The sequence below is a fragment of the Rhizobium esperanzae genome, from assembly GCF_002204185.1.
GTDB lineage: Bacteria > Pseudomonadota > Alphaproteobacteria > Rhizobiales > Rhizobiaceae > Rhizobium > Rhizobium esperanzae.
Map to the genome: position 1 here is coordinate 165,600 of NZ_MXPU01000011.1, position 56,326 is coordinate 221,925.

Consider the following 56,326-nt stretch of genomic DNA (forward strand, 5'->3'; position numbering starts at 1 on the left):
GCCGAGATAGAGCAGGATCAATATGGCAACCGCGCCGAGACCGAGACCGAGCGAGCCGAAGAAATGGCCGGGCCTTGCCTTGTAGCGCATGAAGAACATGACCGACAACAGGTCGAGGATGACGCGGAAGGTGCGCGAAATGCCGTACTTCGAAACGCCGTGCTCGCGAGCATGGTGGGTGACGGCCATCTCGCCGATGCGCGAGCTCGGGACGACACCGGCCACCCAGGCCGGGATGAAGCGGTGCATTTCGCCCATCAGCTTCACCTGCTTGATGATCGAGGCACGGTAGATCTTCAGGCTGCAGCCGTAATCATGGAGCTTGACGCCGGTGATGCGGCCGATCAGGTAGTTGGCGCACCAGGAGGGTATCTTGCGCAGGAACAGACCGTCCTTGCGGTTCTTGCGCCAGCCGACCAGGAGGTCGAGTTGGCGCCGCTCCAGCTCGGAGACCATCGCAGGAATGTCCTTCGGATCATTCTGCAGGTCGCCGTCCATCGTCGCGATCAGGCGGCCCTGGGCGGTATCGATGCCGGCCTGCATGGCGGCGGTCTGGCCGAAGTTGCGCTGCAGCTCGACAATCCGGAGCGCCAGACCCTCGCGTCCGACGAATTTGCGGGCGTTGACGAGCGTCGCATCCGTGCTGCCGTCGTCGACGAGGATCAGTTCCCAGCGATGCGGATACTCGGCCATCGCCGCAACGATGCGCTCGACCAGCGGGCCGACGCTTTCCTCTTCGTTGAAAACGGGCACGACCAGCGACAGCTCAAGCGATTGTACCGGATCATTCGTGCCGCGAATGGGCTCTACCGTTGTCTGCAACTTTGCATCTCCAAAAGGCCGAGCGGCCTTGCAATCTTACTGCCGCCGCCGCGCTTGCGGAAGGCTACTACATGAAGTGTCCGCCCGTTGCCAGCGGGCAATGCCGCTTTCCCGCAATCGGCCGACTTGCCGAAACCTACTTCGCGCCGCCTTCCACCCAGGAATAACCAATCGAGAAGGTATGTTTGCCGTCACCGAAAAGATAGGGAAGGGTCAGCGTCTTCACCTCCTGCAGATGAATACCCGATTTCACGAGATCATCGGCAAAGTCGGGAGAAATGGTGGGGTCATTTGCGGTTTCTCCGCGCCAGACGACGAGCACAGGACCCTTCGCAGTCGCATATTCAGGCACCCCGGGGCCCGGAAAGAATGGGATCACGACGGGAACGTCGGGGAATTCCAGCTTCATGTTGCCGGCCACGAACTTGGTTCCCGCCACGATGAGAACCGGCTTGCGGGCCGCGGTCAGTTCGGCCACGTAGCCGGAGAAGGGCACATTCGTTCTCGTATAAACGCCGGTATATTGCATGGCGACGATCCGTAGCAGAAGGATCGCCAGGATGACGACCATGAAGACCGGCACCACAGGCCGGAAGCGTGCAAGGCCGGCGGAAAGATCGAAGCCTGCGGTTTCCAGCTTCAGGAATAGATAGATCAGCAGGACGAGCAGGCACGGGTCGAGCCAGCGCTCGTGGATATCGCTTGCGCCGGCGACGATGACGACACCGACGAAGGCAAGCAGGCTGACGACTATCATCCGCTCGATGACCCGGATCATCGGGCTGGACGCGGAAAGCGCACGGAAGAAATCCCGTCGGAAGGCTGCCGCGAAGAGAACGATCGGCAACGCGACGAAGCCGAGGACGGCGATGACGAGGGACAGCAGCCCCTGTCCGATACGGGGAAGGCCAGCGGCGGCCTCGTGCTCGGCGGTCATCCGCTCCATGGTCGGGGCCGAAGCGCTGACGAGATTATCGGGCAGCCAGAGCGCATGCGGCAGAACGATCAGAATGGCGATTGCGAACGCCGGCAGCAGACGCCAGTCGAACAGGCGACTGCGCCACTTTCGGTCCACCAGGACTGCGACGAAGGCGGCAAACGGCAGAATGGCGAAATTATATTTGGAGATGAGGCCGATGCCGGTGGCGATGCCGATGACAAGATAGCTGCCGATCGTCGGCTGCCGAAGTGTGCGAAAAAAGCCGAAGAGGAAGAGCGAGGTCGCAAACAGCAGGGCAACGGTATGGGTCAGTTCGCGCTGCGCCATTAGGCCGACCTGCGGCAGGGTGATCAGGCTCAGCATAGCGATGGGCGGGAGCAGACGGCTCTTCAGCACCTCGCGGGCAGCCAGCCCATAGAAAAGATAGCAGCCGAAGAGAATGATGTTCTTCGGAACCGAGAGCGCCCACATCGTGATCCCGGTGACCGAGACGATGGCGTATTGGATCCAGTTGTAGAAGGGCGGCTGCGGGCCGTAGCCGGCCAGAAGATATTGCGAGTAGAACGATTGTTCCGCCTCGTCGAGATCGAGCGTATGGGGCAGCGCAATGCGGAGCACGATATTCAGCAGGAAATAGACTGCCAGAAAAATGCTCGCGCTCGTGATGTTTTTGGTAATGCGCTCCAACATCGATCTCCAAGTCAAGCCGGCAAGGCGCCGTGATCTGTCGGTCTGCCACGGCGGTTGTCGGCCTTAAAGCGATCTCGCCGCCGTCGCTTCAACTCCGCCGTTGTGCCCAACCTTCATTTCTCCTAAAACGCCTGGCAATGGAGCCGAGGCTCATGCCGACGCCAAGCGAGGAATGCCTACTACATGAAGAGTTCGATCGTTGAAAGCCAGCAGTCCTGGTTTATGCGCAATCGCATGACGGCGCTGACGGTCGTAATTGTCGCAGCCTATGCGCTCTTCGTGCAATGGTTCTGGGGTTGGCCCGTCATCATCAGTCAATGGGCCGATGTCGGGGCAGGCCCGGTGATCGGCGCGCTCGTGGCGTTGACGAGCACCTATTTCCTGCGCACCTGGCGTATTTACGATTATTTTCCCAAGGAAACAGCCGGCCGGTTCGCGACTCTCTTCCGCGTCACGCAGATCCACAATCTGTTGAATATCATGATGCCCTTCCGCACCGGTGAGACCAGTTTTCCGCTGTTGATGCGCACCGAATTCGGCATCCCACTGACCCGCGGAACCTCGGCGCTCCTCGTCATGCGGCTGCTCGACCTGCACGCGCTCTTGGCGGCGGCCGGTATCGGCTTTGCGCTCGCCGCGGCCGATGCACTTGTCGCATGGTCGCTTTGGGCAGTCTTCCTGCTGCTGCCGGTCGCAGCTTTCGCCGCGCGCAAGCCGCTGTTCCGGCTCGCTGCCAGGCTGTTGCCTGATAAGGCGCAGAAATTCGTCGTCGAGATCGAAAACGGGCTACCGCTCGATGCCGCAGCCTTTGCGCGCGCCTGGGTGATGACCATCGTCAACTGGCTGGTGAAGGTGATCGTGCTAGCATGGGCGCTCGGCCTGATGGGGGTGCTGCCCATGGCGGCAAGCTTCGGCGGCGCGCTCGGCGGCGAACTCTCCTCCGTTCTGCCGGTGCACGCGCCGGGCGGCGTCGGCACCTATCCGGCCGGCATCACCGCCGGCGCCATTGCGCTCGGAGCCTCGAGCGAGCGGGCGGCGCTGGCTGCACTGGCGCAGGCGAGCGTCAATGCCCACCTGCTGATCATCGTCTCGGCGCTGACGGGCACGGCGATCTCACTGCCGCTCGGACGCCGCGGCAAGCGCTGAAATCCGCTTTCGCAGAAACGCCTGCTCCGGCTCCTGCCGGCAGAGCGACAGCGCCGTTTCATAGGCCGCGATTGCCTCTTCTCGCCGGCCGAGACGGCGCAGGAAATCGGCGCGCGCCGAATGGGTGAGGTGATAGGCCGTGAGCTCCTGGCGGCCCAGAATGGCATCGATCAGATCCAGGCCTGTCGCCGGTCCTTCCGCCATCGCGATCGCCACGGCGCGGTTGAGTTCGGCGACCGGTGAGGGCTGGGCCGCCAGAAGCAGGTCATAATAGAAGGCGATGCGCCGCCAGTCGGTTTCCTCGGCGGTCGGCACCTTCGCATGTTCGGCGGCGATCGCCGCCTGCACCGTATAGGTGCCGATCTCTCCTGTCCGCATTGCCTCGGCAAGGAGTGTCAGACCTTCCGAGATCTTGGCGCGGTCCCAGAGCGAGCGGTCCTGATCGGCAAGCAGCACCAGCGCTTCCTCCTCGCTGCTGCGGGCGCTGCGGCGGGAATCCTGCAGCAGCATCAGCGCCAGAAGCCCGCAAACATCAGGATGCGGCAGCAGCGCCAGCAACAGCCGCGCCAGCCGGATGGCCTCTGCGGTCAGGTCGGCGCGAACGACCGCGTCTCCCGAAGAGGCGGAATAGCCTTCGTTGAAGACGAGATAGATGACATGCAGCACCCGGTCGAGCCGCTCGGGCAGCGCCTCGCGGTCCGGTACTTCATAAGGGATGTTCGCAGCCCGGATCCTGCCTTTGGCGCGCACGATCCGCTGGGCGACCGTCGGCGCCGGAATGAGGAAGGCATGGGCGATCTCTTCGGTGGTCAGTCCGCAGATTTCCCGAAGCGCCAACGCCATCTGCGCATCGGCGGGAATAACGGGATGGCAACAGGTGAAGACCAGCCGCAGCATATCGTCCTCGATCGCTTCCATGTCGCCGATCTCCGTTTCGTCGACCGTATAGAGACTGTCCTCAATGTGCTGCTGCGAGGCATCGAAGCGCGCCCGGCGGCGGATTGTATCGATTGCCTTGAAGCGTCCCGTCGAAACGAGCCAGGCGAAAGGGTTGCCGGGAATGCCGTCAGCAGGCCAGGTCCGTGCCGCCGCGGCAAAGGCATCGTGCAGCGCGTCCTCGGCACGGTCGAAATCGCCGAGCAGACGGATCAGCGTCGCCAGAACCCGACGCGAATGCTGCCTGTAGATATCTTCGATCACCTGTTCCAACGGGCAATCCTCACTCTGGCAGGGTGAGCAGCCTCACCGGGCGCAATTCGATCGATCCGACGCGGACGCTTGGAATGCCCGCGACGACCTTGCGCGCCTCTTCGAGATCGGCTGCCTCGATGATGTAGATGCCAGCCAGATGTTCCTTGGTCTCGACGTAAGGGCCGTCGGTCGAAGACAGAATGCCATGGCGCACTCTCAGGACCGAGGCGCTGTCGGGACCTTCCAATGCATCGGAATGGATCATGATGCCTTTGCGGTGAAGCTCCTCGTCATACTGAAAATGCGCCCTTACGAGATCGTCGCCCTCGGCCTGACTGAGCGTGCCATCCATATCGGCGGGATTATAGATGAGGCAGACGAAGCGCATGGCTATCTCCCATCCTTGATCGAATAGGCGGGTCTGATTTCGATCGACGCATATTTGAGGATCGGGAAGGTGGAAATGATCGCTTTCGCTTCATCCATGTCCTTGGCCTCGATCACCACGAAGCCACCGAGATGCTCCTTGATCTCGGCGAAGGGACCATCTGTAGCGGCGACAGTGCCGTTGCGAACGCGGAGCGTTGCGGCTCGCTCCGGTTCATAAAGCGCCAGCGCGCTCAGCATGTGACCGCTGTCGCGCCAATGGTCGTCGCTGACGATGCACTCCTGCGTGACCGCGTCCCATTCCTGCTGCGTGACTTTGCTGCTCGTTTCGGTATCGAACCAGACCTGACCCAGAAACTTCATTGTGTGACCTCCTCAGCCGAATTCATGGATGGGGCGAATTTCGATCGCGCCGAGTTTCGCTAGCGGAATGCAAGCCGCAACCCGGATTGCGTCATTGAGATCCTTGGCCTCGATCAGAATGAAGCCGCCGAGCGCCTCCTTCGTCTCGGCGAAGGGGCCGTCCGTCACCGACATCTCGCCATGGCGCACCCTGACGGTCACCGCTGATTTCGGCGACTGCAGCGCCTGGGCGACGATCATCTGTCCGCTTTCGACGAGATCGCTATCGTAGTTCAAGGAATTCGCGTCGAGTTCGGCCTGCTCCTCTTGCGTCATGGCGTCGAGTATCGCGCCATCGAACCAGACCTGGCAGAGATATTTCATCGCAGGCAGCCTCCTTTGCCGTGTTCCATATCCCTGGACGAACGATCGCCGCGCATTTCGACAGCTGCGGGAAAAATAATTTGTGCCGGTCCGGTGTCGAAATCGCAACGCAGCACTCGACAAGGCTTCATCGAAACCCGTCGAGGAGAACAGCAATGAGTATTCTTGAAATCGCGCTGGCAAGCCAGATCTGGGCTCGCCGCCATGAAAAGCGTCGTCAGGCGTTCGACGAAAGCGATGGGCTGAAGATTCTCTCACGCACAGCTTTCGCCATCGTCGGCTTCACGCTGTTGATAGCAGGGCTGAACGCTGCTGCCGGCAGGCCGCAGGTGGTTGCGCAGCACGCGGCACCCGTCGTCACAGGCAGATGAGGAAACGGCCTATTGGAAGGCCGTTTCGAAGAAGCTGCGCAGTTTGCGCGAATGCAGCGCTTCCGGCGGCATGGCCGCAAGCTTCTGGACGGCACGGATGCCGATCTGCAGATGCTGGTTCACCTGCGTGCGGTAGAAGGCCGTCGCCATGCCGGGCAGCTTCAACTCGCCGTGCAGCGGTTTGTCGGAGACACAGAGCAGAGTGCCGTAAGGCACGCGGAAGCGGAACCCGTTGGCGGCGATCGTTGCCGATTCCATGTCGAGCGCGATGGCGCGCGCCTGCGAGAGCCGCTTCACCGGTCCGCGCTGGTCGCGCAGTTCCCAGTTGCGGTTGTCGATGGTACCGACGGTGCCGGTGCGCATGATGCGCTTCAGCTCGAAGCCCTCGTATCCGGTAATTTCGGCGACGGCGGCCTCCAGCGCCACTTGCACTTCGGCGAGCGCCGGGATCGGCACCCAGACCGGCAGGTCGTCGTCGAGAACATGGTCCTCGCGCATATAGGCATGGGCGAGAACGTAATCGCCGAGCCGCTGGCTGTTGCGCAGGCCGGCGCAGTGGCCGAGCATTAGCCAGGCATGCGGGCGCAGCACGGCGACGTGGTCGGTGATCGTCTTGGCGTTGGAAGGGCCGACGCCAATATTGATCATGGTGATCCCGGCATGGCCTTTCTTCTTCAGATGATAGGCCGGCATCTGGGGCAGGCGGGCAAGCGTCGCATCGGTTTCCGGCATGCTCGAGCCGGGCAGGGTGACGATATTGCCGGGCTCGACGAAGGCGGTGTAGCCGTCGCCACCTTCCGCCATCAGCTTGCGCGCCCAACTGCAGAATTCATCGATATAGAACTGGTAGTTCGTAAACAGCACGAAGTTCTGGAAATGCTCGGCATGGGTGGCGGTATAATGCGAGAGCCGGGCGAGCGAATAATCGATACGCTGGGCGGTGAACGGCGCAAGCGGCGAGGGCTCGCCCGGCGGCGGGATATATTCGCCGTTGGCGATCTCGTCATCGGTGGTGTTGAGGTCGGGTGTGTCGAAGATATCGCGCATGGGAACGTCGACGAAGGCTGAGGCCGATGCTTCGACATGCGCGCCCTCGCCGAAGGCGAAGTGCAGCGGGATCGGCGTCGAGGATTCCGAGACGACGATCGGAACATTGTGGCTCCTTATCAAGAGCGACAGCTGCTCCTTCAGGTAATGCTTGAAGAGCTTCGGCCGGGTGACCGTCGTCGTGTAGATGCCGGGCGCCGTGACATGGCCGTAGGAGAGGCGCGAGTCGACATGACCGAAGCTCGTCGTCTCGATGCTGACCTGCGGATAGAAAGCCCGGTAGCGCGAGGCGATCGGAGCGCCCTGGGCAAGGTCGGTGAAGCTCTGGATCAGGAACGCCGTATTGCGTTCGTAAAGCGCTGTCAGCGTCTCGACGGCCTTGGCCGGATCATCGAAACTCTCGGGCTGGAAAGGAGGCGGAGAGGATATGTCGAGGGGCGACAGAGGGGAGATTCGTTTGTTCATGACGCATTATAGAGAGTTGTTTTTGACAAGCAAACGACGCGCGCCGGCGGAATCCGATTTTTTATCCTCTTGCGAGTCTGATGCCGGTCATCGCACCGTGGGTGCGCAGAAGGTTCCGCTTCTCTCCAGGCAGGTATAGCTCGCACCGAAATGCGACTGCGTGCCGCCGCCGCCATTGTGCACGACGACCGCCGAAAATGTGACGGCGAAGATAGCCGCGAACAGCGTGATGATGGTGAAACGTCTTGCCAGAATATAGAAGTTCATCCCAGGCCCCCGATACGCAACCTAACCGTGACATGAGTTTTGCCACACCTCGGCTGAACGAGTGCTGAGATGCCGGTTCATCAGCCGTTCAGCTTGCGGGGCAGGCTCGGGCGATTGCAGTGAGGACCGGCAAGCCGGAGAAGGCCATGAGGCATGCCGGCATTTCGGCCGGCATGATTATACGTTTGGGATGATTGTTGCGTCGGCCTTATCGCATCAGAGCCGCGTCCAGGTCTGCGTCTTGCAGAGGATATTCATCACGCAGCCCTGCATCTTCAGTGAATTGCCGGAAATCTTTCCTGAGCCGCTATAGGTCTTGTCGGCGGCGGGGTCGGTGATCTCACCGGCATAGCTGCCGCCGGTCCCGGCGAGTGTGCCGATCTTGCGGCCGGTATATTTTCCGGTTTTCAGCGTCACGCAATAACTCTCGCCGCAGGCGGCAATCACCGCCGTTTCGCCGGAGGCCGTCTTCCACTTGCCGACGATAGGTTCCTCGGCGTGGGCTGTACCAGCGATCACGGCGATAGCGCCGGCAAGAATGAGACTGCGGATCATCTTTTCCTCCCTGATGTCCTCTGACCGGCCGCGAAAATAGCTGACGCGAACGTAAAGGTAAATAGAGCCGGCTGTCCGTTCGCCGCTCGCCGAAAGCAGCCGAAAAGCCGACCGTAGAGCTTGTAAACCCGTCGCCTGCTGATTTCATGATGAATGATCCGTTTATTTGCGATTCTGAATCTTTTGTAAAATTTAAGCGAAAATGCCTAAATCCCAGGGAATCCGATGTTTAACAAAAACCCAATTTTACCAAGTGTTTGCAGTTTGTTTGTCTCAAATTAATCATGCATTTTAGGCGTTTTTTGAAAGCCGTTTGGCATAGTCAAGCCATCAGACGAGCGGGGCAAACCCGCCGGACCGGAAGGGCCGCAAAGCCGCGATAGACGGCAGGGTCCGAAGGTAAAACAGGGTAAGTCGTAAACAGGCTAACAGGGATAAACCGATGGCACGCTTTGAAATGCACAATGCTGAAACGGCCACCGTGGGTGGCGACAACAACAGCGCCGATGTCTTCTGCGAAATGGGTCTGATGTACGCAACCGGCCGCGGCTGCGTCGTCGATCTCGTTGCTGCCCACAAGTGGCTGAACATTGCCGCGATCAAGGGCAACGACCGCGCCGCCGAGCTTCGCGCCGACGTGGCCGCTGCCATGAACAAGATGCAGCTCGTGGAAGCACTGCGCGCTGCCCGCGAATGGATGACCGTCCACTAACGCATCGGCCCGAAATCCGGTTCGGAGTTTCGGAAAGGACGATACGAAGATCGAAGGTATTAGAGCGTCGTTTGTGCGTCCGAAAGGCACACAAACGACGCTGCCGTTTGAGCGGGTCCGTGCTTTCAATTCTCTGATATCGAAAACAGTCAATTGTCGGTATTGGGGTCGCTCAAACGTTCTTTGCTGGACGAGGCGATACCTCGTCGATTGCAACGACACTTGGAGATCAAAACATGGCGCTCAAGCGAATGGACAATGTCGGAATCGTCGTCGAAGACCTCGGAGAGGCGATTGATTTCTTTCGCGAGCTCGGCCTCGAATTGGAAGGGCGGGCGACGGTCGAAGGCGAATGGGCCGGACGTATTACCGGACTGGGAGATCAGCGTGTCGAGATCGCCATGATGCGCACACCGGACGGCCACAGCCGGCTTGAGCTCTCCCGCTTTCTGGCGCCGCCTGTCGTCGCGGATCACCGGAACGCCCCGGTCAATGCCCTCGGCTACCTCCGCGTCATGTTCGCGGTGGATGACATTGACGAGACGCTTGAGAGGCTCCGCGGGCGCGGCGCGCAGCTCGTAGGGGAAGTCGTTCAGTATAAGGATGCGTATCGGCTCTGCTACATTCGCGGACCTGAAGGGATTCTGATCGGCCTCGCCCAGGAACTCAGCTGATCGCAACACGCAGGCAAATGGCGAAGACCCGACCATGTCGGCGAACGGACAGGAATGACAAGCTCAGGCGAGCGTCTTCAGGACTTGCGGCAGCGCTTCCTCGAACAGCGCCATCTCAGCCTCCGGTCCGACGCTGACGCGGATGCAGCGATTGAGCGGCGCAACACCCGGCATGCGGACGAAGACGCCGTGATCCATCAGGCCATCGACGATCGCCCGCGCATGGGCGCCGTCGCGACCGGTATCGATCGCCACAAAATTCGTTGCCGAGGGCAGCGGCTCAAGACCGTTTGCCCGGGCGATGCGGCCGATCCGCTCCCGTGCTGCATGGATTTTCCCGACCACCTCGGCCAGATAGGCCTGATCCTTGAGCGCGGCCAGTGCTGCAGCCGTCGCCAGCCGGTTCATGCCGAAATGATTGCGGATCTTGTCGAAGGCCTGTGCCGTGCCTGAGGTCGAGATCACGTATCCGGTGCGTGAGCCGGCAAGCCCGTAAGCCTTGGAAAAGGTGCGGGTGCGCACGATGTTGGGCAGCTCGATGAGCGAGGCGATCGACGGCAGCGAATGTGCCGGCCCGGTTTCGCTATAGGCTTCGTCCAGCACCATCATCGTGGTCTCGGGCAGCGCCCGGGCGAAAGCGACAATACTGTCGGCGTCCCACCAGCTTCCCATCGGATTGTCGGGATTGGCGAAATAGACGAGGGGCGCATTCTCGCGCCTGACCGCGTCGAGCAGCCCGTCGAGATCCTCGCGGTCGTTTGCGTAGGGGACGGTCACCAGCCGGCCGCCAAAACCGGCGACATGGAAATTGAATGTCGGATAGGCGCCGAGCGAGGTAACGACGGGTGCCCCCGGTTCGATCACCAGCCGGACGATCTGGCCGAGCAATTCGTCAATGCCGCCGGCGATGGCGATATTGGCGGCCGTCACACCAAGATGCGCGCCAAGCGCTTCCCTCAGCGCGAAATTTTCCGAGTCGTTGTATTTCCAGATGTCGCGTGCCTCTTCGCGCATCGCGGCAAGCACGGAGGGGGCCGGGCCGAAGCCATTCTCATTGGCGCCGATGCGCGCCAGAACGGCACGTCCGCGCTGGCGTTCGATGGCTTCGGGACCGACGAAGGGAACTGTGGAGGGCAGGGCGCTGATGAGGGGCGTGAAGCGCGAGAAGGCGGACATGCGAAGGCGGTTTCCCGGACATGTTGAGATCAGGCGCAACAATAGGCCCGGGCTCGGCCAAGGCAAGCAAGATTATTCCGCAGCCGCAGCGCTCACACAGCGCGTCCTTTTCAAAGCGGCGGGGGCGACGTAGCGCTTTGAATTGCCGAACAATTTGTCCTTGGGTCATTTCCATCCAAGGACTTATGCGGGACCGGCGGCGAGCCTCGTATCGCGGAACATCGGTGCACGCCGGGCGTCGATCGCTTCCATATTGCCGACAAGGAAATCGGCGCGCACGACGCGGCGCAGAACCTCGGGGTCCAGGAGGTTGATGAACCGTACGCCGATGCGTTCCTTATTGCGATAGACTTCGGCGCAGCCGATGCGATAGGCCAGGCCGAGAATGTTGAGATAATAATGTTTCGGCAGACCGGCGGTGGTCGACACGATGAAGGTTGCGCCGCCCTGCGATATGTCGATGATCTCGGCGCTTCGCATCGAGACGCCGGTGAGGCACGGCCGGACGGCGACGATACGGGCCGGGCGCTTGACGTTGAACTCTTCCCAGCGCAGGTCGTAAATGGCGGACTTGACCGTTGCAAGGTGTGTGGCGCGGAGCATAGTCATCTTGCATTCTCCGTCAGACAGGGCACAATTGGGGTTCTTGCTCTGGAGCAAGCTGATCTTGCTTCAGCCACGGTCACATGAATGTTTTGCACATTCGTCAAATATAAAAAGACAATTTTAACGAGTTCAAATTTTGTTTCCATGCGGGACGCCGAATGTTCACAATCGGTACGCAGACTGTGCCGCCAAAACGTATTATGGACTGTGCCCCTACCGATTTCGGCGCAGTTTTCCCGAACTCTTTCAATGGCCGGGCGTTCTGCCTAAAGCATGTCGCGCACAAGTGTCAGCGGTTTTGCGGTAACGACATGCGTAAAAACAAACAGCGAAAGCGCAAGGAGCGAATCAGAAAGATCGCGACGCGCTTTCGATCGATGAAGCAAGGGCGCTTCGATGACGACAGCGAGGAGTTGAAGATGACCGACATCAGAATCCCCGGGAAATCATGGGTCGTAGTCTGCAATGGAGCCAAGGCCCTCATCATGCAGAACGCCGGCGATGCCCAGCTGATGAACCTGAAGGTGTTGGAAACCCTGACGCAGCCGAACGAGCCCGATCGCGAGCTCGGCACCGACAAGCCTGGCCGCAGCCATGCCGCTGATGGATGGAGCCGCAGCGCTGTCGAAGAGACCAGCTGGCAGGAGCAGGCCGAAGCGCAATTTCTGAAACATGTGGCGGAGCGAATGGACGAGCTGACGCAGGCAAAGGATGCACGCCGTATCGTCCTCATCGCGCCCCCGAAGGCGCTCGGCGCCCTGCGGCCGGCGCTGAGCGCCGAGACGCAGGCGGCGATATCGGCGGAACTGGCGAAAGACTATACCAATCTGCCGATAGACGAGATCGAGCGGCATCTCGCCGCGTGATGAAACCAACCGATGAGCTAACGCGGGCCGGTTGGCCGGTGTTCTTGTTCGTTTCAGACCAACGGTCTCTCTCCGGCAAACAGATCTTCATGATCGGCAAACAGTTTGGCCAGGCGATCGATGACCGTCCTGACTTCAGGCCTTTGCCGCTCGTCGTCATGCGCGACGATCCACATCTCGTAGGTCAATTCATCGATAACAGGCCCGGCGCGGACGAGCTTGCGCTCCTGGTCGCCGATGAAACAGGGCAGCACGCCGCGGCCGGCGCCGCCTCGGATCAGGTAAAAGAGCATATGGGGCGTGTTCGTCCAGCTGGTGATCCAATAATCCGGCTGTTCGAAAGTCCACTTGTCCGCCGGTGTGATGGCGATGTCCGTTCCGAGCGAGATCCAGTTGCAATTGGTCTCGTCATAATCGGCTGCCTGATAAACCGCATGCGCCACCTTGACTGAACGGCGGATCGCGACGTTGCCGCCATCCGGCCGGCTGTGGCGAATGGCGATATGCGCCTCGCGATAGATGAAATCGACGCTCGCGTCACAGGTCTTGTAGCACATGCGAAAGCAGTCTTTCGGCGTCCAGACACTGGCCAGGTGATCGGCGATGAAGCGCGACGTCCAGCTGTCGACGACCGTCGACACAATCGGCAGCGTCAGCACTTCACCGCGCCAGTCGGAGATCGCCCGCGCCGCATCCTGCATCAGCCGGACGCGATCGAGCAGTTCCTGGCCGTCCTTTGCAAGCAGGTAGCCTGTGGGGCCGCGGTTGAACAGCGACCGGCCGGTCACCCGTTCGAGCGCCAGCATGCGCCGGCCGATCGTCGGCGCACTGAGCCCCGTCCGCGCCGCCGCCGCCGAAAGCCCGCCGCCGGTCGCGACATGGAAGAAAAGCTGCAGATCGTCCCAGCTCGCCTCTTTCATGGATGAAAACCCCCTTTCCTCCATGCCTCTACATAGCGGGGGCGTGAAGGCCTAGCTGAACTACTCCAGCAATAGATGGAGGATAGGCAATGCTTCTCAACTGGGTAGTTTTCTTCAACGAAGTCGCGTCCAGCAATTACCGGATGCGCCGCGATCCCATGGCCGATCCGCTCGATGGCCCGGAATGGCGCGGACTTCTCTGGATCATACCGATCATCGCGCATCTCTCAGCAAGAAGAGGCGAGGCCAGGAGGCCGCGCCCCGATCGGGCGGCGATTGGAGGCGGCCTCAGTTTTCGAAGCTCAATCGTAGCACGTGGTGCAGGAATTCCGGATTGAGCAGCATGTTGAAGCTGATCGTCACCAGTTCGTCTTCGCGTTTGACCACGGTGGCGCCGATCTCGTCATGGATGCCGAGTATTTCGAGAAAGAAATGGCTCGGCATCTCCAGGCTCGGACTGACTTCGAGCACCGCGCCGGCAAGTGTGATCGTGCGGATCAGGCAGCGCACCTGCGTCCCGGTGCTGAGGTGATGGCCAACGAAGATGATATTGCCGGGCCTGTCGAGGTGAAACTCCCTGTAGGCACGTTCCGGCTTGGGGTGTTCTGTGTCGAGGTGCATCTGAAAGGCCCTTTTAGCCTCCGCTCATCGTAAGCAGAGAATAATGCAAGAGTGCTGACGATTGCTGAAGATCATCGTTAAGGTTGAAGGCTGTTGCTGAAAATCGCTGAAAATCGCACCGATTCCGTCCAGATCTGCTCAAATTCGCGCAATTCCGCGGGCGATCGCGCCATTCTTGACATGCCGACGGCAATCGCGCATACAAAGCCCGGTTCGAGGCACCGGCCGCTCGCGGATGAAAATCCATGGTGAAGCCCTCGCGATCATGGTCACGGCCCCTTGTGCATGCTGACTGACGGCAACGCGAGCTCCCATTTGCAGTCGAAGAGCATGCCTTGCGAAGGCCCACTCATGACGACCTATCCCGGCATTGAAGAACTGAAGGCCCAGGCCAAGCGCTTGCGCCAGGCGATGAACGATCGCGGCACCGCGCTGACCCACAGTGCGGCCTTGGAAATGATCGCCCGACAGCACGGCACGCGCGACTGGAACACGCTTGCGGCTCTGGCGGCAAGGCCCGATGCGACTGCGAAAACGCCGCTCTTCGTCGGCGCCCATATTCGCGGACGCTATCTCAATCAGCCGTTCACTGGCGAAATCCTCTCGCTTTCGGCTCTGCCGGGCGGCCTCCACCGGATCACTATCCATTTCGACGAAGCGGTTGACGTGGTCACCTTCGAGAGCTTTTCAGCCTTTCGGCGGCGCGTGACTGCGCAGATCGATGCCGACGGCGTCTCGCCCAGGAAGACCTCGAACGGCGTGCCTCATCTGGTGCTCGATCTCTGATTTGCTACTCATCCTTTCCAGGCTGCCCGCATGCGCTTGTTCAAGCCGCAGCGGTGTCGCCCGATATCGCGCGGATTTCCCCATGACCGATCCTTCCAAAGGCAATGCCTTCCTGACCGGCTGGCTGCCGGGCGTATTCATCAGGACTGCGGCGCCGATCGTCGCGATCACCACCGTCAACGGCCTTTTTACTGTCGTCGACGCCTATTTCCTGGGCGCCTATGTCGGCCCCGACGCGCTCTCAGCCGTCAGCCTGATCTTCCCGGGGTTAATGCTGCTGGTCGCCCTGCAATCACTCGTCTCGAACGGCATGGGAAGCATCCTCGCCCGCCGGCTCGGTGCCGGCGATCGCCAGGGCGCGCGTCGGGTATTTTCCGGCGCCCATACGCTGGCGCTCGCCGTCATTGTGATCCTCATCACGGTCTACTGGACCCTCGGCGGGCGGATCATCAATGCCGGCGCCGCCGAAAACACCGCTGTAGCCGATGGCGCAATGCTTTTCATGGGCGCGATGGTCGCCTCGACGCCGGTGAGTTTCTTCCTGTCGCTGCATCTCGACGGGCTGCGCTGTGAAGGCAGGATCGGTTTCATGACGGCGGTGACGCTCTCGGCGTCGCTGCTCAACATCCTCGCCAACTGGCTGTTCATGGCAGTGATGCATTGGGGCGTGCTCGGTTCGGCTGCAGGCTCCATCGCTTCGCAATTCGTCTGTCTCGTGGCCGTGCTCGTCTATCGCTGGCGCCGGCCGGCGACGCTCAGACCTGCTCCCGCATTCGCCCTTGTCGAATGGCGCGGCATCGTCGCCTTGGGCGCGCCTATGAGCCTCGGTTTCATCGGCATATCGTTTGCCTCGGCCGCGATTCTGGTCAACGTCTCGCTCTGGAGCACGCGTGACTATACCGCCACCATTGCCGCCTACGGCATCATCACCCGCATCCTGACCTTCACCTATCTGCCGCTGCTTGGTCTCAGCATCGCCCTACAGGCGATCGCCGGCAACAATCACGGCGCCGGCCTTGGATTGCGCGTCGGCCGCAGCCTGCAGATCGCCATGCTCTCGGCGCTCGTCTATTGCAGCCTGGTGGAAATCACGGTGGAATTGCTGGCCGGGCGCATCGGCGCCGTCTTCGTCGGCGATCCCGCCATTATCGCCGAGGTCAGGCGAATTCTACCTTGGACGATCGGCGCCTATTTTCTCTCCGGGCAGATGCTGATCCTGTCGTCCTATTTCCAGTCGATCGGCGATGCGCCGCGCGCGGCGATCTTCGGTCTGTCGCGACCCTATCTTCTCACCCTGCCTCTCACCTTCCTGCTGCCCTTCGTCTTCGGCGAGCAGGGAATCTGGATGGTGCCTGTTTTTGCCGAGGCAGGCATGGTGGCGCTTGCCTTGCTGGTGCTGTCCGAGAATGCCAGGCGCCGCGGCTGGCGATATGGGCTTCTGCCCGCCTGAGACGTGGAAGCCGCGCCTCCCTGGCGCGGCCTCCGTCGATTGCCCTTTATTCCTTGCTGCTCTGAGCGGCCGACGTCGACGCTTCCGCCTCGTTCAGCGCCTCGGCGCATTCCTGACAGCAGACTTCGACGGTCCTGCCGCCGAGCTTGACGGTGATGATCTCGGCGCCGAGTTCGCAGTCGCATGCAGCGCATGTGGTCTTCTTCATCGGGTAATCCTCCATCGATCGTCCCCGGATCGGGACAGCGTCATGAGAGCATCGAAGACCGCATCACCGCTGTCGAAAACTTTAGCGATTATCAATGCGGAAAAGCTCTACGGTCGGCGCCGCAATTGCGCCGAGCGCTGAAATTCGGCCGGAGTCTGACCGAAGGCCTGTTTGAAGGAAGCGCTGAAATGACTATGGCTGGAAAAACCGAGATCGAGGCCGAGTGAGGTCAGATCGTCATACTGGCCGAGCAGATCGAGCGCCCGGGCAAGCCGCAGCCTCAGCTGATAGCGATAGAGCGGCGTGGCCTCGACCTGCTGGAAGACCTGGGTGAGGTAAACAGGAGAAACGCCGACTTCCGACGCGATTTCCGCCAGCGTCCAGCGTCGCGCGAGATCGGAGGAAAGCACCAGCTTTGCGCGGTCGACGAGTTTCTGCCGGCCGACGCTGGCGCCGGCAGCGTGCGAAGTACGCTCGCCGAACGAGCGGCGAACCAGCGTCAGGGCCAGCGTTTCCGCCTCGAGCATTTCGGCGACGTTGCGCCTGAGGCCGTGACGCAGCAGGGCGACCAGCGCCTGCGCGCGTGGGTCGATCCGCCGGCGCTGGCGGCGGAAGGAAAAGGCCGGGCCGGGCTGCGCCTGCTCCTTCGGCGCCAGCTCTTCCAGCATGGATTCGTCGATCGACAGGTCGATGCAGGCGTCGCCGCCCGCGATCGGGTGACTGATCCGATAGCCTTGAGCGGCATTGAAGAACAGCACCTGATTGGCTTCAGCCACAGTATCCGTGCGGCCGACATGGCGCATGAAGACTCCGCGATAGGGATAGACGAGGCTAGTCTTGTGCGCACATTCCTCGTTGCTCTTGTGGCGGCACTCGCCATTGCAGACGACGTCACGAATGGTGACGGTCTTCGTATTCAGGAGCAGTGCTGTTGAAAACTGCGACATCGTATCGTCCGGGTTCAGGCGGGCAGCCCGACAAGGCTGCGCAGGGGCACAGTACCACAGTGAATTTGATGTTTCAGTAGCGGCTGTAAACGTGCACGTCGCTCTCTGTCTGCCCCCGCGAGAGGCCGACATCCTTCAACTGAGCGTCGGAAAGTTCCATCAGCGCATTGTAGTTGCGCCGTTCGCTGATCTTGCGCCCCAGCCAGCGGACCGCGGTGCCGACTGCAGAAAGAAGGCCGGGCCGGATGCGCCGCGAAGAGCGGATATTGCGGGCCGGTATCGTGAAATTCGAGCTGTGCATGATGATCCTCCATCCTCATTGGATGGAGGCAGTGAACCATCACCGACAGTTTGGCGCTGTCAGATTATTTAGCGATCGAGCACGGCCTTCATGCCTTCAGCAGCCATTCGTGCTCGGCGGCATTGTGGAATTTCCAGATTCGCTTCGGCCCGGCCATGACATTGAGATAATAGAGATCATAGCCATGCGTTGCCGCGCAGGGATGATAGCCCTTCGGCACCAGTGTGACGTCGCCGTCCTCGATCGCCATCGCCTCGTCGAGCGAGCGGTCGTCGGTGTAGACGCGCTGGAAACCGAAACCCTGCGGCGGGTTGAGGCGATGGTAGTAGGTCTCTTCCAGAAAGCTTTCGTTTGGCAGGTCGTCCTGATCGTGCTTGTGCGGCGGATAGGAGGAGGTATGGCCACCTGGCGTGATAACCTCGACGACGAGCAGCGAATGCGCCGAATTATCGTCCTCAGGCATGATGTTGTTGACGTAGCGCACATTCGTGCCCTTGCCGCGCGTGACCTGAGGATGGGTGCCAGGCGGGATCGCCTTTGCCTCATAGCTGCCGCCGCCGGGCGCCGAGCAGACAGCCAGTTCCAGATCGGTCTCTGCCGTGACGGACCATGTCGAGCCCATCGGGATATAAAGCGCATGCGGAGCCCCGTCGAAGGGGTTCATCCGCTCACCGAGCGTCCCGAAATCCTTCGCGCCGGCCGACGCCTTGCCCTTGCCGGTCACCCAGACCAGGCAGACCTCGCGTTCGCCGGTTTCCCCAGAAACGGTCTCACCCGGTTTGATTCGATGCAGATCGAAGCCGACATACGTCCACCCGGCATTCTCCGGGGTGACATGCGTCACACGACCATGCGTGCCGGATGGTTTCACCTTGAGGTTTGGCATTGGTGTTTCTCCTCATAACGTTAGCGGGCGCGGCCCCCTCATCCGGCTGCCGCCACCTTCTCCCCGAGGGGAGAAGGGATGTGCCGTGCCGTCTCCATTCCCCCCTTCTCCCCGTCGGGGAGAAGGTGCCCGAAGGGCGGATGAGGGGGCGCCTTGCCCCGACGATGCTATTAAGCCCCCTGGCGGGGGAGGGCCTTCGTCTCGTTACCCCTTCGGGAAACCTTCCGTTTCCACAGTATAACCAGCCGCGGTCATGACGCGCATCAGTTCGGCATGGCCGATCTCGGCCATCTTCTGCGGCGGCGCCTTGCGCGGATCCTGTTCGGCCTCGACGACGAACCAGCCCTCATAGCCATGGTCTGCGAAGCGCTGGACAATGGCGCCGAAATCGAGCGAGCCGTCGCCCGGCACGGTGAAGGCGCCAAGCGCCACAGCATCCAGGAAGGATTGCCGGCTGCGGTCGAGCCCATCCACAACGGATTGGCGAATGTCCTTGACGTGGACGTGGTTGATGCGGGCGTGGTGATTGTCGATGGCGCGCAGCACATCGCCTCCGGCAAAGGCCAGGTGCCCGGCATCGAGCAACAGCGGAATGCCTTCGCCCGAATTGCGCATGAATGCGTCGAGTTCCGGCTCGGTTTCGACGACGGCCGCCATGTGGTGGTGATAAGAGAGCGGCATGCCCTGCTCGGCGCACCATTCGCCGAATTCGGTGACGCGGCGCGCATAGACCTTCATCTCGTCGTCGGCGAGGCGCGGCTTGGTCGCCAGCGGCTTGGAGCGGTCGCCCTGGATAGAGCGGCCGACTTCGCCATAGACGATGCAGGGCGCATTGACCGCTTTGAAAAGCTCGATCATCGGCGCGATGCGGTCCTTGTTGGCCGAGAGCTCCTCATTGACAAGCGTGCCGGAGAACCAGCCGCCGCACAGCGTCACGTCGGCGGCGCGCAGGATCGGCAGCATTTCTTCCGGGTTGCTGGGGAAACGGCGGCCTTGTTCCATGCCGGTGAAACCCGCACTGCGCGATTGCCGCAGGCATTCCTCGAGCGACACGTCGTCGCTAAGCTCAGGAAGGTCGTCGTTCCACCACGCGATGGGCGACATGCCGAGTTTGGCCTTCATCAATATTCTCCTTAAAGACATTGCGGAGGAGCGGGTCGGCTCCTCCGGAAAAATAGGGCTGACCTGTTCAGCCGATGCGCTGGGAGCCGCGGGCTTCGACGTAGCCCTTGCGCGCCTTGTTGACTTCTTCACGCGGGCTGACTTCCGGCACGGCAACATCCCACCAATGGCCGCCGGCTTCAGTGGTGATCAAGGGATCGGTGTCGATGACGAAGACGGATGTACGATCGTTCTTCTTCGAATCGACGATCGCCTGCTCGAGTTCGGCGATGGAACTGACCTTGACGGCTATGGCGCCCATGCTTTCGGCGTGTGCGCGGAAATCGATCTCCGGCATCACCTCGTGATAGGAGTCCTTGAGCAGATTGTTGAAGTTGGCGCCGCCGGTTCCCATCTGCAACCGGTTGATGCAGCCATAACCGCGATTGTCGAGCATGACGATATTGATCTTGAGGCCGAGCATGACCGAGGTCGCGATCTCGGAGTTCATCATCATGTAGGAACCGTCGCCGACCATAACGACGACATCGCGTTCGGGGCGCGCCATCTTGGCGCCGAGCCCGCCGGCGATCTCGTAGCCCATGCAGGAGAAGCCGTATTCCATATGATAGCTGCCGGGCGCCGTCGCCGGCCAGAGCTTGTGCAACTCGCCGGGCAGACCGCCTGCGGCGCAAAGCACCGTCGTGTTCTCACCGCCGAGAGTGCGCGCCACCGCGCCGATCACCTGCGCATCGGAGGGCAGGGCGGTGTTGGTCGCCGCCGTAGCCTTGGCGGCAGCCTCCATCCACACCTTCTTCTCCGCCGCTGCCTTCTCGGCAAGTGCCGCCGGCGCCTTCCAGCCGGAAAGGCCTGCCGAAAGCGCCTTCAGCCCTTCGCGGGCATCGGCCACCACAGGGTGGCTGTCGTGCTTCACCGCGTCATAGGCGGCGATGTTGAGGCCGACCATCTTCAGGCTGTCGTTCTTGAAGAGCGCCCAGGAGCCGGTCGTGAAATCCTGGCAGCGCGTGCCGACGGCGATGACGAGATCAGTCTCTTCGGCGATCGCGTTCGCCGCCGAGGTGCCGGTGACGCCGACCGAGCCGAGCGCCAGCGCATGGGTCTCGTTGATTGACGACTTGCCGGCCTGGGTGACGACGACGGGGATGGCGTGAGCCTCGGCAAAGGCCGCGAGTTCCTTCGTCGCCTGCGAATAGAGCACGCCGCCGCCGGCAACGATCACCGGCTTCTCTGATGCCTTGATAAGGGCGATGGCATTTGCCAGTTCGTCCGCATCCGGTTGCGGCCGGCGGGTTGTCCAGACTTTTTCTTCGAATAGGCTTTCCGGATAATCGAAGGCCTCGGCCTGAACGTCCTGGCAGAGCGACAGCGTCACCGGGCCGCAATCGAGCGGATCGGTCAGCACCTGCATGGCCCGCTTCAGCGCCGTGATGATGTGCTCCGGCCGGGTGATTCGGTCGAAGTAACGCGAAACCGGACGGAAGGCGTCATTGGCAGAGACCGTGCCGTCGCCGAAATCCTCGATCTGCTGCAGCACCGGATCCGGCGCGCGGTTGGCGAAGACGTCGCCTGGGAGGAAGAGAACGGGAATGCGGTTGACATGCGCGACGCCTGCGGCTGTCACCATGTTCAGCGCGCCGGGGCCGATCGAGGTGGTGCAAGCCATGAAGCGCGTGCGGAAATTCGCCTTGGCATAGGCAATCGCGGCATGCGCCATGCCCTGTTCATTGTGGGCTCGATAGGTCGTCAGTTCTCCACGCACCTGATAGAGCGCCTCGCCGACACCGGCGACATTGCCGTGACCGAAGATCGCCCAGACGCCACCGAAGATCGGCACTTTTTTGCCGTCGATAACAGTCATCTGTACTTTCAGGAAATGCGCGACGGCCTGTGCCATCGTCAACCGAATCGTCTTGCCCATCGGGGCCTCCCGAACTTTTAACTCTTTGTCTGGTTTCCCCTCCCCAACCCCTCCCCACAAGGGGGAGGGGTTAACCTGCCGTGCCGTTTCACGCCTATTGCAGCGCTTCTTCCAGCAGGACGGTTGCCGCCGAGTTCGAGGCGGCGCCTCAGGTTAAGTCCCTCCCCCTCGTGGGGAGGGGTTGGGGAGGGGTCTAAATTTTATCCTACTGAAGCCCACGCGTCTTAAGCCAGGCCTCTGTTAATTGCCGGAAGCGGTCGGCCATGTCGGCGATCGCCTCCTCGTCGTTCATGTTGCCCGAGAGCCAGGCGCGCGCCGGATCGGCAAAGATCGTCCGGCCGACGGCAAAGCCTTTCACGGATGGAGCTGCCAGCGTCGCCTCGAAGCAGGAGATCAGCTCGTCGGCGGGCGCTTCGAGCCCGAGAAGCACGATACCACGGCACCATGGATCATTTTTGGCGATGACCGCATCGATCTTCTTCCAGGCTGCGCCGGAAGCCTGCGGCTCCAGTTTCCACCAGTCCGGCTTGATGCCGAGCGCGTAGAGCTCCTCCAGCGCGGTCGCGATCGTATCGTCGGTGAGCGGTCCGTTCTTGCCGGCGATGATTTCCACCAGGAGCTCGCGACCGACCTTGCGCGCGGCCTCGAACAGCGTGCGCAGCTTCTCCTGCTGTTCCGTCTTCAATTCGGCCGGATCATCGGGATGATAGAAGCACAGGCACTTGATGCAATGGCCGAGCGGCCATTCGACAAGCTGTGAGCCGATATCCTGGCTGAATTCGAAGCGCAGCGGCTTCGAGCCCGGCAGTTCGACAGGCCGGCCGATCCAGGAGAAATTCTTGGTCGCCGCGTCGAAGAAGGCGTCGCGACCGAAACGCTCGTCGATCAGCATGCCGTAGCCGTCGCGGCCGTTCGAAACGCGCGCTGCCGCCTCGACCGCCAGCCGCTTGAAGGCGACGATCCTGTCATGGCCGACGCCGAGTTCATCAGCGACGCTGACAAGCTGCGAGCGGTGGTCGATCGCCAGCGCCATCAGCAGCGGGATTTCGCCGCGCCGCGTCGATGCCCAGTGAATATGATTGATCGCCTCGTCCTTGCGCAGCGCCCGATGTTTGCTGCCGGTCTTCAGGAAGAAGTCGAGTTCCGCCCAGGTCGGATATTCCGGCGAGCAGAGCAGGCGGGAGACGGCGAAGGCGCCGCAGGCATTGGCCCAGGTGGCGCAGGTCTTCAGCGGCTCGTCGCGCAGGAAGCCGCGCAGGAAGCCCGACATGAAGGCGTCGCCGGCGCCGAGCACATTGAACACCTCAATCGGGAAGCCCTGGCCGACGATGCCGGCTTCGAGGTCGTCGGCGATCGGCCCGTCATAGACGATGCAGCCCATCGCGCCGCGCTTGAGCACGATCGTCGCCGGCGTCAGGCGGCGGATCTCCTTCAGCGCGCCGAGCACGTCGTCGGCGCCTGATGCGATCAGGATTTCCTCTTCGGTGCCGACGATGAGATCGCAATCGGGCAGCGTTTCCTTCATCTTCGAGGAGACGCGGTCGGATTTCACATAGCGTTCGAAGCCTTCCGCATGGCCGGCAAGCCCCCAGAGGTTCGGCCGGTAGTCGATGTCGAAGATGACCTTGCGGCCGTTCTCCTTGGCGATGCGGATTGCCTTGCGTTGCGCGGCTTCGGTGTTGGGCCGCGAGAAATGCGTGCCGGAAACGAGAACCGCGCGCGAGGATTTGATGAAATTTTCGTCGATATCGCCTTCCTCGAGCGCCATGTCGGCACAATCCGAACGATAGAAGATCATCGGCGACACGCCCTCGGCCTCGACCGCAAGCAGCACCAGCGCCGTCAGCCGTTCCTTGTCGGTGACGATGCCGTCCGTCGCCACGCCCTCGCGCGCTGCCTGCTCGCGGATGAAGCGTCCCATCTGCTCGTCGCCAACGCGGGTGATGAGGCCGGATTTGAGGCCGAGCCGCGCCGTGCCGATGGCGATATTGGACGGGCAGCCGCCGACCGATTTGGCAAAGGAGGCGATATCCTCCAGCCGCGAACCGATCTGCTGGCCGTAAAGATCGACCGAGGAGCGGCCGATGGTGATTACATCAAGCGCCGGCTCCGGCTGTGAGCCCGGATTCGATTGTACCATGATGTCCTCCCGCTAGATTTTGCGCGGCTTCCAGTGCCTGCGAATGTCAATAATGAAACATTGGTTCCGATATTTTGTCAATTCGGAATGTTTATTCCATTTTCGCTTTTCCAGCTTTGTGATGTTGACGCTTGCGACGCCGCTCGGCGATCGCAACCGGCAGCGCCATGGTGAGCGCCATCGAGGCCGAAAGCGAGCGGAAGCCGGCGAAATCCGCTTCCGCCACCTCGAACCAATGCGTGGCACAGGCGGCAAGCGGCGAGAAGGCCGAATCGGTGATCGCAATGACCGGGACGCCGCGGTCGGCTAGCTCCTGACTCTGGCTAAGACTGTCGGCTGCATAGGGCGAGAAACTCGCAGCGATCGCCGCATCCCTCGGCGACGCAAACTGCACCGTTTCAAGATCGACTCCGTTCGGCGAGGCGACGATCTGGTGGCGGATGTTGAGCTTGGAAAATGCGTAGCTCATATGCGCCGTCAGCGGATAGGAACGCCGTTTGGCGATCAGATAGATCGTTTCGGCGGCGGCGAGGATATCCACCGCCTTCGTGAACGTCTCGCTCTGCACCGTCGCGGCCAGCCGATTGACTGACTGGTTCGCCGCGGCAATGAATCCGGAGAGTAGATTGGCGTCTTCGTCGTCGCCGCTCGTTTGCTCCAGCGTGACGAGCCGCTCTTCGTAGCTCAGCGTTCGGTCGCGCAGCCTTTCGCGGAAGATGCTCTGCAGATCGGAAAAGCCTTCATAGCCGAGATGATGCGCCAGTCGTACCAGCGTCGACGGCTGGACCTCGGAGGCGGCCGCGATGCTCGCCGTCGTGCCGAAGGCGATCTCGTCGGGATTGCCGAGCGCGAAAGCGGCGACCTGCGCCAGCCGCTTCGGCATGTTCGCCTTGCGCTCGATGATGGTGCTGCGCAGGCTTTCGAAATCGCGCGGCACGCGCGCGTTCCTTTGGGGGTCATTATCCATGCTTGCAGCTCAAGGTATGAAACAAATATTCCATATTGCCGAGCATAGACGATTTCAAACGATGCGCCTAATTGTTTTTAATCGCCTGTAATTGAAGGGTTTTGGACAAATCGCGCCGAGAGAATGAAAGTCATCTGCTTGCGACGGTCTCTTGTCAAAATGGTCCAAATATTCCAAAAATCCGCGCGCAGCTCTGGAGGAGACGGAAATGAAGCCACTTGGCATCGGTTTGATCGGCACCGGTTATATGGGCAAGTGCCACGCGCTGGCCTGGAATGCGGTGAAGACCGTGTTCGGCGATGTCCAGCGTCCGCGGCTCGTGCATCTGGCTGAAGCCAATGCCGGGCTTGCCGAGGCCCGTGCCGGCGAGTTCGGCTTCGAGAAGGCAACGGCCGACTGGCGGGCGCTGATCGCCGACCCCGAGGTCGACGTCGTTTCCGTCACCACGCCCAACCAGTTCCATGCCGAGATGGCGATCGCGGCACTGGAAGCCGGCAAGCATGTCTGGTGTGAGAAGCCGATGGCGCCCGCCTATGCCGATGCCGAGCGCATGCTGGCGACGGCGGAACGATCAGGCAAGGTTGCCGCTCTGGGCTATAATTACATTCAGAATCCCATCATGCGGCACATCAGGACGCTCGTCGGCGACGGCGTCATCGGTACGGTCAATCATGTCCGCGTCGAAATGGACGAGGATTTCATGGCCGATCCCGACGTCTTCTTTTATTGGAAGAGCGAGCTTTCCGCCGGCTATGGTGCGCTTGATGATTTCGCCGTGCACCCCTTGTCGTTGCTCTGGTATCTTTTCGGCCATGTCGAGGCGGTCATAACGGACATGGTGAAGCCCTATGCCGACCGTCCGCTCAGCGAGGGTGGTCGCCGTGCCGTCGAAAATCACGATGCCGCCAACGTGCTGATGCGGGTCGGCGGCGGCATCTCCGCCGTGTTGATGGCGAATCGCGCCGCCTGGGGTCGCAAGGGGCGCATCGCCCTGCAGATTTACGGCTCGAAAGGCTCGATTCTCTATGACCAGGAGCGAATGAACGAGTTTGAACTCTATCAGGCAGAAGGGCCTGGTTCGGAGCAGGGCTTCCGCAAGATACTGGCGGCGCCTGCCCATCGGCCCTATGATCGCTTCATCCCGGCTCCCGGCCATGGCCTCGGCTTCAATGATCTGAAGATCATCGAGTGCCGCGAGCTGATCCGGGCAATATCAGGCGAGCCGTCGTCGATCGTGACATTTAAAGACGGTCTCAGGATAGAGAAGTCGGTGCATGCCATGGCACAGTCATTCCACGAGCGTCGCTGGATCGAGATCGGCTGAATGTAAGAAGCCGCTTTCCGTTGACGGCGCATGGGGCAGGGGATAGGCCTTGGCGTAAGTGTCGAGCCTGGTTTTAGGAGTGAGATCGTGACGGATAGAGTGGTGATCATCGGCGCGGGACAGGCGGGCTTCGCCTTGGCGGCCAAACTGCGTGCTTTGAAGGATACGCGCCCGATCACCCTCATCGGCGCCGAGGATGTGGCTCCCTATCAGCGTCCGCCGCTTTCGAAGAAATATCTGCTCGGTGAAATGAGCTTCGACCGCCTGCTGTTCCGCCCGGAACACTGGTATGCCGACAACGATGTCGATCTTCGCCTTTCGACCTGGGCCGAGGAGATCAAGCGGGACAGCAAGCAAGTTCTGCTGCAGGACGGCTCCGTTCTCGACTACGGCACCCTGGTGCTCGCCACCGGCTCAACGCCGCGCCGGCTGCCGGCCGCAATCGGCGGCGATCTCGAAGGCGTCTATGTCGCCCGCGATAAGCGCGATGCCGATCTGCTCGCCGATGAAATGCGCCCCGGTCGTCGCGTCCTCATCATCGGCGGCGGTTACATCGGCCTCGAGGCTGCGGCCGTCGCCCGCCATCGTGGTCTCGAAGTCACGGTCATCGAAATGGCCGATCGCATCCTGCAGCGTGTCGCGGCGAAGGAAACGGCCGACCTCATGCGCGCCATCCACGAGAGCCACGACGTGGTGATCCGCGAGAAGACCGGCCTGAAACATCTGATCGGCAAGGATGGCCGGGTCTCCGGCGCCGCCCTTTCCGACGACTCGGTCATCGATGTCGATTTCGTCGTCGTCGGTATCGGCGTCGTGCCGAACGACCAGCTTGCCAAGGAAGCCGGCCTCGAGGTCGCCAACGGCATCCTCGTCGATGAATACGCCCGCACCTCCGATCCAGCTATCTTTGCGGCCGGCGATTGCGCCGCACTTCCATGGCAGGGTGGGCGCATCAGGCTCGAATCGGTGCAGAACGCCGTCGACCAGGCCGAAGCTGCGGCAGCTCTCATCGCCGGAGGCGACGAGCCCTATGAGCCGAAGCCTTGGTTCTGGTCCGACCAATACGACGTCAAACTCCAGATCGCGGGGTTCAATCTCGGTTATGACGCCACGCTTTTGCGTCCGGGCGCCCGCGAAGGGGCTCATTCGATCTGGTACTTCAGGGAGGGCCAGCTGATCGCTGTCGATGCGATCAATGACGCGAAAGCTTATGTGACCGGCAAGAAGCTACTGGAATCCGGAACCAATCCCGATCGAGCGATCCTCGCCGACCCCTCGGCCGATCTCAAGAGCCTATTGAGCTGAGTCGGCGAGCGCGCGCGCAAGGCGTGTGCGCTCGATGGATCGATCGGCCGAGCTTTTGGGGCAGACGCAGACGAGCGATTGTTCTCGTCCGTCCGTCAAAAGCCGAAACGCCGGCCCTGCATTTCTTCTGGTGAAAACTCAAAAAACCCTTGCATTCACAGACCGCTCACCCTAGTTAGGCGGCACCGGAGAGGTGGCCGAGTGGTCGAAGGCGCTCCCCTGCTAAGGGAGTATACGTCAAAAGCGTATCGTGGGTTCGAATCCCATCTTCTCCGCCACTTTGATTTCCACCGCATATCTCTGGTCTCAACTTCCGTCGGCGAATCACGGTCGCTTAATCGGCTAGCCCTGCCAGTCGCGCGCGAGGGAGAATTGCTTCGAAGAGAGAGAATCGCTCGCGGGAATCACGTCCCGCGCTTCTGCCCTTAGGAGCGGATCGGTGAACGTCCGGTTACGCTTTCGGGAACTGCCATCTCTCCCGCAATAGCCTGAACTTGTCAAAAACGTGTCCCAAATGCGTCGAAAGGCGCATGTCCATCTCTTTGTTTGGCTGGCCTAAGCTGCGGCAAAATCAGGATTTTCTTAACAAAGCATAAAGGAAATCGGGGCCGGTTGCCCGACTTGTGTCCTTTCGGCAACAGAGTATCGGGAAGGCTCCCGCAAACCACCCATTCGAGTAAGTTGGTGATTGCGTGACGGCCGCCGTCTTGTATTTTCACCCTCGGAAGCAAGGGCGACGGATCGTCCACTTCTTGAAACACGGGGATGGGGCAGGGAACGCTGCTCAGCGAAAGATCTCAAACCCGATCGAAACTTTGAATTGGAGGTCATTTATGAACATCAAGAGCCTTCTTCTCGGCTCCGCTGCTGCTCTCGCAGTAGTTTCCGGTGCTCAGGCTGCTGACGCTATCGTTGCTGCCGAGCCGGAACCGGTTGAATATGTTCGCGTCTGCGACGCTTACGGCACCGGCTACTTCTACATCCCGGGCACGGAAACCTGCCTCAAGATCGAAGGCTACATCCGTTTCCAGGTCAACGTTGGCGATCGGGTTGGCAATTCGCTGACGCGTGCTAACGACTCCGACTGGGATGCTGTTACTCGCGGCCAGGTTCAGTTCACCGCCAAGAGCGACACCGAATACGGTCCGCTGACCGGCGTCATCGTCATGCAGTTCAATGCTGACAATGCCACCGACCAGAACGCCAAGCTCGACTCCGCTTACCTCGACATCGCCGGCTTCCGCGCTGGTCTCTTCTACAGCTGGTGGGACGACGGCCTCTCCGGCGAAACCGACGATATCGGTTCTCCGGTAACGCTGCATAACTCCATCCGTTATCAGTACGAAACCGACGCCTTCTACGCTGGCATCAGCGTCGACGAACTCGAAGACGGCTTCTTCAAGTCTGACGAAGATCCGAACAACGTCGGCGTTGCCGTCGGCCTCGGCGGCAAGGGTGGTATCTTCAGCTACCAGATCACTGCCGGCTACGACGTCGACAACGAAGAAGGCGCTATCCGTGCAATGGGTACGGTTGACATCGGTCCCGGCACGCTCGGCCTCGCAGCCGTCTACGCCACCGGCCCGAGCTCCTACTACACCGCAGCTGAATGGGCGATCGCTGCCGAATACGCCATCAAGGCAACCGACAAGCTCAAGATCACCCCCGGCGTCCAGTACTACAGCGACTACGGTGTTGACGGCAACGACTTCGCCGACGGCGATGCCTGGAAGGTTGGTCTGACGGTTGATTACCAGATCGTCGACAACTTCTACGCCAAGGCTTCGGTTCAGTATCTCGATCCGGAAGACGGCGACGACTCCACCTCGGGCTACTTCCGCCTGCAGCGTTCGTTCTAATCTGGTTTGACTTCGGTCGATCAGGAAAGCCCGGCTCTCGAGCCGGGCTTTTTGTCTTGTGCAGGGTAGTGTTTGAATCCCGCAGCCCTCGGAAGCGAGACGATCGCACGATCGCGGAGCCCACCATGTCGTGGTGGCCGGCGACAGATCACCTTAGGCATAGGCAAAACCCTTGGTTACGCTCACCGCCGGAACATTTCGTGCCATGACTTTCAGATCCTCGCGGACCATCTCCGTAACCAGCTGATCAAGACTGGTCTCGTGTTTCCAGCCAAGCTTCGTATGCGCCTTCGTCGGATCACCGATCAGAAGGTCAACTTCAGTCGGGCGGAAATAAGCCGGATCGATTTCCACCACGCACCGACCGGATGCCTTGTCATACCCCTTTTCCTCAACTCCGGTCCCACGCCAATCAATCGGCATGCCCACCTTGGCAAAGGCCTTGTCGACAAAGGCACGGACCGAGTGCGTTTCACCGGTTGCAAGGACATAGTCCTCCGGTTCGTCCTGTTGCAGCATCAGCCACATCCCACGGACATATTCGCGCGCATGTCCCCAGTCGCGCTGTGCATCCAAATTGCCGAGATAGAGCCTTTCCTGCAGTCCAAGATGGATCGCAGCCGCCGCCCGAGTGATTTTACGCGTCACGAATGTTTCGCCGCGAATCGGACTTTCATGATTGAACAAGATGCCGTTCGAGGCGTGCATGCCATATGCCTCGCGATAGTTGACCACGATCCAATAGGCGTAGAGCTTGGCCGCTGCGTAGGGTGATCGAGGGTAGAAAGGCGTCGTTTCGCTTTGCGGAACTTCCTGCACTTTGCCGTAGAGTTCCGAGGTGGACGCTTGATAGAAGCGAGTCTTCCTGGTCAGTCCCAGGAGGCGAATTGCTTCAAGCAGCCGAAGTGTGCCGGTTCCATCCGCGTTGGCCGTATATTCCGGCGTCTCGAAGGAGACTTGAACGTGGCTCTGTGCTGCGAGGTTATAGATCTCGTCCGGCTGCGTTTCCTGAACGACACGGATGAGGTTCGTTGAATCGGTCATGTCCCCGAAATGCAAGATGAACCGGGGATTCTCGACATGGGGATCCTCGTATAGATGCTCGATGCGGCTGGTGTTGAACGACGATGAGCGTCGCTTGAGGCCGTGAACAATATAACCCTTCTCCAAGAGAAACTCGGCCAGGTAAGCACCGTCCTGACCTGTTATACCCGTAATCAACGCAACCTTGTTTTTATTCTTCACTACGGTCTCCGTAATTTGTTTCGCGGAACCAGATGTGAATGCACTCCCGGTTCAGGTGAATTCGTGGTATTTCCTCAGTGATTTCACAAACAATTCCGAATCGCTGAAGTTGTACATGGCGTGTTGTTTCGGATTGACGTTGTTTATCGCAACGCAGAGCTCTGCGTTGCGTGCGGTCCTCAGCTGATGTAAGCAAAATTCGACGGCGCGACGGCTCGTCTTACCCCATTTAACGACCACGAGCGTTCGTTCTGCTAAGGCCGTCAGATGCATCGTATCAGCCGAGGCGAGCACAGGTGCGCTGTCGAAGATGACGACTTGGCCCAGCGAGGCGGCCATCGAGACGATGTCGGCCGCATTCGTCATGCGGGCGCGCCGATGGAGAGTGGCATTGCCGGCCGGAATGAAGTCGATGCCGCTCGGATGGTGATCGATGATGTCCCGGATTCCAGCCTGTCCACACAGGAATTCGTTCAACCCCTGCTGTAGCTCTGACCTGAAAAACGAGTCGAGATTTCCGTGTCTGAGGTCGCCATCAACAAGCAGCACCGGAATTCCGTTTGCGGCGAGATCGATTGCCAGTGATCTGGCGACAAGCGACTTGCCCTCTCCGCTGTGAGCCGACGTCACGACAATACTGTTAGGTAGCTTTCCACCGTTGGACTGTTTGAGCGAAGTTATGACCGAGCGAATTGCTTCGTCAAACATTCCGTCTTGAATGTACCCAAAGAGCATAGATGGATCCCCCCGGTCCTTCCGTTTCAGGCGCGGGATGAATCCGGCTGGCGCTATGCGAGGCATTCCGGCCATCTGATCGAAGCTGCGGACCGAGTTATCCAGCATCTCGACCACGAAAGCGGCTGTTACCGCGATCGATATCGAAGCCAGGAGGGCGCCGACCAGATAGAAAAGTCGTCCGCGCCCCTGCGGTGCCAGCGGCACTGCTGCCGGTGACAAAACTTCCAGTTCCGCTCCCGGCAGCATGGCTTGCGCAGCCAGGCCACGGCGCTGCTCCTCGAGCCTATCAAGCGCGGTCTGCTCCTTGTCAGCCATGCGTTGGAGTCGCGCCAGCTCCGTTTGCGCCAGGGCAGAGCGAGCGCGCTTCTCATGAGCAACCGCCAAGGCCGACCGGACCGCGTCATCCTCATGATCGAGCGCCGCAAGCTTGGAGCGGATGGATTGAAGATATCGATCGACCGCAAGGCTGAGATCGGTGCGGGATTTGAGAATTTTCGCCCGCATATCGACAACGGCTTCGGCGGTGTTGCCATATATCTCGAGAAGGCGCTCGAGATCTTGCTCTTGCGTACGAAGCTCCCGTTGCGCCGCGCCAATGCTGTCGGGAATAACCATATTCTGCAGGGCAAGCGAGAGGTCGTCAGCCGCTTCCAGTGCAGATATCGTTGCTCTCGCTTCAGTGCGGCTTTGTTCGATTTTTGTTTGCCGCTCGCCCAGCTCCATGATTGACTTGATCTGTTCAACCTGATCGTCGTCATTTGAGACGACGTCCATCGTTTTCTGATACGCGTCGGCGGCATCGCGTGCTGCCGCAGCGCGGTCCTTCTGTTCGGCGATGCGCTGGAGAACCCATTCTTCTGCCGCGTCCAGGCGCCCCCGCAGACCGTCCTTCCGCTCTTCGAGATAGATGCTGATGAGCCGGTTCGGGACCGAGGCTGCCAGTTGGGGATCGCTCGCATCGAAGCCGATCTGAATAACGTCGCTCTGGCCATCACGCCATACGCGCAATGCCTTGTAGTACTTCGGGATGATCGGCTCGATGCTGTTTCGTACCGGCGAGAATGGTTTTTCTCTGTCGACCAGACCGCGCAACATTGCTCGGATCCTGTCGATAAGCGAGCTCTCTTGCAGCGCCGGATTGAATTCCGGCCACTGATCGAGCCGCAGATCGCGGATTACCCGCTCTGCAATGCTTCTGGAAAGAAGCCGTTCGGTCTCCGATGCGGCGTCTAACGGATCGTTGCGGCCGGAATCCTCCGGGCCGAGTTTCGTCGCCAGAGGCGTGTGGATTATCAGCCGGGACTCGGCATGAAAACTCGGCTTCAATCCCGAAACCATGATCGCGGCGATTGCCATAAACAGCGTGATGATAGCCGCGATCATCGCCATCCTTCGCCGGATAAGACGCAGGCCCGATGTGAGGTCAAAGTCGTCCGACCTCGTTTCTACCTGAAACCGGGGATCGTAGCGCATCGACGAGAGCGAGGTGTTGCGGTCTGGCGGGATAGTTGAAATGGTCATCGTTCACCAACCGACGTTTGAGGTTGCGCGGAGACGGCGTCGTAGAGTTTTTCCAGCGATCGCATATAGGCCTTCATACTGAACTGATCGAGATAATGAGCTCGGGCCTTGGCCGAGAGGCGGTTGCGGATTTCCGGATCGCTGACGAGTTTCGCCAGCGCCCCAGCCAGGGCATCCTTGTCTCCGACAGGCACGAAGACGCCCGTTTCACCGTCGGAGATGACTTCGCCATGCGCGCCGACGCGCGTGGTAACGACCGCAAGCCCGTGGGCGAGCCCTTCGACCACAGCCATTGCCAAACCCTCGGCATGCGAAGGTAGGACCAGGATATCTGCCCGTGCACACAAAGCTTGCGCCTCGTCGGCGCCGAGCCAGCCCGGCATTTTCACCAGATCTGAAAGGCCCAGGGCTGCGGCTTGGCGTCGGTAGTCTTCCACAGGCCCGTCGCCTGCCAGCACGGCTCGCCACTGGAGCGCCTTCATAATCGGATGACTTAAGGCGAGCAGAAGCTCCCCAACGCCTTTGCGTTCGCTCAGTCGGCCGAGAAAGACGATCAACGGCATCTTGCCGACGTGAACACTGCGCGCCCCGGGGTCGGGAACACAATTGCGGATGACGGCCACGCGGCGCTCGTCCACGCCCAGAAGCGTCGTTAGCGTCATGCGGTCGCGCTGCCCCAGCGCTACGACCTGGTCGGCATGTTGGAACATCCGGCGTATGAGCATTTGTTGCCGTGGCGAGCGTGCGGCAAAGTCACTCGCGTAGTCGTAATCGTGCAGGTGCAATATGTGAGAGCATCCGAGCAGGCGGGCAGCCTCGGTGAGGATCAGTTTTCTTGCGGTGCTGCCGCGACCGGCGATATGGATATGGTGAATGCGCGCCGGAGCAATTATCCGATCCTTGGCCATCATCAAGATGGCGCCGAGCATGCGCATCGGCGACGTAACCAGGGACCAGCGCGGCCCTCTGGTGTCGGTGACGACGTGCGTTTCGCCCGCCTCCTTCGCCGTGCTCGATATATAGCCGACCAGCCTGCCAATTCCGCCGCCGTTCTCGCATCCACCCGGGACATAGTGGCGCACGGTTGCTGCTGCATTCCGCACCGCTATCCGATTCCCCTCTGTGAGCGCCGTCATTCGCATGCTCCGACCACCTCACGATAAACGGCCGCAGCCTGCGCCCCGACCTGTTCAGGCGAATTCGGACCTGTGGCCCAGGCGAGCGCGCTGGTCCCGAAGCTGCTTCTCAGTTCGCTGTTATCGGCCAGCGTCCGGATGGCGCTGGCGAGCTGTTCGACGTCCCCTGGCCGAACCACCATTCCCAGTCCGTTCGGCAGAACGGTGGCGCGCAATTCGCCGACATCGGTCACGATGACCGGTTTGCCAAATGCCGCGGCAAGGTTGAGTACACCGCTTTGCGAGGCTTCCGTGTAGGGAAGAACAACGATATCGGCATCCAGAAAAAGCTGGGCGACTTCAATGTCCTCGATAAAACGGTTGCGAATATCATAGCGGCCGGCTTCGCCCATAAGAGGCTGGAAGATCCAGGGATCATCGCCGCGGCCGGCGACCGTGATGCGCAGATTGGGGAGCTGGTCCTTCAGCAGCGCCTCGGCGCGGACCAGATGCTCCAACCCCTTGTAAGCAAAAATCCGCCCGAAAAGCAGGACGCGCAAGGTTCCATCTGCGCGGCGCCGCGCCATCTTGTGCTGCCGAGCGAGTTCCGCGTAGCGATGAATGGCCGGATGCGACAGGACATGGACGCACTCGGGCGATTTTGAATATCGCTCGAGAACCATTCGTTTCAGCCCCTCGCCATGGACGACGACATGACCCGATTGCCGCACGATCAATTGCGGAGCCCAGGCCGGCAGCGTTCGCGTGTCGGAATCGCCGGGATGCACGTCAACATCATGGACAGTCGTCACAAGCGGGATCGGCCGCCAGAATGGCGCAGCAAAGTTCAGCCAGAGCGTGGAATTGCTCAGAAGGTGAATGACGTTCGGCCGCTCGTGCCGGATGAGACGCGTGAGTTGGTGCAGGAACCAGGGATTGGAGAGCGAGCGGTGCCGTGGCCAGTCCAAAAGGTGCAGATCGACAGCCGGATCGAAAGAGGAGACAAGGTCGGCGTAGCGCCGACGCGGGACTGCGAGCACGACCTGCAGGTGTTGCGCAACACCGCTGGCGAAGGAGATGGTGTAGTCTTCGAGTTCGGAAACCAGCATCAGCGCCTTCATCGTGCCGACTCCGACAAGCTAACGGCCTGACCGCGTCGAGGAAGGTCGCGGGCTGTCCGCAACGCCTCACGCATACGCCTCAGCAAGTTTGGTTCTCCGGCGAAAAAAAGTCCTTCGGCGGCAAGTCTGAACCGGGTGCGTGCATCTGCGCCCTCCAGCCTGGCTGAGGCCACCCGATACGGAAAGTGATCGGTCAGACGCAGCCTTCCGTCTAAGCCGTGCGCGGAAAGAAACTGGTTCGTCGCGTCAACGACAGTCCGCCAATGGGCCAGCCGCTTTCGCAGCATGGCGGCGTCATCGACTGGCCGATACCAGTTATTGTTGTGAATCCGGTAGAATCCGAGTGAATCCGACAGGGCGACAACATCCCCCAGAAATGGGTAGATGCCCGTGAGCCAGGCATCGGCGGAAATGTGGAACTGCTCGGGAATATCTCCTGCCGCTTTCCAGGCGCTACGTCTTACTGCGATGGCTGATGTCAGTGGGAAGGGCCACCAGCCAGCCGATCTCGCAAGGCGCAGCGACAAATCTCCCGAACACAGGGTTCGAGGAATTGGCTTGAAGGCTATTGAGCCATCGGTCTGCGTTGGCTGAAGTCGGTGATAAACAAGCGATGCATGAGGATTCGACTGGAAAGCAGCGGCTGTTGCCGACAGCTTGCCCGGCGCCCACCAGTCATCGGCATCCAGAAAACAGAGAATGTCACCACTGCTTGCCTTCACAGCAGCATTAATGGCGGCGGCCTGCCCCTGGTTCTCCTGGAAGAGCACCTTCACCCGCTTTTCATAACCTTCGAGAACCGAGCGCGACTGATCGCTCGAGCCGTCATCGATGACGATAATCTCGGCATCAGACGCCTTTTGGCGTAAGGCGCTGTCGATCGCCCGAGGAAGAAAGCAACCGTAGTTGTAGTTGTTGATGAGGACGCTGATCGTCGGCCGCTCCATGACACCCCTCTCAAGCGCGTTGCTGCGCGACACATCGGTACGCCGGAGTTGCGAACGCTCGTTCGTTCGGCAACGCGAATTGATGGAAAGAGATGAGAGGCGGACAGGCATCATTCGGCGCGATCAGGCTTCCGCCCTGAGCTCGTAGGGTCACCGCAATGCGTGACGCTTCCGTTATAGTGCATACGAAACCAGGACCATGACGCAGAACCATAAGAATCCCAACCCTTCCAAGCGTCACTGCCAACAGCCAGCTGCGCCAGAATTATTGCCTCACTTCACCACCAACTGCGGCTCAGCGCGATCTTCGCGGTATGTTTTCATCGCCAAGCTACCGGCGATTGGTCACGGGTGACATCTGCTCTTATGGGCAATGCCGCTGGCCCAAGCACCAACTTTTGGGGGAGGGGTCGACCGTGAGCTTAACCCAACCAACGTCCTTGGACGGTGGGTATGCGCGTTAGGCTTAGCTCCGTCTTCGTTTGCGTCAGTTGACTGGGGATGTGGCGGGATGTTCGTTGGTAAGCAGCGCAGCTGTGAAAGGGGACCCATGTCTTTCCAAATTGCCGCGATCAACAGCCTCTCATCTGTCCAAGCAAATCGGGACCGATAATGAGAGCCGATACGCTTAGAGCCGCGAATGGGCCAACCGTCAGTTGGCGAGCGATAGAATGCTGGGGCGCGGGCTTCTGCCTTTTCCTTCAGACAGGCGCCCTTTTCCCGCTCATGCTGGCGGACGCCGACGGAGCCCTTAGCGATCACGCCCGGTCTATATTGCGTCTGCTTTGCCTACCCGTATACGGCTTTACATTGTTGATGCTGGTCAGGAATTTTCCGCAATTTCTAACGGCGCTCAAGCGAAATTGGTTTGTCCCCCTGATGGTCGCCATGCCGTTTGTGTCCGTCTTCTGGTCGGTAGGCCCATCAACGACATTCAGGCGCGCCATCGGCCTGCTCTTTACGGTGCTTCTGGCTTACGTGCTGGCGATACGCTTCACACCACGGCAGTTGCTTCTCCTGGCATTTGCCACCTTCGGAACATGCATCGTCCTCAGCCTGCTGGTCTTCGTGGCGTCGCCGGGTCTCGCTCGCATGCCGATGGACGGCGCCGTGCGTGGCATATTCATCCACAAGAACAGTCTCGGTTGGTATGCCTCCATGATGATACTGGTGTCGACGGCCGTTTTAATGGACGGTAACCGGGGTTTGCGGCGAACCGCTTTGCTTTTCTTGATCGCGGGTGGGGCCTGTCTCATGGGCTCCGGATCGATGACCGCGATCATTGCGACGGTATCTGCCTGTTGCTTGATCGGGTTCTATTCCCTGTTGAGGCGGATCGGTGGGATCAGTCGCATCGTCCTCATCCTGTTTTTTGTTCAAATGTTCATCGGGCTCCTCCTTTTGCTTCACGAATTCCTGGTTCCATTCCTGGAGGCGCTTGGCAAGGATGCCACTTTAACGGGCCGAGTGCCCTTGTGGGAACTGGTCGATGGTCAGATTGCCGATCATCTGCTGCTCGGCTTCGGCTACCAGGCGTTTTGGACAGAGGCGAATCCCGAGGCCTGGATTATCTGGTCGAAGATCCAATGGATGGCGCCCCACGCCCATAACGGATTCCGCGATACGCTGCTGAACTTCGGAATAAGCGGAATGATTTTGTTCGCTCTGATGCTTCTACAGGCATTGCGCCAAGGGGCGGTCCTCCAATGCCGGGACCCGCGCTATTGCTGGCTCTGGCTGAATGTCTTCACAGTCGTCATTTTGGTGATGAACATGACCGAGACCATCTTCCTAATCCAGAATGACGCGATTTTCGTTCTGTTTATGTCGGGCATCATCATGTTCTCTCTATACGAGCCCGTTGTTTCAATGACCCCCGGCCAGCAAATGCGGGCATCGGCGCGCAGCAAAACGGCGGAGATGCAGATTTGAGGCTGCGTTTCGCACCAATCTTGAGCATTCTCTTTGCGACACTCTTTCCGCAGCCGAGCAACCTGGCCTCAGTGACTTCGGACGCAGATGCGCCCGATAAGCTGCAGGCGGCGCTCAGGGAAGCGACTTGCGCGGAAGCGTCGCCGGCTATCTTTTCCGACAGGTTGAAGGGGACTTCACTGAGCAAAGTACTGACGGGCACATCTGCGGCCCGGGCGGTATTCTATGTTTCTCCTAATGGCAAGGACAGTTGGAGTGGGCGTCTTCCCAAACCCAATCCTCAGCATACCGACGGTCCGTTTGTCAGCATCGAGAGAGCTCAGGATGCTGCGCGTGAGAAGGGCGGCCAAAACACGATTGCAATGGGCGGCGGGGACTATTATCTCTCTGAACCGATCGTCTTCGACGCACGCGACGCGGGCCTTGTCATCGCAGCGAGGTGCAACGAAGCGCCGGTTCTGCACGGCGGTCCGCTTGTACGCAATTGGACGGCGCAGGCCGATGGCCGCTGGACGGCATCACTGAAGCTGCCTGCAGGCAGGGAGGTGGGCGACCTTTTCGTCAAGGGCGCGCTGCAGACGCAGGCACGCTTTCCCAACGCCCCGCTCGATGGAGATCCGCGCAAAGGATGGCTTTTTGCGGCCAAGTGCACTGAGGATGATGACATATGGCATGGCAACACGCGTTTTTGCTTCCATGCCGGCGATCTTGCGATCTCGAAAAATACAGCGGGGCTTGTCGCCCATATTGTCGGTGGTTTTCGCCCCGGCAGCCAATGGGGCAGTGACACCCTCCCAGTGGTCTCAATCGACACCGCGAACCGGGCCATCAACACCAGAGGCACTGCCTATTTCTTCACCGCGGAAGGCAGCCGCTATTTCCTGGCAGGGGCGGCGGCCCTGCTCGATGCTCCCGGCGAGTGGTGGTATGACCGCGCCAAGGAGCAACTCGTCTACCTCCCGACCGATGGATTGCCAATCAGCTCTACGGCTGTCGCCGGCATCCTGCCGACATTCTTCAGGCTGGATGGAGCCGATGGAATGGTTGTATCCGGGCTCCAGTTCCGGGATGGGGATCCGCGCGGCAGCGGCAAGTTCGGTACCGACACCAGGAGCTTCGGCGCCATACGGCTCGACCGGGCGGACGGCGTCCGGCTGCTCGGCAATTCCATCGACAATGTCGGCGTCGGCATCCATGTTTCCGAGAGCAAAGATGTCCTGATTGCCGGCAACGTGATTGCGGATGTGGCCGGCAACGGGATTTATGTCGGCACGACCTACGGCACCTTCCTCAAATCCCACGGTGCGACAATCCTGTCGAACCACATCCATGACATCGGCAGGGTCTATTTCGAAACGGCTGGGATCTGGTTCCAGGCTGCCGACAATGTCAGGATCGCTCATAATCTCATCGAAAATGCAGCCCAGTTCGGTATCGCCGGTGGCTCGCTGTGGGGAGATCAGGACGCAGTTCATGACGCGGTCATCGAACACAACGTGGTCCGCAACGCCAATCAGCAAACGGCAGATGGCGGTGCCATCAAGATGATGGGTGAGCAGACGGACCCTTTGAACAGTAGCATTCGCTACAATCTCGTCACCGGAACAGGTCAGCTTATGAACAGGGTCGATGGGACATTCTGGCCTCCTGGATATGAAAATACCAGTGAATGGCCTTCTCCTATCAGTTGGGCGATCTATACCGACGGCAAGGCGAGTGGAGTGCGCATCGAAGGAAATACGCTTTCGGATAACATATCGGCGATCGGCATAAACGGCGGCTGGAGCAACCTGGTGACGGGGAACATCATTACAGGCGGGTCTGGGGCTGCCTTTCGCGTCGATGACGGTACGGGCCGGGGGTGGCGTCCCCCTTGGGCAGGCCCCAATCGTATCGAGGACAATATCGTGTCGGTCGACAGCGGTAATGGGCTGGCGGCATACATCTACGTGCCTGACCACAAGCTCGAATCGGTGCAATTTACGCGTAACCGCTACAGCGGCAATCTGAACGACAAGAGCTTCAGGATACATCCGGAGACCATGCCGTCGGGAGAGTTTGGCAGTCTAAGCGATCTTCAGAAGGCTGGGATCGACATAGGCAGCGTAGTGTCGCACCCCAAATGACAAGACCGCAACGCGACGGAAATGACTGCTGCCGGTAGGAGCTATGACGTCATGGCCTCGACGAACCGGCCCAGAGCGAAAATTTCCAACGTATCCTGCGTCAGGTTCGAATGCATACGCCGACGGAGCTATGCGCATCACGTTCCCGGGCCGGAAGCCTGCTGGGGTGCGACCGGCTTGCCGATAATGGGCGGGCTGATGTTATTGGCAGCGAGCTGTTTCAGAACCTCTGCACTCAGCGTTCCCCGAACGCCGGGATGGCGATTGCAGCCTTCTTCGGCATAAGAATGGGTCCATGGATCGGACGGACCAAAGGTCATGAAAAGCGCCATGCGGTCACCGGTCCCGACCATCCGTCGGAGGGCTGAACGTGTCAGGGTGAAAGCCTTTTGCGAGTCGAGGCGAAGTCGCGACCCGATCCGCTCAAAGAACTTGCGTAGGCTTCTGTCAACCAGTGTCGGCATTTGACCGGCATGTTCGATGCGCACGTCGAAGATGATGGCATCGCCTGCCCCTATACCCAAGCCCTTCTCCGGCATGCTCTCAACCAGGCCCTTGAGGTGAGATCTTGGTCGAACCTTCAATGTCGCCGGCGAGTTTTCATCCTGATCCTGTAGATAGAATGCGATCTTGTAGACCCTGAAAGACTCGTCCGCGAAGATGGTTCCGTCGATGCAGGCAGGGTGGTGGGGAACGTCGTTATGCCATGACGATGTCGTGTTGATCATCATATCGCATTCGCCCGTGAGAACGACGTCAAGCGGTCGCGTGATTTCCTTGAGGCGACTGAGGATCACATCGGAAGTCAGAAACTTGGCGATTTCCTCTGCGACATACATGGCATGAAGTTGGAATTTGCCGCCGTACTGGTAGCGACCTCCCGACTTCAGGTGTTGCTTGATAATCAACCGTAAGCGCTCCACCTGATCAGGGGTCAATAGTTCTCTGATGACGATATACCCATCAGAGCTCAGGTCCTTCTGCAGCTGGCTGGTTTTGCCTGGCAGCTCTGAAGGCTCGCCAGCCGGGCCTGTCATCTCGATTGTTGGGTTAACCATCTCCCCCCGCTTTATTCGCGCGCAGGTCCGCCCAGGCTTGGCGCGAGAGTGACTATCTTCCGCGGCTTTGTGAAGGTCAAACCGCTCTTTCGGGATCGCACTCATCAAAAAGAGCAACGTGGCAAGCCGTGGGGGTACGCCGCCTTACTTCGAACATTGTAACTTATCTCGGCCGAAGGCGTAGGAATATGAAGTGTCTTCTACGTCCAATAGTTGGAACTGAAAGTATGGAGGCAATCGCTCTGCCGGCATATTCTGGTGACAGTTTAAATCGCGAAAGCGTAGGTCATGGGAAAGCAACCAGCAGACAGAGGCCAAACTTCAGTTCTTAAACAAAAGGACTCCCTGGGATGGACTAATGTCCTTGGTGTTCGCATTTCGGCAGTTAATCTTAAAAGCGCGACCGGTTTTATTCAAAAAGGGATTGAAGACGGCAGGAGGGAATATGTGTGTGTTCGCGACGCACACGGTGTCGTCCGATGTCAAGATGACCCAGAGCTCCGGTCGATACATAACCGGGCGTTCCTCGTGACCCCCGACGGCATGCCGTTGGTATGGGCGTTGAAGCGTGCTGGCCATGTGGACAGCGACAGGGTCTACGGACCTGATCTGATGTTGTCTGTTTTCGAGGCCGGCACATCGAAGGGTATACGCCACTTCCTTTATGGCGCAACGCCCGAGACGCTGCAGCACTTGCAGGCGCGGCTTCTCGCGAAATTCCCGGAAGCTGAGATAGCCGGCTCCTATGCGCCGCCTTTTCATAAACTGTCACCGCAAGAGGAAGCCGATATTGCGGACCGGCTCAATCGATCCGGCGCCGATATCATCTGGGTGGGGCTGAGCAGTCCCAAGCAGGAACTCTGGATGGCGCGCATGCGTGACCGTCTGGATGCATCGATGCTTATCGGCGTCGGAGCTGCATTCGATTTCCACGCCGGCCTCAAGCGGCAAGCTCCAAGGTTCATTCAAAGAAGCGGCTTCGAATGGGCCTTTCGTCTTTTATGCGAGCCGCGACGGCTGTGGCGGCGCTATGCGCTCGTCGTGCCGACCTTCATCTCACTGACAGCATTCCAGAGACTGGGGCTTCGGAAGTTTCCGATCGAAGACCAGGTTTTTGGATCGAGTGCGCCAAAAGCAACAGCCGTAAAGGTGTGAAGCAATCATGTCCCTATTTGCGCCGTCAGCAATCACGTCCGACCTGCGGAAGGCGAACCCTTTCGTGGCAAACCCCACGCCGATCGACGAATTCAACAAGCGGGCAGGGCTGAAGATACCGGTTCCATTCAGGCGCAGGTTGCCTCGGCTTGCTACGTCGTCATTTCTGATTGCCGGCGACATCGCAAGCTATCTGATAGCCTATCTTCTTCTGCTGCCGTTTCTTCCGTACGGTTCGGAGAATATGGTGCCGGAGCGCGCTTTCGCCCTCGCAGCGCTGGCAGCGATCGTTCTTTATGCATCGAACGCGCTCTATCCCGGATATCGCCTTCACGACCACGAACATCTGCGCCGCCGCACGATAGCGTCCTTCAAGGTGGGGGTCATCGCAGCGTTTGGGGCGATCCTTCTGCCGGAAGGGCTAGGAGTGCTGCTTCCGGTCATCGGCTTCCTGGGCCTCGGATTGGTTGTTCAACCTCTTATGCGTGGGGCCGCACGAGGACTGTCCTGGAGGATTGGTATCTGGGGTGAGCGGGCAGTGATCGTCGGTGCCCGCAATCGCATCCCCGCGCTCATGGCGTATTTCTCAGAGCATTGGCACTACGGCATTCGGCCGGAATCCTTTTCTCCCGATACTTCGGAAGTATTAGCCGACAATGGGCCGTCGATTGCCTTGATCGCTGATGATACCGGCTCATTTATCGCCGAGTTGGCAACGATGCGTCGGCAGTTCGCCGAAGTCATCCTCCTTTCCGACACGCCGAACCTCAAGATAACCGGATTGCGACCGGCGGACGTCGGCGGAGAGATCGGTGTTCGCTTGGCCGTCGGCGGGAGATCGGCAAGCTCGAACCTGGTTCGTCGAATCCTCGATCTCGTGATCGCTATCCCTGCGACGTTGGTGCTGATGCCCTGTATTCTGGTTGCCGCCGCCGCGATCTATGCAATCGATCCGGGTCCCGTCTTCTTCAGACACGCCAGGGAAGGCTTGTCTGGCAAACCGGTGCGCGTGCTGAAACTGAGAACGATGTACAGAGATGCGGAGCAGCGGCTCGAAACACTGTTCCGGGACAATCCGGAGATACAAGCCGAGTGGTCGAACCACTTCAAGCTTCGGCAGGATCCGCGCATCCTGCCGGTGATCGGGCATGTCCTTCGCTCATCGAGTTTCGACGAACTCCCGCAGCTGGTGAACATCATTGCGGGAGAGATGTCCTTCGTGGGACCGCGCCCCTTCCCGGAATATCACCTTTCGGCGATGGATAGCGAGTTTCGTGCCAAGCGGCGCTCGGTAACGCCGGGGCTGACTGGGCTTTGGCAGATATCCGAACGAAGCAATGCGGATATCGAACTGCAGCAGCAACTCGACGAGTTCTACATCGACAATCGATCCTTGTGGTTCGACTGGCACATCCTTCTCAGCACAATTCCTGCGGTCCTGAAAGGCAAGGGAGCCTGCTGACATGTTCTCCATCCCTGTGGGCAAACATTAACAACGGAGCAAATCAATGCACGGACAGAAGCGAATTATGGTTACCGGCGGCACCGGATTTCTGGGATCATTCCTGTGCGAAAGGCTTTTGCGAGAGGGCAATGACGTCCTCTGCGTGGACAATTTCTATACCGGCTCGCGCGACAACGTGCTGCACCTTCTTGACGATCCTCGTTTTGAGATACTCCGCCACGACATCACATTCCCGCTTTATGTGGAGGTCGATGAGATCTACAACCTCGCCTGCCCGGCATCTCCAGTCCACTACCAGCACGATCCGGTGCAGACCGTGAAGACCAATGTGCATGGGGCAATCAATATGCTCGGCCTGGCCAAACGCACCAAGGCAAAGATCTTCCAGGCATCGACAAGCGAGGTCTATGGCGATCCGGCGGTCCATCCGCAGCCCGAGGAGTATCGCGGAAGCGTCAGTCCCATAGGCCCGCGGGCATGTTATGACGAAGGCAAGCGGTGCGCCGAGACGCTGTTCTTCGACTATCACCGTCAATATGGCGTGGAAATCCGGGTGGCGCGGATCTTCAATACTTACGGGCCGCGAATGCAGACCAATGACGGTCGCGTCGTCTCCAATTTCATCGTTCAGGCGCTTCAAAACGAACCGATCACCATCTTCGGCAACGGCACGCAAACGCGCTCCTTCTGCTATGTCGACGATCTGATCGAGGGCTTCATCCGCCTGATGGGTACGCCGGCCGGCGTAACCGGTCCGATCAATCTCGGTAACCCGGGAGAATTCCAGGTCCGAGAACTGGCCGAAATGGTCATCGACATGACCGGATCGAAATCAAGCATCGTCTTCAAACCCCTGCCGATCGACGATCCGACCCAGCGCAAGCCCGATATCAGCCGGGCAAAGCAGGAACTGGGCTGGCAGCCGACGGTGAGCCTGCGCCAAGGGCTCGAGAGAACGATCGCCTATTTCGAGTGGAAGCTTTCCGGGGAGGCCAGAAGCATGCCCGGCGTCAGATTTCCACAGATGGCCTACACCAATCCGCCTGCTCCGGCCGTCGGCGTTCCCGTTCCGCACGCTGCGCCCTTGGGAACGTGATCGGCAACGTCAAAGCGCAAATCATGGCTCGGTTTGGGTTTGCTGAACCGAGCCCATATCGCGGTTTGAAAAAAGGGGCGGCGATCGTCGGACGTGCAAACCGCCGCAAAAAAACACCGAGGACATGGGCAATGCGCGTTGCTGTTATTACACCATATTACAAGGAGCCTAACGAACTCCTTGAGCAGTGCCGGGCGAGCGTTGTCGACCAAACCGTTGCATGCGACCATGTCTTTGTTGCCGACGGTTTTCCGAACAGTTCCGTCGGTCGCTGGGGCGCAAAACATTTCATCCTGCCCAATGCTCACGGCGACGCGGGCAACATGGCTCGCGTGATCGGCAGCCTCAGCGCCTTCGCTCAGGGTTATGACGCGGTGGCGTTTCTCGATGCGGACAACTGGTACAGATCCGACCACATCCAGCGTCTGCTTGAACTTCACCACCGTACCGGTGCTGCGGTTTGCTCATCGAGACGTTCGATGCATCGCGCAGACGGCACCTACATGTTCGACGACTCAAAAAGCGACGGCCGCACGCACGTGGATACGAACTGCTTGTTTCTCACGCGGCCGTGCCTGCCGATCATCGCGCGTTGGGCTCACATGCCGAGGGAACTCTATCCAGTAGGAGATTCTGTCTATTGGAGCTCGATACGGAGCTCTGGGCTGTCGCGCTCTCATGAGCCGATCTCGACGGTCTGTTACCGCACGACTTGGGAAGCCGACTACAAGCGGATGGGTGAACCTGCCCCCGCGGGCAGCAAGACCCTCGCATTCACTGACCAGCCCTACTACTGGTTCAAGTCCCTTCCAGTTCGAGACCGCTGGCGCATCTGGCAGGATTTCGGCTTTCCGCTCAGGCGGCGCACGGTAGCAAAGCTGGTCGGTCAATATGCGCTGTCAAGACTTTCCCCGTACTCCTATCTCGGAGCCAAAACATGAGTGCTGAGGCGGAAACATCTCTCAACGCACCTGCGAGCGGGAAACAAACGCCACTGAACAGCAAGACGATGCCGCAAGCGGGGGATCTGTCGAACCAAGCGTGGCGCTGTGCCAGCGGAGGAATAAGTTTGCAACGTGTTGATGTCGTCATTCCCTGCTATAACTACGCTCATTTCCTGCAGGAGTCTGTTGAGAGTGCCCTTTCACAAGCAGGCGTCGATGTGCGCGTGCTTATTCTCGATGACTGCTCGCCGGACAATACACCGGAAGTCGGAAAGGCGCTGGCGTCCCGGGATGACCGGGTCACTTATCGGCGGCACACGACAAACATGGGCCACATCGCCACCTACAATGAGGGAATCGATTGGGCAGGCGGTGACTTATTCCTGCTTCTTTCTGCGGATGATTATCTTTTGCCGGGCTCGCTGGGCCGCGCGGCGGAACTGATGCGCACTTATCCAAATGTGGGGATGGCGTTCGGCAACGCGCTCATAGCTGAGCCGGACGGTAATGCGAGCCGCGCTGATCCTCTCGGCGATAACGTGCGTCCCATGCAGGTCTTGTCCGGTCCGCAATTCATCCGGTTGAGTGGGGCAAGCAATCTCGTTCCAACGCCGACGGCTGTCGTGAGGACGGCGCTGCAAAAGCAGGTTGGCGGCTATCGTAAGGAGCTGCCGCATGCCGGCGATATGGAAATGTGGCTGCGGCTCGCATCACATGCCGATGTAGGCTTCATCAAAGAGGATCAAGCAGTATATCGCCGACATGCTTCGAATATGTCGTTGCAATACTACGGCGAAAACATTCTTTCCGACCTTCTGCAAAGAAAAAAGGCTTTTGATGCGCTGTTTAGCCAAACGACAGATAGCCTCAAAAAGGATCAGACGCTGAGACGCTTTCTTGCCAGGGAGCTCGGAAATAAGGCGCTTCAACAGGCTGGCATCGCCTTCAACAACTTCGACCTTGCAACCGCCGCTGCCATTCAGCGTTTTGCACTGGAGGTCTCTCCTGAGCTGCGAAATTCGTTGCCCTGCTTCAAATTGGCCTGCAAGCAAATGATCGGGCCAAAGTATTGGTACGCCTTGAAGTCCATCGCGCGACGAGCTGCAGGATGCATGCGCAGGAACCGGGTCAGTTCATCTGCAAGTACGGGAACAACGGTCGGCAGCTGAGCGCTCGATCGCTGTTCACGCCATACGAGACAGACCTGCCCGGTATCAAAAAAACCGGTGACGCATTTCACGCCACCGGAGTGATTTGAGCACAAATGTGCTGCAGAATACGAAAAGATTTACCCCGAGAAGTGTATCAGCGCATCGCTGTATTCACGCTCCCGCCGGAACACCACCTTGGAACAAGTCGTTGAGTTTGAAAACAACTTCCGTCCTGTTGGTCGCTTTGACCTTTTTCATGATGTTGCGAACATGCACCTTGACGGTGCTCTCTCGGAGATTGAGCTCGTAGGCGATGATCTTGTTCGCCTTTCCGCGTCGGAGCGCCTCCACCACTTCTGCCTGACGATCGGTGAAGATGCCGGAGAGCGGACGGGCCGTCGAGTTGCTCGAGTCCAGCAGGTGACGCATGGCGAACAGGGCGCTTGCAGGCACAAATATTCCTCCTGCCACCGACAGCGCGATCAGCTCCATGCAGACGCTGACGCTGACTGAGGCGGGTATGAAGCCTCTGGCACCGTACTCAAGAGCCCTGACGATTTGGCCGAAATCGTCGCTATCAGCCAGTACGATAAGGGGTGTAGAGGCGAATTCAGACGAAAGCTTCCGGATTTGTTCCGAAACGGCCGGTTCATCGACCTTCTTGCCGCCGACGTTCAAGAGGATCGCCGCAAGCGGAGCGTATTCGTCGCGCTTCTGCTTCCACTCCTCAATCGTTCCAAACGCCAGAATCTGCAAATCCGCCTTTTGGGCAGCCATGCATTGCGCCAGGCATTGACGATCAAGTTCGCGATTATCGAGAATGACAAGCGAATGCGTCTGTCCTGCAGACAGGGCAAGTGTGTGCGCGTTATTAAGGGGAAGAGCTACGTTTTCCTGCCTGAGGTCCAAATTCGGTATAAGTGCTGAATTCACAGCTTCACCCTCCCTCTAACACGTTACGCTTCACTACGACCCGAGTACCGACCCCTCTCAATACGGGGGTTTAGGAAACTCTAAAGTAGGAATCGAATACCACAATTCGCGGAACGTTACAGTAGCTAATATAGGCTAAGTACAGCACAACTTCTAAAATTGGATGGAAATCGGAAGGTAATCATGAGTATAGACTTAGGTCTTACTGGATTCCTCGCGGGATAGTCTCTGTTTTTACATATCGGTTTTATGACAAGCCACTAAATGCATGGAAACAGTCGCTGTCTCCGGCGTAGGTCGCATTGCGTGCGGGAGGTGACGCCTGCCGCCAGTGCTGGTCGATAGCATGAGCCAGGGCGTAAGTCGTCATAAGTAGATACGCCTTTAGGTGAGTAAGCTTAACCGTTTTGTTTCTTTACTCGAGTGACGAAAACAATTCTCTTTGAGGTGTAGAGAAATATTTGTCCTGTTGGTTTGAAACCTTGGACGCAATCGCCCGATTGTTGGTTTCAACTGAAAATCGGGCCCTGTTAGGAGTAGTAGGAGTTTTCAGGGATGATTGCATCAAATGTCAAGCTGGGCGACGGCAGTGTCATCCACCATCGAGATCTCGTGAATCTGTATGGCTGCACGATCGGCGCAGGAACGCGCATCGGCACCTTTGTCGAAATTCAGAAGAATGTCGTCGTCGGGAGAGACTGCAAAATTTCCAGCCATTCCTTCCTCTGTGAGGGCGTGACGCTGGAGGACGGCGTGTTCATCGGCCACGGGGTCATGTTTACGAACGACACCTACCCGCGCGCCATTAATCCGGACGGCAGCCTGCAGACGGAGGCCGACTGGATCCTCATCCCTACACTTGTCAAGCGCCACGCGTCGATCGGCAGCAACGCCACCATTCTGCCCGGCGTGACCATCGGAGAGGCTGCGCAGGTCGGCGCCGGGGCGGTTGTAACGAAGGACGTGCCTGACGGCGCCATCGTCGCGGGCGTTCCGGCTCGGGTGATCGGCCGCGTCAATGACGGACCGGTAGATATGTTTGCGTTGGGAGAAATGGAATGATCGGTATCGCTGTTGTCGGATATGGGTATTGGGGTCCGAATCTGGTTCGTAACATCTCGGAAGCGGCCGGCGCCCACCTTGTTTCAGTCTGTGATCTCAATGTCGAACGGTTAGGGGCCGTCAAAAGCCGGTACCCCGCAATAACAGTCACCGACAATTTCGAGGAAGTCTTGCGCGATCCGAGAGTCGACGCGATCGCCATCGCGACGCCGGTCTCGACACATTTCAAGCTTGCAATGCAGGCGATGATGGCCGGAAAGCATGTCTTCGTCGAAAAGCCGATGGCAGCGACGGCGGAAGAAGCGTCGCGAATGGTCGACGAAGCTGCGCGCCGGCGCCTCGTGCTGGCCGTGGATCATACCTTCGTCCACACCGGCGCCGTCCGGAAAATGCGCGAACTGGTCGAAAGCGGCCTTGGCGACATGTATTATTATGACTCGGTTCGGGTCAATCTCGGGCTCTTCCAGCATGATGTCAGCGTCATCTGGGACCTCGCCGTGCACGACCTTTCCATCCTGGACCACGTCCTGCAGGAAAAACCGGTGGCTGTTTCTGCAACGGGCATGAGCCACGTGCTCGGCGAGCCGGAGAACATCGCCTATCTGACGCTCTTTTTCGAGAGCAAGCTCATCGCGCACATCCACGTCAATTGGCTTGCGCCGGTCAAGGTGCGCCGCACGCTGATCGGCGGCAGCAACAAGATGATCGTCTATGACGATCTCGAGCCCAGCGAAAAGATCAAGGTCTATGACAAGGGCATCACAATGTGCCCAAATTCCGATGCGTATGGCGAGAAGGTGCATCAGATGCTGGTCGGCTACCGCAGCGGCGATATGTGGGCGCCCAAGCTCGATATGACCGAGGCATTGAAGCGCGAACTGGATCACTTCGTCGAGTGCATCGAACAGAATTCCCGGCCCATTACGGACGGGCATGCCGGGTTGCGTGTCGTTCGAGTCCTTGAAGCCGCAAGCCGGTCGCTCGCACAGCGCGGTCGTATCGTCGAGCTCGAAGAGGCGAGGCGCATCGCATGATCCCCTTTCTGGACCTCAAAGCACAATATCAATCGATCAAGAGCGAAATCGACGCCGCCGTGCTCGGCGTGCTCGCCTCTGGGCAATACATACTGGGCGAGGAAGTCATCCGCCTCGAGCAGGAATTCGCGGATTATTGCAACGTCAAACACGCGATCGCCGTCAACACCGGGACGAGTGCCCTGCATCTGTCTTTGCTTGCGGCGGGCATTGGTCCCGGCGATGAAGTCATCACAGTGCCATTCACCTTTGTCGCGACTGTTTCGGCGATCTGCTATACGGGCGCAACACCCGTATTCGTCGATGTCGAGCCGGTGACGCTGACCATGGATCCGGCTCAGCTCGAGGCGAAGATCACCTCCCGTACCAAGGCCATCATCCCCGTCCATCTCTATGGTCAGATGGCGGGTATGGATGGCATCATGGCAGTCGCTGATCGCTACCAGATCCCGGTCATCGAGGACGCCTGCCAGGCACATGGCGCCCGGTATAAGGGCGTGCGCGCCGGCAGCATCGGCGCATCTGGCTGCTTCAGCTTCTATCCGGGCAAGAACCTCGGCGCCTGCGGCGAGGGCGGGATCGCCGTCACGAACAGCGATGAGCAGGCCAAGACAATGCGCATGCTGCGGGATTGGGGTCAGGAGCAGCGCTATCATCATCTGCTGAAGGGCTTCAACTATCGCATGGACGCCATCCAGGGAGCCATTCTGCGTGTCAAGCTCCGGCATCTCGAAGCCTGGACCGAAGCCCGTCGTTCGCATGGTCGCCGCTACTCCTCGCTGCTTGCAGGATCGCCGCATTTGCGAACGCCTGTCGAAGTGCCGGAGCGGCGGCATGTCTACCATGTCTACGCCATCAGAAGCCATGATCGGGACGGCCTGCAACGTGTGCTCACAGCAGAGGGCATTCCATCCGGCCTGCACTATCCTATTCCCGTTCATTTGCAGAAGGCCCATGCCGACCTCGGTTACCAAGCAGGCGACTTCCCGGTCTCGGAAGCTGCCGCACGCGAGGTTCTCTCCTTACCGATCTATCCTGAAATGCCCGTACAGCACGTCGATCAGGTCGCGGCTGCGCTGGAGTATGCCTATGTCAGCTAGTCCACGCGAGGCTCGCGTCGTGCTGGCCGTCCACGGCCGCAGCCAGAAGCCGGCAGATCCAGCCTATCAGGCGGGGCTCGTCGAAGAGCTCAGGCAATCATATGGGCGCGCCGGCCTGATCGAACTCTACGGCCGCTTCGCGACAGGCGACGGCGTCGTCGACGCGCTGATGCGCAAAGCCATCTGGCAGGCTATCACGCGGAGCTGCGGCGAAGGTCTGCAGGTCGCAGGCGGCGCTGGTTTCAAACATCCGGAAACGTTCGAAATCGGCAATGGCGTGTTCATCGGTGCTCAGGCCTACATCCAGGGACGCTACGATGGCACTTGCGTCATCGGCGACAATGTCTGGATCGGCCCGATGGCCTATTTCGACGCGCGCGACCTCGTGATCGAGGATTCTGTCGGGTGGGGGCCGGGCGCCAAGGTGCTTGGCTCGACCCACACCGCAGTGCCGATAGACGTTCCGATCATCCGTACGGATCTTGAAATCAAGCCGGTACGCATCTGTGCAGAGGCCGATATCGGAACGAATGCGACCATTCTTCCCGGTGTGACCATCGGGAAGGGGGCGATCGTTGGAGCGGGAGCAGTCGTGGTTTCCGACGTCGAGCCGTTCTCGGTTGCCGCCGGTGTCCCGGCGAAATTCATACGTTGGCGTTCGGAGAATGATCCGATGACGAACATGTCGCGTGAGGGAAGATCATGAGAAACAAACGAGTGCTCATCACCGGCGGTGCCGGTCTGATCGGTTCGCATATTGCCGATCTTGTTGCATTGGAAAAGCCTCGCGAGATCATCGTCCTGGACAATTTCGTGCGTGGGCGCCGGGACAATCTCAGCACGGCAATATCAAGCGGCTCCGTCAACATCATCGAGGGCGATATCCGCGACAGGGCACTTCTGGCGAAAATCTTTGAAGGCGTCGACATCGTCTTTCACCAGGCGGCGATCCGCATCACGCAATGCGCGGAAGAACCGCGGCTCGCCTTCGATGTTCTGGCCGAGGGCACGTTCAACGTCCTCGAAGCTGCCGTGAAGGCAGGCGTGTCGAAGGTCGTTGCTGCTTCCTCCGCCTCTGTGCTGGGGCTTGCCGAAAGCTTCCCGACGACCGAACAGCATCATCCCTACAATAACCGGACGATCTACGGCGCGGCCAAGACCTTCAACGAGGGTCTATTGCGCAGTTTCGCGGAAATGTACGGCCTGCGCTATGTGGCGCTGCGCTATTTCAACGTCTACGGGCCGAGAATGGACGTTTACGGCGCCTATACGGAAGTTCTGATCCGCTGGATGGAACGTCTGGCGGCCGGAATGCCGCCGCTCGTCTATGGAGACGGCAGCCAGACGATGGACTTCGTCGATGCACGCGATATCGCGCGGGCAAACATGCTGGCGGCAAAGAGCGACGTTACGGACGAGGTGTTCAACGTCGCGAGCGGCAGGGAAATAAGCCTGCTGGAACTCGCGCAGATGCTGAGCGATATCATGGGATCCTCACTCGAGCCGCAGCACAAAGAGGCGCGCGCCGTCAACGGCGTCACGCGTCGTCTTGCCGATACCAGCAAGGCCGAAAGGCTTCTCGGCTTCAAGGCGGAAATCTCGATGGAGCAGGGGCTTCGTGATCTTGTCGCGTGGTGGCAGTCGAAGACTGCTTCGGCAGGAGGCCAGGCTGCATGAGCCCGCTGTTATCGACGATTCCCGTCGCCAAACCCGTTCTCGGAGAGGAAGAGGCTGAAGCCACGCGCCGCGTCATCCTGTCGGGGTGGGTGACGCAAGGGCCGGAAGTCGCGGCATTTGAGAAGGAATTCGCAGCCTTCGTCGGCACCGAGCACGCTTGTGCCGTTTCCAACTGCACGACCGCGCTTCATCTCGCCTTGATGGCGGTCGGCATCGGTACCGGTGATGAAGTCATCACGGTCAGCCATTCGTTCATCGCCACCGCGAACGCTGTTCGGTACTGCAATGCGGTGCCCGTCTTCGTCGACATCGAGCCGGATGGCTACAATATCGACCCCAGCTTGATCGAAACGGCAATCACGCCCCGCACCAAGGCAATCCTGTGCGTGCATCAGCTCGGCATGCCCTGCGATCTCCGTTCGATCGTGGAGATCGGCAAGCGCCATTCGATACCGGTTATCGAGGATGCGGCCTGTGCGACGGGAAGCGAAATCCTTTGGGACGGGCGTTGGGAAAAGATCGGCAAGCCGCATGGCGACATTGCCTGCTTCTCCTTCCATCCCCGAAAGGTCGTCACGACGGGTGACGGCGGCATGCTGACGACGGCGAACCCGGAATATGACCGAAAATTCCGGCTGTGGCGCCAGCATGGCATGAGCGTCACCGACGCTGTCCGCCACGGCTCGAAACAGGTGATTTTCGAAGACTATGATGAACTGGGCTACAACTATCGCATGACCGACCTCCAGGCCGCGGTCGGACGGGTGCAACTCCGCCGGCTACCGGAGCTGGTTGCAGAGCGAAGGCGGATTGCCGCTCTATATTGCGAGCACCTGTCGACGATCGCCGGCCTAAAGCTGCCGATGGAGCCTGATTGGGCCCGCAGCAACTGGCAGAGCTTCTGTGTGAGATTACCTGATGCCGTCGACCAACGGGCAGTCATGCAGGTACTGCTCGATCAAGGGATATCGACCAGGCGCGGCGTGATGAACATTCATCTGGAAGGAGCCTATTCCGGGCTGAGCGTCCATCGAGCCGCCACTGGCCTGGCGCGAAGCGTGTCAGCACAGCAGGAAACGATGATCCTGCCGCTCTTCGCCCAGATTACGGACCTCGACATCGTCAGGGTTGTTGAGGCACTTCGCGCAGCCCTTGAGGAGGCGACCGTCGGAGCCGCCAAGGTCCAACGTCCCATGGATATCGCTGTCGCCTGAAAGCCATCTCCTGATACGTCAATTTGCATAACAAACAATGCGCGGATCTGAGGATGCGCGCATTGTTCGTTAGAGCACCAGGAAAGTGCGAAACGGTTTTCCCAGGCAAACCGCGAGCGGCCCTGAGTTTCCGTGAAGAGCTGAATCGCTCTAGCTAGGCTGACTTCGTGATCCAACCGCGAATCATGGCCGGCACGGACTCCGGCGGAAGCAGGTCGACCAGCATGCGCAGTGAATACAACCCACAGACAAGGACGGCGACGAAGCCGATCACCGTCGCCTGCCACAGCGGCAAAATCGAGAACATCAGGAATACCAGCCCCGATGCGGGCAAGAAAAGCAACGCGTGTCGGCGATTGGCGGCGGACCAGCGAAAACCGGTCAATTTGCGGACGATCACATAGATCAGGATGCCGTGCCAGACATAGAGGCCAAAAAATGCCATGCCGGCTCCTTGGGTACCAAGCAGCGATACCAGGAGCCAGGCAAGCCCAACATGCACGACTGCAGCCGCAACCTCAGTCCAGAAGAAAATCGCCTGGGTGTTCTTCGCCACGACGATGAAACCCATCGGCCAGGAAATAATGCGCAGCATCATGCCGAGACAGATCCAGCGCAGAAGTTCGACTGCCCCGTGGAATTCTGCCGAATAGAACAGGCTCATCATGAGCGGCGCCAGCGTCAGCGTGCCGAGCAGACCGGGGCCGGCGAGCAGCATGCTGGCTTCGGCCTGTTCGTTGACGAGCCGGTTGCATTCGACATCGTTGTCGATCATTGCAGTCAGGCGAGGATAGAAATCCGTCCCCATGGCCTGCAGGATGAAGCCGGCGTAGAGACCGCCGAGACCCCAGGCAGCTTGATACAATCCCGCCGCCATGACGCCGCCTTCCTTCAGCACGATGATGCGGATGGCGTAGGCCGCGCCGAAGGTCAGAAGCCCGCTTGCCATAAAGACGAACCCGAGCCGGAGCAGCGCCGACACCTGCCGGCCGAACTGGCGCGCCGACATCGGGTAGGGATTTGGAAAGATCCGCCGGCTGTACCACCACGTCGGAACGATTGAGGCAGCTGCAATGAGCACAAGCGACGGTGCGATCGCCTGCACCCCGAAGAGATAGATCAGAGGGATACTCACCGCTGTACCGAAGAGCCCGGCAAGCACGTTGATACGGGCAAGATCCGCAATTCCGCGCATACCCTGAATCAATGCGCCTTGCCCCGCAGACACCAGCCGGAAGAAAACGGCGAGCGACAGCAGCACAATGCCCCCGACGTGCTGGTAATCACCGAAGGTGAAACTTGAGACAGGATACGCCAATGCGGCAAGAAGGAGCGCCCCAAAGAGCGCCAGCACCACTGATATGCGTCTCAGTACGGTCGCCGATTGGGCGATCCTGGTTGTATCGCCGGTGCCGGCTGCCTCAGCGACCTGACGCACGCCACTGCCGCCGACGCCCAGGCCGGCGAGGGACTGCGCCATATCCACGATCGAGCTGTAAAGGCCCATCAGCCCGATGCCTTCCGGCCCGAGCAGGACGGCCATGGCTTTGTTTCTGACGATGCTGAGTGCGACGTTGACGAGCGAAGAGCCGCCCATCAGCATCGTCGATTTGAGGATCTGGGTATAGGTCTGGCTTGGTGGGATCATTCTGAAAGTCATCGAAAGCCCCAGCCCGTTATCATCGGCTTACCTGACTGACATTCGCCCCTGTCTGGACAGGCAGCGCGGCGGCGTCTTCGGATGACGCATCGGCGGTGCGTACCCGAGTCACCCTGACCACGTCGCCCGGTGCCAGCTCCGTCATTTCGGAAGCCTGGAATTGACTGACCTCACCCTTTTCCCGCCGGCTCACGATGAACGTCAGCGGCAGTTCTTCATTGTAATTCTTCACGCTAGCGCCGCTCGACAGCTCCTCGAGAAGCAGTTGTTGCGTGGTGTCACGCTTCAATTTGAGCTGATCGAGGCTGGCCTTTTCCGCCTGTAGCTCGGTAGCGAGCTCGTTGCGGCGAGTGTCGGAAAGTCCCTCGAGACTACGCGTCGTCTCGTTGATTGCCTGGCGTCCCCGCATGATGGCAGTCACGAGATCGAGCCGATCCGAGCGATAGGTGGTGAGCAATCGTTCCAGATCCATCTGACGTGAGCTGATCGTCAGGCCCTTCTGGACCAACGTCTTCACGCTCGTCAGTTGTTCCTCCACTGACTGGATATTGTCATCCGAGCCTTTCAGCTTTTCTTGCAGCGTTTCGATTTCCGCAGTCAAGAGATTACGCAATTCGGTGAGCGCTACCGACTGTCT

Annotated in this window: 54 protein-coding genes and 1 tRNA gene (2 of these 55 only partly in view); 25 read left to right on the forward strand and 30 right to left on the reverse strand. The window is 59.7% G+C overall.

Annotated features, from left to right (window positions below):
- Together B5E41_RS17875 and B5E41_RS17880 are read right to left on the reverse strand one after the other, a co-directional pair.
- Positions 1-822 carry the 5' portion of a glycosyltransferase family 2 protein gene (locus B5E41_RS17875; RefSeq protein WP_088395459.1) on the reverse strand. Its footprint begins 195 nt before the window's first position, so the window shows 822 of its 1,017 coding nt (coding positions 1-822); the start codon lies at positions 820-822; the stop codon falls past the left edge of the window.
- A 136-nt stretch (positions 823-958) separates the two neighbouring features.
- Positions 959-2,452 carry an ArnT family glycosyltransferase gene (locus tag B5E41_RS17880; protein ID WP_088395460.1) on the reverse strand — a complete coding sequence of 498 codons (1,494 nt, stop codon included), beginning with the start codon at positions 2,450-2,452 and terminating at the stop codon, positions 959-961.
- A gap of 183 nt (positions 2,453-2,635) precedes the next feature.
- Here B5E41_RS17880 and B5E41_RS17885 point away from each other — a divergent pair, with 183 nt between their 5' ends.
- Complete coding sequence (locus B5E41_RS17885) at positions 2,636-3,598, forward strand: lysylphosphatidylglycerol synthase domain-containing protein (RefSeq protein WP_088395461.1); 963 nt, start codon at positions 2,636-2,638, stop codon at positions 3,596-3,598.
- Here B5E41_RS17885 and B5E41_RS17890 read toward each other — a convergent pair.
- Genes B5E41_RS17890 through B5E41_RS17905 form a run of 4 tightly spaced genes read right to left on the reverse strand, consistent with a single transcriptional unit; the run spans position 3,566 to position 5,902 of the window.
- Positions 3,566-4,807, reverse strand: coding sequence for an RNA polymerase sigma factor (locus B5E41_RS17890; protein WP_088395462.1), 1,242 nt, complete (start codon positions 4,805-4,807; stop codon positions 3,566-3,568). The two genes, B5E41_RS17885 and B5E41_RS17890, sit on opposite strands and share 33 nt — an antisense overlap.
- Before the next feature lie 10 nt (positions 4,808-4,817).
- A complete protein-coding gene (locus tag B5E41_RS17895; RefSeq protein WP_088395463.1) occupies positions 4,818-5,177 on the reverse strand; it encodes a YciI family protein in 360 nt (119 codons plus the stop codon).
- Positions 5,178-5,179: 2 nt separating this feature from the next.
- Positions 5,180-5,539, reverse strand: coding sequence for a YciI family protein (locus tag B5E41_RS17900; RefSeq protein WP_088395464.1), 360 nt, complete (start codon positions 5,537-5,539; stop codon positions 5,180-5,182).
- A 12-nt stretch (positions 5,540-5,551) separates the two neighbouring features.
- Positions 5,552-5,902: a YciI family protein gene (locus B5E41_RS17905; protein ID WP_088395465.1), complete on the reverse strand. Its 351-nt coding sequence runs from the start codon at positions 5,900-5,902 to the stop codon at positions 5,552-5,554.
- A 155-nt stretch (positions 5,903-6,057) separates the two neighbouring features.
- Here B5E41_RS17905 and B5E41_RS17910 point away from each other — a divergent pair, with 155 nt between their 5' ends.
- Positions 6,058-6,273, forward strand: a complete 216-nt coding sequence (locus B5E41_RS17910; RefSeq protein WP_088395466.1) for a hypothetical protein — start codon at positions 6,058-6,060, stop codon at positions 6,271-6,273.
- A 9-nt stretch (positions 6,274-6,282) separates the two neighbouring features.
- Here B5E41_RS17910 and B5E41_RS17915 read toward each other — a convergent pair whose 3' ends face one another.
- The 3 genes from B5E41_RS17915 to B5E41_RS17925 all read right to left on the reverse strand — a co-directional run bounded on the left by B5E41_RS17915 (position 6,283) and on the right by B5E41_RS17925 (position 8,607).
- A complete protein-coding gene (locus tag B5E41_RS17915; RefSeq protein WP_088395467.1) occupies positions 6,283-7,785 on the reverse strand; it encodes an AMP nucleosidase in 1,503 nt (500 codons plus the stop codon).
- An 87-nt stretch (positions 7,786-7,872) separates the two neighbouring features.
- Positions 7,873-8,052, reverse strand: coding sequence for a hypothetical protein (locus tag B5E41_RS17920; protein ID WP_064809967.1), 180 nt, complete (start codon positions 8,050-8,052; stop codon positions 7,873-7,875).
- A 216-nt stretch (positions 8,053-8,268) separates the two neighbouring features.
- On the reverse strand, positions 8,269-8,607 hold the full coding sequence (locus B5E41_RS17925) for a DUF2147 domain-containing protein (RefSeq protein WP_088395468.1): 339 nt from the start codon (positions 8,605-8,607) through the stop codon (positions 8,269-8,271).
- A 442-nt stretch (positions 8,608-9,049) separates the two neighbouring features.
- Between B5E41_RS17925 and B5E41_RS17930 the strand changes: the two genes are divergently transcribed.
- Both B5E41_RS17930 and B5E41_RS17935 read left to right on the forward strand, forming a co-directional pair.
- The gene (locus B5E41_RS17930; RefSeq protein ID WP_088395469.1) at positions 9,050-9,319 is read left to right on the forward strand and encodes a sel1 repeat family protein; all 270 of its coding nucleotides are present in this window, start codon (positions 9,050-9,052) and stop codon (positions 9,317-9,319) included.
- Positions 9,320-9,555: 236 nt separating this feature from the next.
- Positions 9,556-9,993, forward strand: a complete 438-nt coding sequence (locus tag B5E41_RS17935; protein ID WP_064809969.1) for a VOC family protein — start codon at positions 9,556-9,558, stop codon at positions 9,991-9,993.
- A 63-nt stretch (positions 9,994-10,056) separates the two neighbouring features.
- Here B5E41_RS17935 and B5E41_RS17940 read toward each other — a convergent pair whose 3' ends face one another.
- Positions 10,057-11,169 (reverse strand): pyridoxal phosphate-dependent aminotransferase, encoded by a 1,113-nt coding sequence (locus tag B5E41_RS17940; RefSeq protein ID WP_088395470.1) that lies wholly within the window; start codon positions 11,167-11,169, stop codon positions 10,057-10,059.
- A 183-nt stretch (positions 11,170-11,352) separates the two neighbouring features.
- Positions 11,353-11,778 (reverse strand): hypothetical protein, encoded by a 426-nt coding sequence (locus tag B5E41_RS17945; protein ID WP_064801427.1) that lies wholly within the window; start codon positions 11,776-11,778, stop codon positions 11,353-11,355.
- Positions 11,779-12,194: 416 nt separating this feature from the next.
- On the opposite strand from B5E41_RS17945, the gene B5E41_RS17950 reads away from it, so the two are divergent.
- Positions 12,195-12,641, forward strand: coding sequence for a baeRF12 domain-containing protein (locus tag B5E41_RS17950; RefSeq protein WP_088395516.1), 447 nt, complete (start codon positions 12,195-12,197; stop codon positions 12,639-12,641).
- A gap of 53 nt (positions 12,642-12,694) precedes the next feature.
- Here B5E41_RS17950 and B5E41_RS17955 read toward each other — a convergent pair whose 3' ends face one another.
- Entirely contained in the window at positions 12,695-13,561 is an 867-nt protein-coding gene (locus B5E41_RS17955) for a LysR family transcriptional regulator (protein WP_088395471.1), read from the reverse strand.
- A gap of 89 nt (positions 13,562-13,650) precedes the next feature.
- Here B5E41_RS17955 and B5E41_RS32295 point away from each other — a divergent pair, with 89 nt between their 5' ends.
- Positions 13,651-13,899, forward strand: coding sequence for a hypothetical protein (locus tag B5E41_RS32295; RefSeq protein ID WP_088395472.1), 249 nt, complete (start codon positions 13,651-13,653; stop codon positions 13,897-13,899).
- On the opposite strand, the gene B5E41_RS17965 is transcribed toward B5E41_RS32295, so the two are convergent.
- Positions 13,850-14,182, reverse strand: coding sequence for a hypothetical protein (locus B5E41_RS17965; protein ID WP_088395473.1), 333 nt, complete (start codon positions 14,180-14,182; stop codon positions 13,850-13,852). The two genes, B5E41_RS32295 and B5E41_RS17965, sit on opposite strands and share 50 nt — an antisense overlap.
- 351 nt (positions 14,183-14,533) lie before the next feature.
- Here B5E41_RS17965 and B5E41_RS17970 point away from each other — a divergent pair, with 351 nt between their 5' ends.
- Positions 14,534-14,968, forward strand: a complete 435-nt coding sequence (locus B5E41_RS17970) for a glyoxalase superfamily protein (RefSeq protein ID WP_245303107.1) — start codon at positions 14,534-14,536, stop codon at positions 14,966-14,968.
- Positions 14,969-15,050: 82 nt separating this feature from the next.
- Entirely contained in the window at positions 15,051-16,418 is a 1,368-nt protein-coding gene (locus tag B5E41_RS17975; protein ID WP_088395474.1) for an MATE family efflux transporter, read from the forward strand.
- Between the two features lie 46 nt (positions 16,419-16,464).
- Here the strand turns inward: B5E41_RS17975 and B5E41_RS31775 are convergent, their stop codons facing one another.
- From B5E41_RS31775 to B5E41_RS18010, 8 genes are all read right to left on the reverse strand, one after another.
- A complete protein-coding gene (locus B5E41_RS31775; protein WP_164517773.1) occupies positions 16,465-16,626 on the reverse strand; it encodes a hypothetical protein in 162 nt (53 codons plus the stop codon).
- A 107-nt stretch (positions 16,627-16,733) separates the two neighbouring features.
- Complete coding sequence (locus B5E41_RS17980; RefSeq protein ID WP_088395475.1) at positions 16,734-17,573, reverse strand: helix-turn-helix transcriptional regulator; 840 nt, start codon at positions 17,571-17,573, stop codon at positions 16,734-16,736.
- A gap of 73 nt (positions 17,574-17,646) precedes the next feature.
- Complete coding sequence (locus tag B5E41_RS17985) at positions 17,647-17,874, reverse strand: DUF1127 domain-containing protein (protein WP_085858984.1); 228 nt, start codon at positions 17,872-17,874, stop codon at positions 17,647-17,649.
- Positions 17,875-17,962: 88 nt separating this feature from the next.
- Complete coding sequence (iolB, locus tag B5E41_RS17990) at positions 17,963-18,760, reverse strand: 5-deoxy-glucuronate isomerase (protein WP_088395476.1); 798 nt, start codon at positions 18,758-18,760, stop codon at positions 17,963-17,965.
- A gap of 204 nt (positions 18,761-18,964) precedes the next feature.
- The gene (iolE, locus tag B5E41_RS17995) at positions 18,965-19,882 is read right to left on the reverse strand and encodes a myo-inosose-2 dehydratase (RefSeq protein ID WP_088395477.1); all 918 of its coding nucleotides are present in this window, start codon (positions 19,880-19,882) and stop codon (positions 18,965-18,967) included.
- A gap of 67 nt (positions 19,883-19,949) precedes the next feature.
- Entirely contained in the window at positions 19,950-21,800 is a 1,851-nt protein-coding gene (gene iolD, locus B5E41_RS18000; RefSeq protein ID WP_088395478.1) for a 3D-(3,5/4)-trihydroxycyclohexane-1,2-dione acylhydrolase (decyclizing), read from the reverse strand.
- A 205-nt stretch (positions 21,801-22,005) separates the two neighbouring features.
- On the reverse strand, positions 22,006-23,940 hold the full coding sequence (locus B5E41_RS18005; RefSeq protein ID WP_088395479.1) for a bifunctional 5-dehydro-2-deoxygluconokinase/5-dehydro-2-deoxyphosphogluconate aldolase: 1,935 nt from the start codon (positions 23,938-23,940) through the stop codon (positions 22,006-22,008).
- A gap of 91 nt (positions 23,941-24,031) precedes the next feature.
- Complete coding sequence (locus B5E41_RS18010; protein ID WP_088395480.1) at positions 24,032-24,907, reverse strand: MurR/RpiR family transcriptional regulator; 876 nt, start codon at positions 24,905-24,907, stop codon at positions 24,032-24,034.
- A gap of 208 nt (positions 24,908-25,115) precedes the next feature.
- Here B5E41_RS18010 and B5E41_RS18015 point away from each other — a divergent pair, with 208 nt between their 5' ends.
- The 4 genes from B5E41_RS18015 to B5E41_RS18030 all read left to right on the forward strand — a co-directional run bounded on the left by B5E41_RS18015 (position 25,116) and on the right by B5E41_RS18030 (position 29,395).
- Positions 25,116-26,231, forward strand: a complete 1,116-nt coding sequence (locus tag B5E41_RS18015; protein ID WP_088395481.1) for a Gfo/Idh/MocA family protein — start codon at positions 25,116-25,118, stop codon at positions 26,229-26,231.
- Between the two features lie 87 nt (positions 26,232-26,318).
- Positions 26,319-27,536 (forward strand): NAD(P)/FAD-dependent oxidoreductase, encoded by a 1,218-nt coding sequence (locus B5E41_RS18020; RefSeq protein ID WP_088395482.1) that lies wholly within the window; start codon positions 26,319-26,321, stop codon positions 27,534-27,536.
- A gap of 187 nt (positions 27,537-27,723) precedes the next feature.
- Positions 27,724-27,814, forward strand: a tRNA-Ser gene (locus B5E41_RS18025).
- Between the two features lie 555 nt (positions 27,815-28,369).
- The gene (locus B5E41_RS18030) at positions 28,370-29,395 is read left to right on the forward strand and encodes a porin (protein WP_088395483.1); all 1,026 of its coding nucleotides are present in this window, start codon (positions 28,370-28,372) and stop codon (positions 29,393-29,395) included.
- A gap of 153 nt (positions 29,396-29,548) precedes the next feature.
- Here B5E41_RS18030 and gmd read toward each other — a convergent pair whose 3' ends face one another.
- From gmd to B5E41_RS18055, 5 genes are read right to left on the reverse strand one after another with little or no spacing between them, the layout of a single operon-like run.
- Positions 29,549-30,640: a GDP-mannose 4,6-dehydratase gene (gene gmd, locus B5E41_RS18035; RefSeq protein WP_088395484.1), complete on the reverse strand. Its 1,092-nt coding sequence runs from the start codon at positions 30,638-30,640 to the stop codon at positions 29,549-29,551.
- Between the two features lie 51 nt (positions 30,641-30,691).
- The gene (locus B5E41_RS18040) at positions 30,692-32,899 is read right to left on the reverse strand and encodes a GumC family protein (RefSeq protein WP_088395485.1); all 2,208 of its coding nucleotides are present in this window, start codon (positions 32,897-32,899) and stop codon (positions 30,692-30,694) included.
- Positions 32,896-34,041, reverse strand: a complete 1,146-nt coding sequence (locus B5E41_RS18045; RefSeq protein ID WP_088395486.1) for a glycosyltransferase family 4 protein — start codon at positions 34,039-34,041, stop codon at positions 32,896-32,898. Before B5E41_RS18045 ends, B5E41_RS18040 begins: the two co-directional genes overlap by 4 nt.
- Complete coding sequence (locus B5E41_RS18050; RefSeq protein WP_088395487.1) at positions 34,032-35,135, reverse strand: glycosyltransferase family 4 protein; 1,104 nt, start codon at positions 35,133-35,135, stop codon at positions 34,032-34,034. The genes B5E41_RS18045 and B5E41_RS18050 overlap by 10 nt, the downstream gene beginning before the upstream one ends.
- On the reverse strand, positions 35,132-36,082 hold the full coding sequence (locus tag B5E41_RS18055; RefSeq protein ID WP_088395488.1) for a glycosyltransferase family 2 protein: 951 nt from the start codon (positions 36,080-36,082) through the stop codon (positions 35,132-35,134). The genes B5E41_RS18050 and B5E41_RS18055 overlap by 4 nt, the downstream gene beginning before the upstream one ends.
- A gap of 612 nt (positions 36,083-36,694) precedes the next feature.
- Here B5E41_RS18055 and B5E41_RS18060 point away from each other — a divergent pair.
- The gene (locus B5E41_RS18060) at positions 36,695-38,014 is read left to right on the forward strand and encodes an O-antigen ligase family protein (RefSeq protein ID WP_088395489.1); all 1,320 of its coding nucleotides are present in this window, start codon (positions 36,695-36,697) and stop codon (positions 38,012-38,014) included.
- Positions 38,011-40,140 carry a right-handed parallel beta-helix repeat-containing protein gene (locus tag B5E41_RS18065; protein WP_088395490.1) on the forward strand — a complete coding sequence of 710 codons (2,130 nt, stop codon included), beginning with the start codon at positions 38,011-38,013 and terminating at the stop codon, positions 40,138-40,140. The genes B5E41_RS18060 and B5E41_RS18065 overlap by 4 nt, the downstream gene beginning before the upstream one ends.
- A gap of 137 nt (positions 40,141-40,277) precedes the next feature.
- Here the strand turns inward: B5E41_RS18065 and B5E41_RS32300 are convergent, their stop codons facing one another.
- On the reverse strand, positions 40,278-41,198 hold the full coding sequence (locus B5E41_RS32300; RefSeq protein WP_245303108.1) for a phytanoyl-CoA dioxygenase family protein: 921 nt from the start codon (positions 41,196-41,198) through the stop codon (positions 40,278-40,280).
- Positions 41,199-41,486: 288 nt separating this feature from the next.
- On the opposite strand from B5E41_RS32300, the gene B5E41_RS18080 reads away from it, so the two are divergent.
- The 5 genes from B5E41_RS18080 to B5E41_RS18100 all read left to right on the forward strand — a co-directional run bounded on the left by B5E41_RS18080 (position 41,487) and on the right by B5E41_RS18100 (position 47,027).
- Entirely contained in the window at positions 41,487-42,353 is an 867-nt protein-coding gene (locus B5E41_RS18080; RefSeq protein ID WP_088395492.1) for a WecB/TagA/CpsF family glycosyltransferase, read from the forward strand.
- Between the two features lie 7 nt (positions 42,354-42,360).
- Entirely contained in the window at positions 42,361-43,815 is a 1,455-nt protein-coding gene (locus B5E41_RS18085; RefSeq protein ID WP_176439432.1) for a sugar transferase, read from the forward strand.
- A 46-nt stretch (positions 43,816-43,861) separates the two neighbouring features.
- Entirely contained in the window at positions 43,862-44,914 is a 1,053-nt protein-coding gene (locus B5E41_RS18090; RefSeq protein ID WP_064801481.1) for a UDP-glucuronic acid decarboxylase family protein, read from the forward strand.
- Positions 44,911-45,855 (forward strand): glycosyltransferase family 2 protein, encoded by a 945-nt coding sequence (locus B5E41_RS18095; RefSeq protein ID WP_245303109.1) that lies wholly within the window; start codon positions 44,911-44,913, stop codon positions 45,853-45,855. Before B5E41_RS18090 ends, B5E41_RS18095 begins: the two co-directional genes overlap by 4 nt.
- Positions 45,856-45,983: 128 nt before the next feature.
- Positions 45,984-47,027 carry a glycosyltransferase family 2 protein gene (locus B5E41_RS18100; protein ID WP_088395494.1) on the forward strand — a complete coding sequence of 348 codons (1,044 nt, stop codon included), beginning with the start codon at positions 45,984-45,986 and terminating at the stop codon, positions 47,025-47,027.
- Positions 47,028-47,180: 153 nt separating this feature from the next.
- On the opposite strand, the gene B5E41_RS18105 is transcribed toward B5E41_RS18100, so the two are convergent.
- On the reverse strand, positions 47,181-47,942 hold the full coding sequence (locus B5E41_RS18105) for a response regulator transcription factor (RefSeq protein ID WP_088395495.1): 762 nt from the start codon (positions 47,940-47,942) through the stop codon (positions 47,181-47,183).
- Positions 47,943-48,497: 555 nt separating this feature from the next.
- Between B5E41_RS18105 and B5E41_RS18110 the strand changes: the two genes are divergently transcribed.
- From B5E41_RS18110 to B5E41_RS18135, 6 genes are read left to right on the forward strand one after another with little or no spacing between them, the layout of a single operon-like run.
- Positions 48,498-49,004 (forward strand): acyltransferase, encoded by a 507-nt coding sequence (locus tag B5E41_RS18110; RefSeq protein ID WP_064801486.1) that lies wholly within the window; start codon positions 48,498-48,500, stop codon positions 49,002-49,004.
- Complete coding sequence (locus tag B5E41_RS18115) at positions 49,001-50,038, forward strand: Gfo/Idh/MocA family protein (protein ID WP_064801487.1); 1,038 nt, start codon at positions 49,001-49,003, stop codon at positions 50,036-50,038. The genes B5E41_RS18110 and B5E41_RS18115 overlap by 4 nt, the downstream gene beginning before the upstream one ends.
- Positions 50,035-51,138 carry a DegT/DnrJ/EryC1/StrS family aminotransferase gene (locus B5E41_RS18120; protein ID WP_088395496.1) on the forward strand — a complete coding sequence of 368 codons (1,104 nt, stop codon included), beginning with the start codon at positions 50,035-50,037 and terminating at the stop codon, positions 51,136-51,138. Before B5E41_RS18115 ends, B5E41_RS18120 begins: the two co-directional genes overlap by 4 nt.
- Positions 51,128-51,844 carry an acyltransferase gene (locus B5E41_RS18125; RefSeq protein ID WP_088395497.1) on the forward strand — a complete coding sequence of 239 codons (717 nt, stop codon included), beginning with the start codon at positions 51,128-51,130 and terminating at the stop codon, positions 51,842-51,844. The genes B5E41_RS18120 and B5E41_RS18125 overlap by 11 nt, the downstream gene beginning before the upstream one ends.
- Complete coding sequence (locus B5E41_RS18130) at positions 51,841-52,815, forward strand: NAD-dependent epimerase/dehydratase family protein (protein ID WP_088395498.1); 975 nt, start codon at positions 51,841-51,843, stop codon at positions 52,813-52,815. The genes B5E41_RS18125 and B5E41_RS18130 overlap by 4 nt, the downstream gene beginning before the upstream one ends.
- Positions 52,812-54,029, forward strand: a complete 1,218-nt coding sequence (locus B5E41_RS18135; RefSeq protein ID WP_088395499.1) for a DegT/DnrJ/EryC1/StrS family aminotransferase — start codon at positions 52,812-52,814, stop codon at positions 54,027-54,029. Before B5E41_RS18130 ends, B5E41_RS18135 begins: the two co-directional genes overlap by 4 nt.
- 154 nt (positions 54,030-54,183) lie before the next feature.
- Here the strand turns inward: B5E41_RS18135 and B5E41_RS18140 are convergent, their stop codons facing one another.
- Positions 54,184-55,689 carry an O-antigen translocase gene (locus B5E41_RS18140; protein WP_088395500.1) on the reverse strand — a complete coding sequence of 502 codons (1,506 nt, stop codon included), beginning with the start codon at positions 55,687-55,689 and terminating at the stop codon, positions 54,184-54,186.
- 19 nt (positions 55,690-55,708) lie between these two features.
- A protein-coding gene (locus B5E41_RS18145; protein WP_088395501.1) for a polysaccharide biosynthesis/export family protein crosses the window boundary here: on the reverse strand, positions 55,709-56,326 show its final stretch. Its footprint extends 699 nt past the window's final position; only the last 618 of its 1,317 coding nucleotides appear in the window; its start codon lies off the right edge, out of view — the gene reads right to left on this strand; the stop codon is at positions 55,709-55,711.

Bases quoted from the DNA above. Each gene is read 5' to 3' on its own strand.
- B5E41_RS32300 (WP_245303108.1), bottom strand. From the start codon at position 41,198: ATGGTTAACCCAACAATCGAGATGACAGGCCCGGCTGGCGAGCCTTCA.
- B5E41_RS18015 (WP_088395481.1), top strand. From the start codon at position 25,116: ATGAAGCCACTTGGCATCGGTTTGATCGGCACCGGTTATATGGGCAAG.
- B5E41_RS17895 (WP_088395463.1), bottom strand. From the start codon at position 5,177: ATGCGCTTCGTCTGCCTCATCTATAATCCCGCCGATATGGATGGCACG.
- B5E41_RS17915 (WP_088395467.1), bottom strand. From the start codon at position 7,785: ATGAACAAACGAATCTCCCCTCTGTCGCCCCTCGACATATCCTCTCCG.
- B5E41_RS17975 (WP_088395474.1), top strand. From the start codon at position 15,051: ATGACCGATCCTTCCAAAGGCAATGCCTTCCTGACCGGCTGGCTGCCG.
- B5E41_RS32295 (WP_088395472.1), top strand. From the start codon at position 13,651: ATGCTTCTCAACTGGGTAGTTTTCTTCAACGAAGTCGCGTCCAGCAAT.
- B5E41_RS17980 (WP_088395475.1), bottom strand. From the start codon at position 17,573: ATGTCGCAGTTTTCAACAGCACTGCTCCTGAATACGAAGACCGTCACC.
- B5E41_RS17935 (WP_064809969.1), top strand. From the start codon at position 9,556: ATGGCGCTCAAGCGAATGGACAATGTCGGAATCGTCGTCGAAGACCTC.
- B5E41_RS18045 (WP_088395486.1), bottom strand. From the start codon at position 34,041: ATGCGAATGACGGCGCTCACAGAGGGGAATCGGATAGCGGTGCGGAAT.
- B5E41_RS18130 (WP_088395498.1), top strand. From the start codon at position 51,841: ATGAGAAACAAACGAGTGCTCATCACCGGCGGTGCCGGTCTGATCGGT.
- B5E41_RS17945 (WP_064801427.1), bottom strand. From the start codon at position 11,778: ATGACTATGCTCCGCGCCACACACCTTGCAACGGTCAAGTCCGCCATT.
- B5E41_RS31775 (WP_164517773.1), bottom strand. From the start codon at position 16,626: ATGAAGAAGACCACATGCGCTGCATGCGACTGCGAACTCGGCGCCGAG.
- B5E41_RS18010 (WP_088395480.1), bottom strand. From the start codon at position 24,907: ATGGATAATGACCCCCAAAGGAACGCGCGCGTGCCGCGCGATTTCGAA.
- B5E41_RS17950 (WP_088395516.1), top strand. From the start codon at position 12,195: ATGACCGACATCAGAATCCCCGGGAAATCATGGGTCGTAGTCTGCAAT.
- B5E41_RS17880 (WP_088395460.1), bottom strand. From the start codon at position 2,452: ATGTTGGAGCGCATTACCAAAAACATCACGAGCGCGAGCATTTTTCTG.
- B5E41_RS18115 (WP_064801487.1), top strand. From the start codon at position 49,001: ATGATCGGTATCGCTGTTGTCGGATATGGGTATTGGGGTCCGAATCTG.
- B5E41_RS17905 (WP_088395465.1), bottom strand. From the start codon at position 5,902: ATGAAATATCTCTGCCAGGTCTGGTTCGATGGCGCGATACTCGACGCC.
- B5E41_RS18080 (WP_088395492.1), top strand. From the start codon at position 41,487: ATGGGAAAGCAACCAGCAGACAGAGGCCAAACTTCAGTTCTTAAACAA.
- B5E41_RS18085 (WP_176439432.1), top strand. From the start codon at position 42,361: ATGTCCCTATTTGCGCCGTCAGCAATCACGTCCGACCTGCGGAAGGCG.
- B5E41_RS17920 (WP_064809967.1), bottom strand. From the start codon at position 8,052: ATGAACTTCTATATTCTGGCAAGACGTTTCACCATCATCACGCTGTTC.
- B5E41_RS17885 (WP_088395461.1), top strand. From the start codon at position 2,636: ATGAAGAGTTCGATCGTTGAAAGCCAGCAGTCCTGGTTTATGCGCAAT.
- B5E41_RS17900 (WP_088395464.1), bottom strand. From the start codon at position 5,539: ATGAAGTTTCTGGGTCAGGTCTGGTTCGATACCGAAACGAGCAGCAAA.
- B5E41_RS18060 (WP_088395489.1), top strand. From the start codon at position 36,695: ATGAGAGCCGATACGCTTAGAGCCGCGAATGGGCCAACCGTCAGTTGG.
- B5E41_RS18030 (WP_088395483.1), top strand. From the start codon at position 28,370: ATGAACATCAAGAGCCTTCTTCTCGGCTCCGCTGCTGCTCTCGCAGTA.
- B5E41_RS18005 (WP_088395479.1), bottom strand. From the start codon at position 23,940: ATGGTACAATCGAATCCGGGCTCACAGCCGGAGCCGGCGCTTGATGTA.
- B5E41_RS17985 (WP_085858984.1), bottom strand. From the start codon at position 17,874: ATGCACAGCTCGAATTTCACGATACCGGCCCGCAATATCCGCTCTTCG.
- iolE (WP_088395477.1), bottom strand. From the start codon at position 19,882: ATGAAGGCCAAACTCGGCATGTCGCCCATCGCGTGGTGGAACGACGAC.
- B5E41_RS18140 (WP_088395500.1), bottom strand. From the start codon at position 55,689: ATGACTTTCAGAATGATCCCACCAAGCCAGACCTATACCCAGATCCTC.
- B5E41_RS17970 (WP_245303107.1), top strand. From the start codon at position 14,534: ATGACGACCTATCCCGGCATTGAAGAACTGAAGGCCCAGGCCAAGCGC.
- B5E41_RS18110 (WP_064801486.1), top strand. From the start codon at position 48,498: ATGATTGCATCAAATGTCAAGCTGGGCGACGGCAGTGTCATCCACCAT.
- B5E41_RS18120 (WP_088395496.1), top strand. From the start codon at position 50,035: ATGATCCCCTTTCTGGACCTCAAAGCACAATATCAATCGATCAAGAGC.
- B5E41_RS18040 (WP_088395485.1), bottom strand. From the start codon at position 32,899: ATGACCATTTCAACTATCCCGCCAGACCGCAACACCTCGCTCTCGTCG.
- B5E41_RS17925 (WP_088395468.1), bottom strand. From the start codon at position 8,607: ATGATCCGCAGTCTCATTCTTGCCGGCGCTATCGCCGTGATCGCTGGT.
- B5E41_RS18125 (WP_088395497.1), top strand. From the start codon at position 51,128: ATGTCAGCTAGTCCACGCGAGGCTCGCGTCGTGCTGGCCGTCCACGGC.
- B5E41_RS18055 (WP_088395488.1), bottom strand. From the start codon at position 36,082: ATGGAGCGGCCGACGATCAGCGTCCTCATCAACAACTACAACTACGGT.
- B5E41_RS17910 (WP_088395466.1), top strand. From the start codon at position 6,058: ATGAGTATTCTTGAAATCGCGCTGGCAAGCCAGATCTGGGCTCGCCGC.
- B5E41_RS18090 (WP_064801481.1), top strand. From the start codon at position 43,862: ATGCACGGACAGAAGCGAATTATGGTTACCGGCGGCACCGGATTTCTG.
- B5E41_RS17930 (WP_088395469.1), top strand. From the start codon at position 9,050: ATGGCACGCTTTGAAATGCACAATGCTGAAACGGCCACCGTGGGTGGC.
- B5E41_RS18050 (WP_088395487.1), bottom strand. From the start codon at position 35,135: ATGAAGGCGCTGATGCTGGTTTCCGAACTCGAAGACTACACCATCTCC.
- B5E41_RS17940 (WP_088395470.1), bottom strand. From the start codon at position 11,169: ATGTCCGCCTTCTCGCGCTTCACGCCCCTCATCAGCGCCCTGCCCTCC.
- B5E41_RS18135 (WP_088395499.1), top strand. From the start codon at position 52,812: ATGAGCCCGCTGTTATCGACGATTCCCGTCGCCAAACCCGTTCTCGGA.
- iolB (WP_088395476.1), bottom strand. From the start codon at position 18,760: ATGCCAAACCTCAAGGTGAAACCATCCGGCACGCATGGTCGTGTGACG.
- B5E41_RS17955 (WP_088395471.1), bottom strand. From the start codon at position 13,561: ATGAAAGAGGCGAGCTGGGACGATCTGCAGCTTTTCTTCCATGTCGCG.
- B5E41_RS17965 (WP_088395473.1), bottom strand. From the start codon at position 14,182: ATGCACCTCGACACAGAACACCCCAAGCCGGAACGTGCCTACAGGGAG.
- iolD (WP_088395478.1), bottom strand. From the start codon at position 21,800: ATGGGCAAGACGATTCGGTTGACGATGGCACAGGCCGTCGCGCATTTC.